Origin of the sequence: Campylobacter sp. BCW_6889 (assembly GCF_001762535.1) — a bacterium.
GTDB lineage: Bacteria > Campylobacterota > Campylobacteria > Campylobacterales > Campylobacteraceae > Campylobacter_D > Campylobacter_D jejuni.
The window spans coordinates 57,672-109,487 of sequence record NZ_MJWZ01000030.1 but is presented as its reverse complement, the minus strand read 5'-3'; the positions used below and the strand labels follow the sequence as shown (position 1 = coordinate 109,487).

54 protein-coding genes, 3 tRNA genes and 1 pseudogene (1 of these 58 cut by a window edge) are annotated in these 51,816 nt (G+C 30.0%); 35 read left to right on the top strand and 23 right to left on the bottom strand.

Going from position 1 to position 51,816, the window contains the following annotated elements; translation table 11 throughout:
- The 7 genes from AJ939_RS03545 to AJ939_RS03530 form a co-directional block, all read right to left on the bottom strand.
- Nucleotides 1–323 (bottom strand): hypothetical protein (locus AJ939_RS03545; protein ID WP_070283387.1); only part of this gene is annotated, 323 nt, incomplete at its 3' end.
- An 11-nt stretch (nt 324–334) separates the two neighbouring features.
- Entirely contained in the window at nt 335–634 is a 300-nt protein-coding gene (locus AJ939_RS10540; protein WP_002881695.1) for a tyrosine-type recombinase/integrase, read from the bottom strand.
- 8 nt (nt 635–642) lie between these two features.
- A complete protein-coding gene (locus tag AJ939_RS10535) occupies nt 643–1,035 on the bottom strand; it encodes a tyrosine-type recombinase/integrase (RefSeq protein WP_052521783.1) in 393 nt (130 codons plus the stop codon).
- Nucleotides 1,036–1,055: 20 nt separating this feature from the next.
- Nucleotides 1,056–1,259, bottom strand: coding sequence for a phage integrase central domain-containing protein (locus AJ939_RS11340; protein ID WP_374700110.1), 204 nt, complete (start codon nt 1,257–1,259; stop codon nt 1,056–1,058).
- A 65-nt stretch (nt 1,260–1,324) separates the two neighbouring features.
- Nucleotides 1,325–1,540, bottom strand: coding sequence for an Arm DNA-binding domain-containing protein (locus AJ939_RS10530; RefSeq protein ID WP_002881691.1), 216 nt, complete (start codon nt 1,538–1,540; stop codon nt 1,325–1,327).
- Between the two features lie 194 nt (nt 1,541–1,734).
- A tRNA-Leu gene (locus AJ939_RS03535) sits at nt 1,735–1,820 on the bottom strand.
- 33 nt (nt 1,821–1,853) lie between these two features.
- Entirely contained in the window at nt 1,854–2,192 is a 339-nt protein-coding gene (locus AJ939_RS03530) for a F0F1 ATP synthase subunit C (RefSeq protein WP_002861627.1), read from the bottom strand.
- 231 nt (nt 2,193–2,423) lie between these two features.
- Between AJ939_RS03530 and AJ939_RS03525 the strand changes: the two genes are divergently transcribed.
- From AJ939_RS03525 to argH, 5 genes are read left to right on the top strand one after another with little or no spacing between them, the layout of a single operon-like run.
- Entirely contained in the window at nt 2,424–3,758 is a 1,335-nt protein-coding gene (locus tag AJ939_RS03525; RefSeq protein ID WP_044779223.1) for a sodium-dependent transporter, read from the top strand.
- 12 nt (nt 3,759–3,770) lie between these two features.
- Nucleotides 3,771–5,111, top strand: a complete 1,341-nt coding sequence (locus tag AJ939_RS03520; protein WP_044779224.1) for a sodium-dependent transporter — start codon at nt 3,771–3,773, stop codon at nt 5,109–5,111.
- 30 nt (nt 5,112–5,141) lie between these two features.
- Entirely contained in the window at nt 5,142–6,941 is a 1,800-nt protein-coding gene (locus AJ939_RS03515; RefSeq protein ID WP_070233360.1) for a biotin/lipoyl-containing protein, read from the top strand.
- Nucleotides 6,942–6,953: 12 nt separating this feature from the next.
- On the top strand, nt 6,954–8,528 hold the full coding sequence (pckA, locus tag AJ939_RS03510) for a phosphoenolpyruvate carboxykinase (ATP) (protein WP_004305981.1): 1,575 nt from the start codon (nt 6,954–6,956) through the stop codon (nt 8,526–8,528).
- Between the two features lie 9 nt (nt 8,529–8,537).
- Nucleotides 8,538–9,920 (top strand): argininosuccinate lyase, encoded by a 1,383-nt coding sequence (gene argH / locus AJ939_RS03505; protein ID WP_070276238.1) that lies wholly within the window; start codon nt 8,538–8,540, stop codon nt 9,918–9,920.
- A gap of 21 nt (nt 9,921–9,941) precedes the next feature.
- Here argH and ychF read toward each other — a convergent pair whose 3' ends face one another.
- Genes ychF through rpiB form a run of 6 tightly spaced genes read right to left on the bottom strand, consistent with a single transcriptional unit; the run spans nt 9,942 to nt 14,419 of the window.
- Nucleotides 9,942–11,045, bottom strand: a complete 1,104-nt coding sequence (gene ychF / locus AJ939_RS03500; RefSeq protein WP_004305979.1) for a redox-regulated ATPase YchF — start codon at nt 11,043–11,045, stop codon at nt 9,942–9,944.
- On the bottom strand, nt 11,042–12,493 hold the full coding sequence (locus tag AJ939_RS03495) for a leucyl aminopeptidase (RefSeq protein WP_044779226.1): 1,452 nt from the start codon (nt 12,491–12,493) through the stop codon (nt 11,042–11,044). The genes ychF and AJ939_RS03495 overlap by 4 nt, the downstream gene beginning before the upstream one ends.
- On the bottom strand, nt 12,490–13,086 hold the full coding sequence (locus AJ939_RS03490; RefSeq protein ID WP_002861619.1) for a DedA family protein: 597 nt from the start codon (nt 13,084–13,086) through the stop codon (nt 12,490–12,492). Before AJ939_RS03490 ends, AJ939_RS03495 begins: the two co-directional genes overlap by 4 nt.
- Nucleotides 13,087–13,104: 18 nt before the next feature.
- On the bottom strand, nt 13,105–13,653 hold the full coding sequence (gene apt / locus AJ939_RS03485) for an adenine phosphoribosyltransferase (protein ID WP_044779227.1): 549 nt from the start codon (nt 13,651–13,653) through the stop codon (nt 13,105–13,107).
- The gene (locus AJ939_RS03480; RefSeq protein WP_002853247.1) at nt 13,650–13,982 is read right to left on the bottom strand and encodes a membrane protein; all 333 of its coding nucleotides are present in this window, start codon (nt 13,980–13,982) and stop codon (nt 13,650–13,652) included. Before AJ939_RS03480 ends, apt begins: the two co-directional genes overlap by 4 nt.
- Nucleotides 13,982–14,419 carry a ribose 5-phosphate isomerase B gene (gene rpiB / locus AJ939_RS03475; RefSeq protein WP_002861617.1) on the bottom strand — a complete coding sequence of 146 codons (438 nt, stop codon included), beginning with the start codon at nt 14,417–14,419 and terminating at the stop codon, nt 13,982–13,984. Before rpiB ends, AJ939_RS03480 begins: the two co-directional genes overlap by 1 nt.
- 163 nt (nt 14,420–14,582) lie before the next feature.
- Between rpiB and AJ939_RS03470 the strand changes: the two genes are divergently transcribed.
- From AJ939_RS03470 to kcuS, 9 genes are all read left to right on the top strand, one after another.
- A complete protein-coding gene (locus AJ939_RS03470) occupies nt 14,583–15,137 on the top strand; it encodes a CheB methylesterase domain-containing protein (RefSeq protein ID WP_002861616.1) in 555 nt (184 codons plus the stop codon).
- A gap of 15 nt (nt 15,138–15,152) precedes the next feature.
- Nucleotides 15,153–15,941, top strand: a complete 789-nt coding sequence (locus AJ939_RS03465) for a CheR family methyltransferase (protein ID WP_070276240.1) — start codon at nt 15,153–15,155, stop codon at nt 15,939–15,941.
- A gap of 135 nt (nt 15,942–16,076) precedes the next feature.
- Complete coding sequence (locus tag AJ939_RS03460; protein ID WP_002865902.1) at nt 16,077–16,805, top strand: amino acid ABC transporter ATP-binding protein; 729 nt, start codon at nt 16,077–16,079, stop codon at nt 16,803–16,805.
- Nucleotides 16,806–16,826: 21 nt separating this feature from the next.
- The gene (peb1A, locus tag AJ939_RS03455; protein ID WP_044780510.1) at nt 16,827–17,606 is read left to right on the top strand and encodes a bifunctional adhesin/ABC transporter aspartate/glutamate-binding protein PEB1a; all 780 of its coding nucleotides are present in this window, start codon (nt 16,827–16,829) and stop codon (nt 17,604–17,606) included.
- Between the two features lies 1 nt (nt 17,607).
- Nucleotides 17,608–18,360, top strand: a complete 753-nt coding sequence (locus tag AJ939_RS03450; RefSeq protein WP_070276242.1) for an amino acid ABC transporter permease — start codon at nt 17,608–17,610, stop codon at nt 18,358–18,360.
- Nucleotides 18,361–18,370: 10 nt separating this feature from the next.
- The gene (locus AJ939_RS03445; RefSeq protein WP_004305969.1) at nt 18,371–19,030 is read left to right on the top strand and encodes an amino acid ABC transporter permease; all 660 of its coding nucleotides are present in this window, start codon (nt 18,371–18,373) and stop codon (nt 19,028–19,030) included.
- A 107-nt stretch (nt 19,031–19,137) separates the two neighbouring features.
- On the top strand, nt 19,138–20,067 hold the full coding sequence (locus AJ939_RS03440) for a ribose-phosphate pyrophosphokinase (RefSeq protein ID WP_002861611.1): 930 nt from the start codon (nt 19,138–19,140) through the stop codon (nt 20,065–20,067).
- A 165-nt stretch (nt 20,068–20,232) separates the two neighbouring features.
- Nucleotides 20,233–22,344, top strand: a complete 2,112-nt coding sequence (locus AJ939_RS03435; protein ID WP_070276244.1) for a carbon starvation CstA family protein — start codon at nt 20,233–20,235, stop codon at nt 22,342–22,344.
- Nucleotides 22,325–22,522: a KCU-star family selenoprotein gene (gene kcuS / locus AJ939_RS03430; RefSeq protein ID WP_002867452.1), complete on the top strand. Its 198-nt coding sequence runs from the start codon at nt 22,325–22,327 to the stop codon at nt 22,520–22,522. Before AJ939_RS03435 ends, kcuS begins: the two co-directional genes overlap by 20 nt.
- A 39-nt stretch (nt 22,523–22,561) precedes the next feature.
- On the opposite strand, the gene AJ939_RS03425 is transcribed toward kcuS, so the two are convergent.
- Nucleotides 22,562–22,975: an acyl-CoA thioesterase gene (locus AJ939_RS03425; protein WP_052949397.1), complete on the bottom strand. Its 414-nt coding sequence runs from the start codon at nt 22,973–22,975 to the stop codon at nt 22,562–22,564.
- A 61-nt stretch (nt 22,976–23,036) separates the two neighbouring features.
- Between AJ939_RS03425 and ciaB the strand changes: the two genes are divergently transcribed.
- The 3 genes from ciaB (at nt 23,037) to cysM (ending at nt 26,293) form a co-directional block, all read left to right on the top strand.
- Nucleotides 23,037–24,869: an invasion protein CiaB gene (ciaB, locus tag AJ939_RS03420; protein ID WP_004305962.1), complete on the top strand. Its 1,833-nt coding sequence runs from the start codon at nt 23,037–23,039 to the stop codon at nt 24,867–24,869.
- A gap of 101 nt (nt 24,870–24,970) precedes the next feature.
- On the top strand, nt 24,971–25,267 hold the full coding sequence (locus AJ939_RS03415) for an HU family DNA-binding protein (RefSeq protein ID WP_002861608.1): 297 nt from the start codon (nt 24,971–24,973) through the stop codon (nt 25,265–25,267).
- 126 nt (nt 25,268–25,393) lie between these two features.
- Nucleotides 25,394–26,293, top strand: a complete 900-nt coding sequence (gene cysM, locus AJ939_RS03410) for a cysteine synthase B (RefSeq protein ID WP_070276246.1) — start codon at nt 25,394–25,396, stop codon at nt 26,291–26,293.
- A gap of 6 nt (nt 26,294–26,299) precedes the next feature.
- Here the strand turns inward: cysM and AJ939_RS03405 are convergent, their stop codons facing one another.
- The 4 genes and pseudogenes from AJ939_RS03405 to AJ939_RS03390 all read right to left on the bottom strand — a co-directional run bounded on the left by AJ939_RS03405 (nt 26,300) and on the right by AJ939_RS03390 (nt 28,276).
- Nucleotides 26,300–26,860 carry an SCO family protein gene (locus tag AJ939_RS03405; protein WP_070210066.1) on the bottom strand — a complete coding sequence of 187 codons (561 nt, stop codon included), beginning with the start codon at nt 26,858–26,860 and terminating at the stop codon, nt 26,300–26,302.
- The gene (locus AJ939_RS03400) at nt 26,857–27,309 is read right to left on the bottom strand and encodes a hypothetical protein (protein WP_053872823.1); all 453 of its coding nucleotides are present in this window, start codon (nt 27,307–27,309) and stop codon (nt 26,857–26,859) included. The genes AJ939_RS03405 and AJ939_RS03400 overlap by 4 nt, the downstream gene beginning before the upstream one ends.
- 3 nt (nt 27,310–27,312) lie before the next feature.
- Complete coding sequence (locus AJ939_RS03395) at nt 27,313–27,732, bottom strand: copper chaperone PCu(A)C (protein WP_053872822.1); 420 nt, start codon at nt 27,730–27,732, stop codon at nt 27,313–27,315.
- Between the two features lie 86 nt (nt 27,733–27,818).
- Nucleotides 27,819–28,276, bottom strand: a pseudogene (locus AJ939_RS03390) (hypothetical protein).
- Between the two features lie 153 nt (nt 28,277–28,429).
- Here AJ939_RS03390 and AJ939_RS03385 point away from each other — a divergent pair.
- From AJ939_RS03385 to AJ939_RS03370, 4 genes are all read left to right on the top strand, one after another.
- Complete coding sequence (locus AJ939_RS03385; RefSeq protein ID WP_004305957.1) at nt 28,430–29,407, top strand: murein L,D-transpeptidase family protein; 978 nt, start codon at nt 28,430–28,432, stop codon at nt 29,405–29,407.
- Nucleotides 29,408–30,394: an alanine racemase gene (locus AJ939_RS03380; RefSeq protein ID WP_002861602.1), complete on the top strand. Its 987-nt coding sequence runs from the start codon at nt 29,408–29,410 to the stop codon at nt 30,392–30,394. It begins immediately after the preceding gene.
- Between the two features lie 2 nt (nt 30,395–30,396).
- A complete protein-coding gene (locus tag AJ939_RS03375) occupies nt 30,397–30,864 on the top strand; it encodes a tRNA (cytidine(34)-2'-O)-methyltransferase (RefSeq protein ID WP_002921721.1) in 468 nt (155 codons plus the stop codon).
- Between the two features lie 103 nt (nt 30,865–30,967).
- A complete protein-coding gene (locus AJ939_RS03370) occupies nt 30,968–32,434 on the top strand; it encodes an alanine/glycine:cation symporter family protein (protein ID WP_002861600.1) in 1,467 nt (488 codons plus the stop codon).
- Nucleotides 32,435–32,454: 20 nt separating this feature from the next.
- Here the strand turns inward: AJ939_RS03370 and AJ939_RS03365 are convergent, their stop codons facing one another.
- Both AJ939_RS03365 and AJ939_RS03360 read right to left on the bottom strand, forming a co-directional pair.
- The gene (locus AJ939_RS03365; protein WP_002861599.1) at nt 32,455–33,186 is read right to left on the bottom strand and encodes an amino acid ABC transporter ATP-binding protein; all 732 of its coding nucleotides are present in this window, start codon (nt 33,184–33,186) and stop codon (nt 32,455–32,457) included.
- Complete coding sequence (locus AJ939_RS03360) at nt 33,179–33,922, bottom strand: amino acid ABC transporter permease (RefSeq protein ID WP_002861598.1); 744 nt, start codon at nt 33,920–33,922, stop codon at nt 33,179–33,181. The genes AJ939_RS03365 and AJ939_RS03360 overlap by 8 nt, the downstream gene beginning before the upstream one ends.
- Before the next feature lie 82 nt (nt 33,923–34,004).
- Between AJ939_RS03360 and AJ939_RS03355 the strand changes: the two genes are divergently transcribed.
- Together AJ939_RS03355 and AJ939_RS03350 are read left to right on the top strand one after the other, a co-directional pair.
- Nucleotides 34,005–34,184, top strand: a complete 180-nt coding sequence (locus tag AJ939_RS03355; RefSeq protein ID WP_010891894.1) for a hypothetical protein — start codon at nt 34,005–34,007, stop codon at nt 34,182–34,184.
- Nucleotides 34,177–34,746: a DJ-1 family glyoxalase III gene (locus AJ939_RS03350; protein WP_004305949.1), complete on the top strand. Its 570-nt coding sequence runs from the start codon at nt 34,177–34,179 to the stop codon at nt 34,744–34,746. The genes AJ939_RS03355 and AJ939_RS03350 overlap by 8 nt, the downstream gene beginning before the upstream one ends.
- A gap of 29 nt (nt 34,747–34,775) precedes the next feature.
- Here the strand turns inward: AJ939_RS03350 and AJ939_RS03345 are convergent, their stop codons facing one another.
- Nucleotides 34,776–35,141, bottom strand: a complete 366-nt coding sequence (locus AJ939_RS03345; RefSeq protein WP_002857192.1) for a histidine triad nucleotide-binding protein — start codon at nt 35,139–35,141, stop codon at nt 34,776–34,778.
- 123 nt (nt 35,142–35,264) lie between these two features.
- Between AJ939_RS03345 and pheS the strand changes: the two genes are divergently transcribed.
- The 10 genes from pheS (at nt 35,265) to abc-f (ending at nt 48,419) form a co-directional block, all read left to right on the top strand.
- A complete protein-coding gene (gene pheS, locus AJ939_RS03340) occupies nt 35,265–36,257 on the top strand; it encodes a phenylalanine--tRNA ligase subunit alpha (RefSeq protein ID WP_002852567.1) in 993 nt (330 codons plus the stop codon).
- A complete protein-coding gene (pheT, locus tag AJ939_RS03335) occupies nt 36,254–38,575 on the top strand; it encodes a phenylalanine--tRNA ligase subunit beta (RefSeq protein WP_070261282.1) in 2,322 nt (773 codons plus the stop codon). The genes pheS and pheT overlap by 4 nt, the downstream gene beginning before the upstream one ends.
- Entirely contained in the window at nt 38,572–39,858 is a 1,287-nt protein-coding gene (gene aroA / locus AJ939_RS03330) for a 3-phosphoshikimate 1-carboxyvinyltransferase (RefSeq protein ID WP_070239657.1), read from the top strand. Before pheT ends, aroA begins: the two co-directional genes overlap by 4 nt.
- Nucleotides 39,848–40,681 (top strand): 4-hydroxy-3-methylbut-2-enyl diphosphate reductase, encoded by an 834-nt coding sequence (locus AJ939_RS03325; RefSeq protein ID WP_002861592.1) that lies wholly within the window; start codon nt 39,848–39,850, stop codon nt 40,679–40,681. The genes aroA and AJ939_RS03325 overlap by 11 nt, the downstream gene beginning before the upstream one ends.
- A gap of 132 nt (nt 40,682–40,813) precedes the next feature.
- Entirely contained in the window at nt 40,814–42,484 is a 1,671-nt protein-coding gene (locus AJ939_RS03320) for a 30S ribosomal protein S1 (protein ID WP_070276249.1), read from the top strand.
- On the top strand, nt 42,484–42,972 hold the full coding sequence (locus AJ939_RS03315; RefSeq protein WP_070276251.1) for a hypothetical protein: 489 nt from the start codon (nt 42,484–42,486) through the stop codon (nt 42,970–42,972). The genes AJ939_RS03320 and AJ939_RS03315 overlap by 1 nt, the downstream gene beginning before the upstream one ends.
- Nucleotides 42,969–44,552 (top strand): phosphoglycerate dehydrogenase, encoded by a 1,584-nt coding sequence (gene serA, locus AJ939_RS03310; RefSeq protein WP_044780500.1) that lies wholly within the window; start codon nt 42,969–42,971, stop codon nt 44,550–44,552. Before AJ939_RS03315 ends, serA begins: the two co-directional genes overlap by 4 nt.
- Complete coding sequence (locus tag AJ939_RS03305) at nt 44,539–45,201, top strand: response regulator transcription factor (protein ID WP_004305935.1); 663 nt, start codon at nt 44,539–44,541, stop codon at nt 45,199–45,201. The genes serA and AJ939_RS03305 overlap by 14 nt, the downstream gene beginning before the upstream one ends.
- Nucleotides 45,195–46,484 (top strand): sensor histidine kinase, encoded by a 1,290-nt coding sequence (locus AJ939_RS03300; RefSeq protein ID WP_044779238.1) that lies wholly within the window; start codon nt 45,195–45,197, stop codon nt 46,482–46,484. The genes AJ939_RS03305 and AJ939_RS03300 overlap by 7 nt, the downstream gene beginning before the upstream one ends.
- 3 nt (nt 46,485–46,487) lie before the next feature.
- Nucleotides 46,488–48,419: a ribosomal protection-like ABC-F family protein gene (gene abc-f / locus AJ939_RS03295; RefSeq protein WP_070276253.1), complete on the top strand. Its 1,932-nt coding sequence runs from the start codon at nt 46,488–46,490 to the stop codon at nt 48,417–48,419.
- Nucleotides 48,420–48,449: 30 nt separating this feature from the next.
- Here the strand turns inward: abc-f and AJ939_RS03290 are convergent.
- Nucleotides 48,450–48,524, bottom strand: a tRNA-Gly gene (locus tag AJ939_RS03290).
- Between the two features lie 10 nt (nt 48,525–48,534).
- Nucleotides 48,535–48,621: transfer RNA gene (locus AJ939_RS03285), tRNA-Leu, on the bottom strand.
- A gap of 180 nt (nt 48,622–48,801) precedes the next feature.
- On the opposite strand from AJ939_RS03285, the gene flgL reads away from it, so the two are divergent.
- Nucleotides 48,802–51,051, top strand: a complete 2,250-nt coding sequence (gene flgL / locus AJ939_RS03280) for a flagellar hook-associated protein FlgL (RefSeq protein WP_070276256.1) — start codon at nt 48,802–48,804, stop codon at nt 51,049–51,051.
- A gap of 107 nt (nt 51,052–51,158) precedes the next feature.
- A protein-coding gene (locus AJ939_RS03275; RefSeq protein ID WP_044780499.1) for an FtsK/SpoIIIE family DNA translocase crosses the window boundary here: on the top strand, nt 51,159–51,816 show its beginning. The gene runs 2,183 nt beyond the window's last position; the window shows 658 of its 2,841 coding nt (coding positions 1–658); it begins with the start codon at nt 51,159–51,161; its stop codon lies off the right edge, out of view.

Sequence of the window (51,816 nt, the reverse complement as noted above, 5' to 3'; positions counted from 1 at the left end):
ATTTCTACGGAATACATACCTCCTAAACCGCCTAAAGCATAAAATAATTCTTCGAAAATGTCTTCTTTGTTAAATTCAAGTTCTTCTATGTCAATAAGATCAGGAGTTCGGCTACATTTTTGTAAATTTTGATATATTTTGACTAAAATCTTGATTTTTTGTAGATTACTTTCAGCCTCTAAATAAGAATTTAAGTGTATGATTAGGGTTTTTATGAGTTTTTCTCTATTTTCTCTATTTTCTCTATTTTCTCTATTTTCTCTATTTTCAAGAAATTCACCCCCCGCCCGAGTGAATGCTTCTTTTAAATATTTGTTTTTCATATTATTCCTTTTTATATAAAATCAAGTAAAATAAAATCTTTTAATTTTGGGCATATTTCGCACAAATAATCACTATACCATTGCATCAACTCCCTTCTCTCTTTTAAATTTTGTGCAAAATTATATGAAGCTTTAACCTTATTTTTTTCCGTATGTGCCAAACACATTTCTATAATATTGCTACTAAACTGATGTTTTTGAATATTTTCGTGAGCTAGAGTACTAAACATAGATCTAAAACCATGTGGAGTAAAATCTTCATTTGAATATCCCATTCTTCTAAATACCATTCTTACTGTATTATCACTCAAGATCTCATTTAGTCCATCGCCTTTCTTTTTTGTTTAATGGATTTAAATAAAAGATCATGATGACTTATTTGTTTGTATTCTTTTAATAATTGCACTGCAATATCACTTAGATGTATACAATGCGCTTTTTTCATTTTCATTTTTGAAGCAGGTATGTTCCACAAGCCATTTTCTAAATCAATATCTTCCCAAGCAGCATTTCTTATGCTAAAACTTCTTTGCGCAGTAAGAAGCGACAATAAGATTGCCATTTTTGTATTTGTATCACATTGTATATAAATAATATTTTCAATTAATTCTTTAATTTTTGAAACTTCCGTAATAGTCGCAAAATGTCTTGTTTTTTTGTTATAGACCAAATCCTTTCTTTTTATACCAAGCATAATATTATTTTCAATCATCTCTTTGTTAACTGCATAAGTTAATGTTGTAAATATTTTTTTACCGACTTCGGATTTTTTTGTAGTTTTATTTTTTCAAGAACATTTAAAATATCGCTTCTTTTAAGATTACTAATGGGAATATCTCCTATAATAGGATAGCAATGATTTTCCATTCGCTTAATAGACTCATTGAGAGTGCGTTTTGTTATGTCGTTTTTTTGAAGAAAATACTGTTCAGCAATTTTTCTAAAACTTGTATCACATCCTTCTTTTTTTCTTATACTTTCATTAGTTTTTAGTAAAGTTTTTATCTCATTTTTTTATCTCGAGCTTCTTTAATTGATATTTGCGGAAATTGCCCCAAAGTTATTCTTTTTAATTTTCTTGTTTTTGGATCTTTACAATCAAATACAAAAGACTTTTTGCCGCTAGGATAAACTAATACAAATAAATTATCACTATCGCTAATTAAAAATTTTTTATCTTTTGGACTAATATTTACTATATCTTTCTGTGTAAGCATTTAAAAATAGACTCCTTGTGGTAATTTCTCCTAACTTTTTAGAATAAAAAATAAAAAGTTAGGAGAAAAGTTAGGAAAAAAGTTTCGAAATGAATTTTAACGGAAAAAACTTTAATTTAGGCTTTATATAGCTATAAATGCCTATTTTATCGATATTTTATAAGTATGATATTTATAGTAGTTTATAGTATCGATGGTGCGGTTAGCGAGATTTGAACTCGCACACGCAGAGCGTACCACCCCCTCAAGATGGCGTGTCTACCAATTCCACCATAACCGCATAAAAAAAGCCCAAAAAGGGCTTTGATAAGTTTTATTGTAAAACTATAAAAGGATTTGCATAAAGTGCTATTAGCGCGATAACAAGAGCATAGATAACTTGTGCTTCAATCATCGCTAAAGCGATAAACATAGTTGTCATTAATTTTGGCCCAAGGCCAGGGTTTCTAGCTGTTCCTGCAATTGTTGCCGCTGCAGTATTACCCATACCGATAGCACCACCAAGTGCTGCAACACCAAGACCTAAACCTGCTGCAAGAACTGAAAATGCTTTAATCCATACATTAATAGCTTCTTGCTCTACTGGAGCATTAGTTTCAGCTGCAAAAGCTACTGCTGAACATGCTAATAATAAAAAAAGAACTTTTTTCATTATCTTAACCTTTCTATAAAAAAATTTTTTCAATTTTTAAATCAGTTCGGCTTGCGTATCCCTACTTAAGACTTAAAAATAAAGCCGAATTATAACCAAAAGTATCTTTATTTTTATTGAAATTTACAAAAATTCACATTTTTGATTTAAATTTGATTGTTTTCAATAAAGCTTAAAAGTTTTTTTGCTTTAATAATATTTTAAAATAATTTTTAAGTTAAGGTTGTAACATTGAGTTCTAAATTTTCAAAAATAGGTTTCATTTTAGCGGTAGCAGGTTCAGCGGTGGGCTTGGGTAATGCTTGGAAATTTCCAACATTAGTAGGTCAAAGTGGTGGATCTGCTTTTATCTTGCTTTATATAATTCTTACTTTAGGTGTAGGTTTTGTGATATTTTTAGCTGAGCTTAGCATAGGAAAAATTAGTGAAAAAGATCCGGTTAATGCCTATGAAAAGTTAGCACCTTCAAATAAAAAAGCTTGGTCTTATGTTGGTTTTACTATGGTGGGGGCGATTTTAATAGTTTCTTTTTATACCTTGGTGATTGGCTGGATAGTTAAATATGTGTTTTTAAGTATCACTGGAAATTTGCCTATGGATCTAGAAGTAAGTAAAGCACAGTTTGGATTTTTTACAAGTGAGGATTTTTTAAGTCAGTTTATTTGTTTTACTTTGGTTTTTTTATGTGTTTTTTATATTGTTTCTAAAGGTGTTAAGAATGGGATTGAAAAGTTAAATGTTTGGATGATGCCTTCATTGTTTATTTTACTTATTTTGATGCTTGTTTATGCTATTAGTAAAGATGGTTTTATGATGGCGGTTAAATTTCTTTTTGTACCTGATTTTTCCAAAATCAACACTTCAAATGTTCTTGAAGCCTTAGGACTTGCTTTTTTTAGTCTTTCTTTGGGCGTTGGAACGATTATTACTTATTCTGCTAGTCTGCCTGATAAAACCAATTTTATTACCAGTACTTTAAATATTATTTTTATCAATCTTTTAGTTGGTTTATTAATGGGTTTGGTTGTTTTTACTTTTATCTTTGAATTTGGCTACAATCCTAATCAGCAAGGACCAGGACTTGTTTTTATTTCCTTAGCTACTTTATTTGAAAAAATTGGGGTGATTGGTTGTATTTTTGGAGCAGCATTTTTTATTTCTTTAATCTTTGCTGGTATTACTTCAGCTGTTTCAATGATAGAGCCTTTTGCTTTTTATCTTATTAATACTTTTGGCATGAGCCGTAAAAAAGCTTTGATTTTAATAGGAATTGTTGTTTATATTTTAGGAATGTTGTGTATTTTATCTTCTTTAAAAAGTACTCAGTTTGGATTTTTTGGAATGAGTTTTTTTGATTTGCTTGATAGTGTTTCAAGCAAGGTTATTATGCCTTTAGGTGGAATTTTGGCAGCTATTTTTGTGGGATTTGTGATGAAAAAAGATGCTTTAAAAATTTTATTTGAACCTTATATGAGCGGTATATTTTTTGAACTTTGGTATGTGTTTTTGAGATTTATTTCCCCTTTGGCTGTTGTTATAGTTATGATAGCCGCTTTTTTAAAGTGAGTTTGAAAAATAATGAGAACATATTTTTCAAAAATCGGTTTTGTATTGGCTGTTGCTGGTGGAGCCGTTGGTTTAGGTAATGCTTGGAAATTTCCAACTTTAAGTGCAGAAAATGGTGGTTTTGTTTTTGTGCTTTTATATTTGTTTTTTACCTTAACTATAGGATTTAGTATTTTTTTGGCTGAAGTGGCTATGGGACGTTTAAGTAAAAGTGATCTTGCAAATGCTTATTCAAATCTTGCTATAAAATATGGCAATAGATGGCGATATGGCGGCGTTTTTATGTTAGGTGGTATTTTTGTCCTCTCTTTTTATCTAGTTATCATGGGATGGGTTTTAAAATATACTGTAGTGAGTCTTTATTATCTTCCTAAAACTTTAGATGAAGCAGCAAGTAATTTTCAGAATTTAATCACTACAAATTTGACAAGTTCTGTTTTTTTCTTCACTTTATCTTTTTTTCTTACTTTATTGATAGTATCTAAAGGTTTAATCAAAGGGATTGAAAAATTAAACGTTGTTATAATGCCTAGCTTATTTTTAATGCTTGTTTTTATGTTGTTTTATTGCATGGGATTTAAGCAAGGTTTTGCAAATGCTTTTTCTTATTTATTTTATCCTGATTTTTCACACTTTAAATTTAGCTCTATTGCCGAAGCCTTAGGGCTTGCATTTTTTACCTTATGCTTGGGAATAGGTTGTATAGTTACATATTCATCAGCCTTGGATAAAAAAACAAATTTTATAAAAAGTTCAGTGTATATTGTTTTGATTAACTTATTGATTTCTTTTATTATGGGACTTATTGTTTTTACTTTTATCTTTGAATTTGGAGCCGATCCACATACTCAAGGAGCGGGGATTGTTTTTGTATCCTTGATGAGTTTGTTTAATCAGCTTGGGATTTTAGGCTATATTTTTGCATTTTGTTTTTTCTTAGCACTTTTTTTTGCTGGTATTACTTCAGCTGTTTCAATGATAGAGCCTTTAACTTTTTATATGATTAATAACTATCAAATTTCTCGTGCTAAAGCTCTATTTTTAATAGGTTTATTTGTTTTTGTTTTTGGAATTTGTTGTATCTTGTCGTTAAATTTAAATTTTTTTTCTATGTTTAGTTTTTTTGGCAAAGATTTTTTTACTTTATTAGATAAATTAACTTCAAATTTTTTACTTCCACTTGGTGCTATAGCATGCTCTATATTTGTAGGTTTTTTTATGAATAAAAAACAAATTTATAAAATTTTTTCTAAATTTATAAGTCGAAAAATTTTCTTAATTTGGTTGTTTTTTATTCGTTTTATATCGCCTATAGCAATAATTTTGGTAATGTGTTATCAAATTTTTGTATAATAATGAAAAAATATTTTTTAAGGAAAAATAATGGCTAAAAAATTCATCGATGTAATGGATACAAGCTTTAGGGATGGTTTTCAGTCTGTTTATGGAGCTAGGGTTTTAATGGATGATTTTTTTCCTGCAATAGAAGCAGCAAAAGAAGCAGGCATTACACATTTTGAATTTGGCGGTGGTGCTAGATTTCAAAGCTTGTATTTTTATCTTAATGAAGATGCTTTTACCATGATGGATAGATTTAGGGCTATTGTAGGAAAAGATGTCAATCTTCAAACTTTAGCAAGAGGGGTCAATACCGTTACTTTAGATACTGGAAGTAGTGAACTTATTGATTTGCATGCAAAACTTTTTGCAAAACACGGTACTACAACGATAAGAAATTTTGATGCCCTTAATGATGTAAATAATTTAAAATTTAGTGGTGAATGTATAGTAAAACATGGGTTAAAGCATGAAATTACTATCACTTTAATGGATTTACCGCCAAATTGTAAAGGTGCCCATGATGTGCCTTTTTATGAAAAAATTTTAAAAGAAATTTTAGCAGCAGAAATTCCTTTTCATAGTATTTGTTTCAAAGATGCAAGTGGGACTTCTAATCCAAATAAAATTTATGAAACCATTAAAATGGCTAGAAAAATTTTACCTCAAGATACACACATTAGACTTCATACGCATGAAACTGCAGGAGTGAGTATAGCCTGCTATCTTGCAGCACTTGAAGCAGGGGTTGATGGTATCGATTTGGCTGCGGCTCCAGTAAGTGGCGGAACCTCTCAGCCTGATATTTTAACCATGATGCATGCTTTAAAAGGCAAAGATTATGATTTAGGCGGACTTGAGGAAGAAAAAATTCTAAAATACGAAGAAGTTTTAAAAGATTGTTTAAAAGAATATTTTTTACCACCTGAAGCTACTATGGTAAATCCACTTATTCCTTTTTCTCCTATGCCAGGAGGAGCTTTAACAGCAAATACACAAATGATGAGAGATAATAATATCTTAGATAAATTTCCACAAGTCATTCATGCTATGAGAGAAGTTGTAGAAAAAGGTGGATTTGGTACTTCGGTTACTCCAGTTTCTCAATTTTATTTTCAACAAGCTTTTAATAATGTGATGTTTGGACCTTGGAAAAAAATAGCAGAAGGTTATGGAAAAATGGTGCTTGGTTATTTTGGAAAAACTCCTGTTACACCCGATGCAAATATTGTTGAACTTGCTTCAAAACAACTTAATTTAGAACCTACTACAGAGCTTGCTATTAATATAGCTGATAAAGATGAGAGTAAAAGTATAGTTTATACCAAAACCTTGCTTGAAAAAGAGAGTATAGAAACGAGTGAAGAAAATATATTTATTGCAGCAGCTTGTAAAGAAAAAGGTATAGCATTTTTAAAAGGAGAGGCAAAGGTAAATGTACGCAAATTAGCTAGTATGCCAAAGCCTATGAGTGTAGATGAAAACAAATTTACCGTAGCTGTAAATGGTAATAAATATCATGTAGAGGTAAGCTATGGTTTTGATAAAGATGTTAATGTTAAAAGTGTAAAAAAAGTAGAAGAAAATAAAAATATTGTTTCTTCAAATTCAACAAGTTCTGTAGATGCTGAAAATGAAGTTTTAGCAGGTATTTCAGGTAATGTCTTTAAAATTTATGTTAACGAAGGTGAAGAAGTAAAATCAGGTCAAGCCATCATGGTTTTAGAAGCAATGAAAATGGAGATTGAGGTTAATGCTCCAAAAGATGGAATTATTTCAGAGCTTTGTATTAAAATAGGCGATACTGTTAACGAAGGCGAAGTATTAGCTATCTATAAGAATTAAAGTGAGGGAAAGATGAAAAAATTTGATAATTTAGGTTTGGATAATATAAAAGAAATTTTTCATAATTTAAGTTATGATGAATTAAATGCTCATGAAAAAGCAAATAATGAAGGTTTAAGTACGGATAATGATACTTTTTGTGTAGATACAGGGATTTTTACAGGTAGAAGTCCTAAAGATAAATATTTTGTAAAACAAGATCCATCTAGTAAGTATATTGCTTGGGGAAAGGTAAATCAGCCCATTACAAAAGAATTATTTGATAAGCTTTTGACCAAAGCAAAACAAGAATTAAGTGGAAAGAAAATTTATGTTCAAGATGCTTTTTGTGGCGCTTCTTTGCAAAGTCGCAAAGCAGTAAGATTTGTTACTGAAATTGCATGGCAAGCGCATTTTGTTAAAAATATGTTTATTCGCCCAAGTCAAGAAGAACTTGAGAATTTTAAAGCAGATTTTATTGTTTATAATGCTTGCAAATGTATCAATGAAGATTACAAACAAGATGGTTTAAATTCAGAGGTTTTTGTAATCTTTAATGTTGAAGAAAATATAGCAGTTATTGGTGGAACTTGGTATGGCGGAGAAATGAAAAAAGGTATTTTTTCTATGATGAATTATTGGTTGCCACTAGAAAATAAACTTTCTATGCATTGTAGTGCAAATGTCGGAGAAAAAGGTGATGTAGCACTTTTCTTTGGACTTAGTGGCACTGGAAAAACTACACTCTCAACCGATCCAAAAAGAAAACTTATAGGTGATGACGAACATGGTTGGGATGATGAAGGTGTATTTAATTTTGAGGGTGGTTGTTACGCAAAAACAATCAATCTCGATCCTGAACATGAGCCTGAAATTTATGGTGCCATTAAAAGAAATGCACTTTTAGAAAATGTAGTTTTAAGAGCCGATAAGAGTGTTGATTATGCTGATGCTTCAAAAACAGAAAATACAAGAGTTTCTTATCCTATAGAGCATATTGAAAATCATGAGCCTAGTCTAAAAGCAGGGCATCCAAAAAATATTATATTTTTAAGTGCAGATGCTTTTGGAATTTTACCTCCAGTAAGTAAACTAAGCAAAGAGCAGGCTATGTATTATTTTTTAAGTGGTTATACAGCAAAAGTAGCTGGAACTGAGCGTGGTATTTTAGAACCTCAAGCAACTTTTTCAGCTTGTTTTGGAGAACCTTTTATGCCTTTGCATCCAACGGTTTATGCGAGATTACTTGGTGAAAAGATTGAAAAGCATGAAGCTAATGTTTATCTTGTTAATACAGGCTGGAGCGGTGGAAGCTACGGTGTGGGTAAAAGAATGAGTATTAAGGCTACTAGGGCTTGCATTAATGCTATTCTAGATGGAAGTATTGCAAAATGCGAATTTGAAAATTTTGAAGTGTTTGATTTAGCTATTCCAAAAGCTTTAGAAGGTGTAGAAAGCACGCTTTTAAATCCTATAAATACTTGGTCAGATAAAAATAATTATATTGCAACAAGAGATAAATTAGCACATATGTTTATACAAAATTTTAAACGTTACGAAGATGTCAAAGAAGGCATTGAATTTAGCAAATTTGGACCAAAAATTTAAGGCATTTAAATGAAAAATGAAATGTGGTCAGGACGCTTTAGTAGTGCAAGTGATGAGCTTTTAAAAGAATTTAATGCAAGTTTAAATGTAGATAAAACTTTGTTCAATGAAGATATACAAGGTTCTATAGCACACGCTACAATGCTTGAAAGTTGTGGTATTTTAAAAAAAGAAGAATTAGATGCTATTATAAAAGGTTTAGAGCAGGTTAGAAGTGAAATAGAGCAAGGCAAATTTATTTTTGATATTAAAGATGAAGATATTCATATGGCTATAGAAAAGCGTTTAAGCGAGCTTATAGGTAGTGAAATTGGTGGAAGACTTCATACTGCAAGAAGTAGAAATGATCAAGTGGCTACTGATTTTAAACTTTTTGTCAAAAAATCTCATATTGAACTTATAAAGCTTTTAAAAGAATTGATTCAAACCATGCTCAAACATGCCAAAGTGCATAAAAAAACTATTATGCCAAGTTTTACACATTTACAACACGCTCAGCCTGTGAGTTTTTCTTTTTATATTTTAGCTTATGCTTTTATGCTAATGCGAGATATTAAGCGTTTGCAAAATAGTCTAGAACTCGCTGATTTTTCGCCACTTGGGTCTTGTGCGTGTGCAGGAACAAGCTATGCCACCAATCGTGAGTTGAACGCTAAAATTTTAGGATTTAAAGATATTATGCCAAATGCTATGGATGGAGTGAGTGATAGAGATTTTGCTCTTGATTTACTTTATGATATAGCAGTTATTTTTACACACACTTCAAGACTTTGCGAGGAAATGATTTTATTTTCAAGTTCGGAATTTTCTTTTATATCCATAAGTGATAGTTTTTCAACAGGAAGTTCTATCATGCCTCAGAAAAAAAATCCCGATGTTTGTGAACTTATACGCGGAAAAACAGGGCGTGTCTATGGAAATCTGATTTCTCTTTTAACTATAATGAAAGCTCTACCTTTAGCTTACAATAAAGATATGCAAGAAGATAAAGAAGGGCTTTTTGATAGTGTAAAAACCGCTAAAGATAGTTTAATCATCTTAAATGCAATGTTAAAAGAAATACGAATTAATAAAGAAAATATGCTTAATGCTTGCAAAAAAGGTCATTTATTGGCTACTGATTTGGCGGATTATTTAGTGCGTGAAAAAAATATTCCTTTTAGAAAGGCACATTTTATAGTAGGAAATGTTGTTGCACAAGCTGAAATACAAGGCATTGATATAAGCGAAATTAAAGATCTTTCAAAAATAGATCCTATATTTGATGAAAAAGCTATAGAGCTTTTAAATTTTGAAATTTCTTTAAATTCTAAACAAAGTGAAGGCTCAAGTTCTACTACAAGCGTAGAAAAGCAAATTCAAATTTTACAAGAATTTATTAAAAAAATATAAATATTGTTTAGGCTATTTTGCCTAAACATTGAATCTAAAATGCATTACATCGCCATCTAAAACGATATAGTCTTTTCCTTCAAGGCGTAGCTTTCCTGCTTCTTTGGCGCCATTTTCGCCTTTGTATTGGATATAGTCTTCATAGGAAATAACTTCAGCTTTTATAAAGCCTTTTTCAAAGTCATTATGAATCACGCTCGCTGCTTTTGGTGCTTTCCAGCCTTTTTTGATTGTCCAAGAACGCACTTCAACTACACCAGCGGTAAAATAACTGATCAGTCCAAGCTTAGTAAAAGCAGTGCGTATGATTTGATCAAGACCGCTTTCGTTAACTCCTAGAGAACTTAAAAATTCACGACTTTCTTCATCACTTAATCCTACTAATTCTTCTTCGATTTTTGCACAAAGCTTGATAACTTCATGATCATTTTTTTTAGCATATTCTTTTAAAGCTTTTACATAATCATTATCTTCACTAATACCATTTTCATCAACATTTGCACCATAAATCACTTCTTTAGCAGAAAGCAGTCTTAATTCTTTGATTAAGGCTTGATAAATTTCGCTTTCTTTTTCAGGATAAGAACTTGCAGCTAAGCCTTTGTTTAAATGATCAAGTAAAGAATTTGCAAGTTCGAGGCTTTCTTTAGCACCCTTTTGGTTGGCTTTGGTTTCTTTGGTGAGTTTTTCTATTTTTTTACTAAGTTGTTCAATATCTGCTAAAATAAGTTCTGTATTGATAATTTCTACATCACGCAAAGGATTAACTCCACCTTCAACATGGGTGATATTTTCTTCATCAAAACAACGCACTATGTGTAAAATAACCTCAGTTTCGCGTATATTTGAAAGAAATTTATTTCCTAAGCCTTCACCCTTACTTGCACCTTTAACAAGTCCAGCGATATCTACAAATTCTATTAAAGAATGCATAATTCTTTCAGGTTTTACGATTTTAGCAAGTTCATTAAGTCTTAAGTCAGGAACTTCAACCATGGCTTTGTTAGGCTCTATAGTGCAAAAAGGATAGTTTGCACTTTGGGCATTTTGTGCTTTAGTTAAAGCATTAAAAGTCGTTGATTTGCCAACATTTGGAAGTCCTACTATACCTACGCTTAAACTCATTTAGATTTCCTTAAAATTTGAATTAAATAATTAACACACATTCTAACTCCAGCTCCACCTGCACCAAAACTAGAATATCCCCAAGATTTTTCCGTATAAGCAGGTCCTGCTATGTCAAGATGTAACCATTTGTCTTTATATTCTTTACGAATAAATTTATCTAAAAATAACCCCGCGGTAATTGCGCCTCCATAGCGACTAGAGGCAGTGTTGCTAATATCGGCAATATTTGATTTTATAAGTTCTCTTAAGTGGGGGTTAAAGTGTAAGATTGTAGTATATTCTCCACTTTTTTTAGAGCTTAGATAAAAATCATTTTGCAATTCTTCATTGTTTCCCATAATAGCACTTGTAAATTCTCCAAGTCCTACAACACAAGCTCCAGTAAGTGTTGCCATATCGATAAGTAAATCAGGTTTTAAATCTTGTGCAAAAGAAAGACAATCAGCTAAAACCAAGCGTCCTTCTGCATCTGTATTTCTTACTTCTATACTTACGCCTTCGCGACTGATTAACACATCATCAGGCTTATAAGCATTGCCGCCTATCATATTTTCAGTTGCACCTAAAATACAATGCACTTCTAAATCTAAAGCAAGCTCGGCTACGGCTTTTATGATCCCCATTGCTGCTGCTGCACCGCTTTTATCAGCTTTCATTGTAAGCATAAAATCAGCTGGTTTTAAGCTTAATCCACCGCAATCGTAAGTTAAGCCTTTTCCAACAAATACAACACGTTTTTTTGCATTTTTGGCTTTATAGCTTAGATGAATGAGGCGTGGTGGATGTACCGAGGCACGATTGACTGCCAAAAAAGCATTCATTTTTTCTTTGGCCAAAAATTTTTCATCATAAATTTTACAAATAATGTTTTTATTTTCTTTAGCTAAATTTTGCGCATCTTCTGCCATTTTTAAAGGGGTGTAAATTTCAGGAATTTCATTGACTATATTTTTAGTAAAATTTGTGGCATTAGCTAAAATTTCTCCACGCTCCAAGCCTATCTTAGCTTCATCTTTATTAAATTTCTTACCATTTAATTCTTCGCTTGAAATAATAAATTTTTCCAAAGTGCTTGTTTTTTTCTCGCTTTTATATTTATCAAATTTATAAGCTCCAAAAAGTACGCCTTCAACTAAAGATGTAAAACTTCTAACTACACAATCTCCTATTATGCTAGGAAGTTTTACGCTTTTTATATTAAGCTTTTCAAGAGTTTTATATGCTGTGCAAAGACTTAATCTTATATCCTCATAAGCAAGGCTTTTAAGCTCTAAATAAAGCTTTTTATTGTTTAAGTCTAGTAATACACCTTCGCCTTTGTAATTATTAAGTTTAAAAAAATCTTTTTCTTTGTTAAAATTTTTTAAATTTTTATCCTGTATAAAAATAAGTTCAAAGTCTGCTTTTATAGCATCTAGTTTTTTATCGTTTAATTCAAATTTCATGATTTTTTCCTTTTATCTTTAAGTATAGCTTTTTCCATTTGTTTAAAACCAAATAATAAAAGGGATAAAAAAGCTATAATAATAATGGCTGCATAATACCAATGTTCTTCAGCCCAAGTCACCATCTTCCAAATTTGTTCTCCAAAATACCAAGCTAAAAGTATAGTGATTGATGCCCAAACCCAAGCACTAAAAAGATTGATAATAGCAAATTTTTTTGCACTATAACGCGTGACTCCTATACTCATAGGTATAATGGTTCTAAAGCCATACATATAGCGTTGTATAAAAATAATAGGCCAACCAAAACGTTGTAAAAGTAAGTGTGCTACTGCAAATTTACGCCTTTGGGTTTTTAATTTTTTTTGTATGTAGCGTTTATTATATCTTCCTATATAGAAATAAATTTGATCGCCTACAAAACCACCAAGTCCTGCTATAAATATAACAAAGCCTAAATTTACATGTCCTTGATGGGCAAAAATACCTGCCAAAATTAAAGCCAACTCCCCTTCTAAAATACACCATAAAAAAATAATAATATATGCTAGATCTTTGTATTGGTAAAGTAAATTTTTTAAAAATTCTTCCATTTGCGCCTTTCTATAGTTTTAAATTTCTAAAACACTATAAACTGAAGTAAGTTTTTCAAGTTTATTTGCTCCATTTAAATCTTTAAGATTCATTAAAAAACAAGCTTCAACGCATTTTGCTCCAGCTTTTTGAATAAGTTCATACGAAGCTATAGCTGTTCCGCCAGTTGCTATTAAATCATCTACAAGTAAAACCTTTGCATTTTGAATATTTTTAAATGCATCTTTATGAAGTTCTACTTTATCGCTGCCATATTCAAGATCATATTCGCAGCTAAAGGTTTCAAAAGGGAGTTTTCCAGGTTTTCTAATAGGCACAAAAGGAAGATTAAGTTTTGCACAAATCATAGATGCAAAGATAAATCCTCTGCTTTCTGTTCCTGCTATGAAGTCTAGATTGTAATCTTTGTAGCGTTCTTTTAAATGTTTAAGTAGAAAATTTAAAGCCTCTTTGTTATTTAGTAGAGTGGTAATATCTCTAAAAATAATTCCTTTTTTTGGAAAATCAGCAATAATTCTAATGCTATCAAGCAGGTATTTTTGTTCTTCTTGTGTTAGTTTTATCATAATAATGCCTCGATTTTTGCTTCTAATTCTTTAATTCTTTGTCTTAGTTTGTCATTTTCTAAACGATATTGAGAATTTCTAGTTCTTAAAGATGTAAGGTCTGCTTTGATTTTATTAAGCTCTTCTGTGAGTATATCTATATTTCCAAGACTTCTTTGAAGTTGGATTTGTAGTTTTCTAATAACAATCTCAGTATCATCAAGATTGTTTTTGATAAAATCTTTTGATGTTTTTTCTTTATTAAGTAGAGTTTTATAGTAAAACAACATTACAATCAGATAGATAGTTGCACAAATTAATATAGTTAAAACAAGCCAGTTTGTAAACATTATATTTTTACCTCAATTTTTTGAATTCTTTGCATATGTCTCCCTTCTTCAAAAGGAGTTTGAATGAATTTTTCTATAATATCTGTAGCTAATTCAATCCCGATTAATCTTCCACCTAATGCCAAAACATTGGCATCATTATGTCTTCTTGCAAGTTCCGCACTTAAGCTTTCATGGCATAATGCGCAGCGAATGTTTTTATGACGATTTGCTGCAATAGAAATTCCAATTCCACTTCCACAAATAAGAATGCCAAAGCTTCGTTTGTCTATTTTTTCGGCAAGTAAATGTGCATAATCAGGATAATCACAGCTTGCGCAAGTGTTTGTTCCTAAATCGTTAAAAATTATATTTTTTTCTTTTAAAAATACGCAAATTTTTTCTTTTAATTCAAAACCAGCATGATCACTAGCAATATAAATTTTTTCCCTAAGCATTGGTTTCCTAATTACTATATAAAATAAGATAAAAATCTAATCTTATCATATTAAATCATAAAAACAGCTTTTCTTTTTTTAAAAATAAGCTTTATTTTTCTTTATATATGTTAGAATTTGCGACAAGAAAAATAAAATTTCAATAAATTAAGGGGAGAAGAAAATGAAGCTCATACTCATAGGATCTTCAACAGGTGGTCCTAATCAGCTTAAATTTCTTTTAAAGGATATTGATATAAAAAATACTTGTGTAGTTATAGCTCAACACATGAGTGTTAGTTTTATTCCATCTTTTGTGGGGCAATTTAATAAAGAGGCTTTTAGTGAAGTGTGCTTATTGAACGATAAAGAGATATTAAGCAATAAAATTTATATTTGCCCTAAAAATACTATTTTATCTGGAAATTTAAATATTGTAGCCTCTTGGCAAGATGTGGTATCAAGTTTTAAGCCAAGTGTAGATTTGCTTTTTCATTCCGCTGTTTCTTTGGCAAAAACAAATAAAATACTTGCTATTATTTTAACGGGTATGGGAGATGATGGCGCAAAAGGTTTATTTGAGCTTTATAAAACAGGGGTTAGATGTTTATGTGAGAATGAGGCAGATAGCGTCGTTTATGGTATGCCAAAAAGAGCAAAAGATATGAATCCACATTTAAAACCTATGAGCTTAAAAGAAATTAAAAAAGAAATTATAAATTTTATTGATCAGGATTAATAAAAGGAAAATTACATGGAAAAAAAAATAACTCCTAGCGAATTAGAACTTAATGAATTTATAAAAATTATCAACGAAATGAGCGGTATTGATTTAACCGATAAAAAAAATATATTAGCTTTAAAGTTGAATAAATTTCTTGAAGGAACTAATACTAAAAATTTTTCCGAATTTTTGGGAAAATTAAAAAGTAATAGACAACTTAAACAAGAAACTTTAGATTTTGTAACCATAGGTGAAACTTATTTTTTAAGAGAATTGGCTCAATTGAAAGAAATAATTTATTATGCCAAAAGCTTAGAAAAGAGAGTAAATATCCTAAGCGCCCCTTGTTCAAGTGGAGAAGAGGTATATTCTTTGGCATTATTGGCTGCACAGAATTTTATTAAAGATATGTATGTTTTAGGCATTGATATTAATTCAAGCGTGATTGAAAAAGCAAAACTTGGAAAATATCAAGGAAGAACTTTACAGCGATTGAGCGAGAGTGAAAAAAGAAGGTTTTTTTTAGAAAGCGAAGATAAATTTTATACTATTAATAAAAATGAGCTTTGTACTTGTAAATTTGAACTTTGCAATGTTTTTGAAGAAAAATTTTCAAGATTGGGAAAATTTGATATTATAGCTTCTAGAAATATGATTATTTATTTTGATCATGAATCAAAACTAAAACTTATGGAGAGATTTCATAGAATTTTAAATGATAAAGGAAGGCTTTATGTTGGCAATGCTGATTTAATTCCAGAGACTATTTATTTTAAAAAGATTTTCTCTCCAAGAGGTGTTTACTATGAAAAAGTATGAATTCTAAAAATTACTAAAAGTTACACTTTAGAAATTTATTAGTAAAAATAAGTTACATTTTGAAGTAGTTTTCTTTATTTAATGATAAAATAATTTTAATTAATTTTATATTTAGTTAAAAATAAAGGAAAAAACTTGATTGAATTAAAAAATGTAAACAAATACTACGGAACTCATCATGTTCTAAAGAATATTAATCTTTCTGTTAAAGAAGGTGAGAAGCTTGTTATTATAGGTCCAAGTGGAAGTGGAAAAAGTACAACTATCCGTTGCATGAATGGGCTTGAAGAAGTTAGTTCAGGAGAGGTCGTAGTTAACAATCTTGTTTTAAATCATAAAAATAAAATTGAAATTTGTCGAAAATATTGTGCAATGGTTTTTCAGCATTTTAATTTATATCCACATATGACGGTTTTGCAAAATTTAACCTTAGCTCCAATGAAACTTCAAAAAAAATCTAAAAAAGAAGCTGAAGAAACAGCTTTTAAGTATTTAAAAGTCGTAGGTTTAGTGGATAAAGCAAATGTTTATCCAGCAACCCTTTCAGGCGGACAACAACAGCGCGTTGCTATAGCAAGATCACTTTGTACTAAAAAACCCTATATTTTATTTGATGAACCTACTTCAGCCCTTGATCCAGAAACCATACAAGAGGTTTTAGATGTAATGAAAGAAATTTCACACCAAAGCAATACTACCATGGTGGTTGTTACACACGAAATGGGTTTTGCAAAAGAAGTAGCAGATAGGATTATTTTTATGGAAGATGGCGCTATTGTGGAAGAAAATATTCCTAGTGAATTTTTCTCAAATCCAAAAACCGAACGAGCGCGACTCTTTTTAGGGAAAATTCTTAAAAATTAACCAAAATTGAAAGGAGAAAAAATGGTTTTTAGAAAATCTTTATTAAAGTTGGCAGTTTTTGCTCTAGGTGCTTGTGTTGCATTCAGTAATGCTAATGCAGCAGAAGGTAAACTTGAGTCTATTAAATCTAAAGGACAATTAATAGTTGGTGTTAAAAATGATGTTCCACATTATGCTTTACTTGATCAAGCAACAGGTGAAATTAAAGGTTTTGAAGTAGATGTTGCCAAATTGCTAGCTAAAAGTATATTAGGTGATGATAAAAAAATAAAACTAGTCGCAGTTAATGCTAAAACAAGAGGCCCTTTGCTTGATAATGGTAGTGTAGATGCAGTGATAGCAACTTTTACTATTACTCCAGAGAGAAAAAGAATTTATAATTTCTCAGAACCTTATTATCAAGATGCTATAGGGCTTTTAGTTTTAAAAGAAAAAAATTATAAATCTTTAGCTGATATGAAAGGTGCAAATATTGGAGTAGCTCAAGCTGCAACTACAAAAAAAGCTATAGGTGAAGCTGCTAAAAAAATTGGTGTCGATGTTAAATTTAGTGAATTTCCTGATTATCCAAGTATAAAAGCTGCTTTAGATGCTAAAAGAGTTGATGCGTTTTCTGTAGACAAATCAATATTGTTAGGTTATGTGGATGATAAAAGTGAAATTTTACCAGATAGTTTTGAACCACAAAGTTATGGTATTGTAACCAAAAAAGATGATCCAGCTTTTGCAAAATATGTTGATGATTTTGTAAAAGAACATAAAAGTGAAATTGATGCTTTAGCGAAAAAATGGGGTTTATAATATGAATGAAAGTGTAGGTTTTGTTGAACATTTAAGACAAATTCTTACTTCTTGGGGTTTATATGATGAAAATAGTATAAGCCCTTTTGCGGTATGGAAATTTTTAGATGCTTTGGATAATAAAGATGCTTTTATTAATGGTTTTATTTATACTTTAGAAGTAAGCATTCTTGCTTTGCTTATAGCTACAATTTTTGGAACTATAGGCGGAGTTATGGCTATAAGTAGATTTAAAATTATCAGAGCCTACACTAGAATTTACGTAGAGCTTTTTCAAAATGTTCCTTTGGTAATACAAATTTTCTTTTTGTTTTATGCCTTGCCTATTTTAGGTATAAGACTTGATATATTTACTATTGGTATATTGGGTGTTGGGGCTTATCACGGAGCTTATGTAAGCGAGGTGGTTAGAAGTGGAATTTTGGCTGTGCCAAGAGGTCAGTTTGAAGCTTCTGCTTCTCAAGGGTTTACTTATATTCAGCAAATGCGTTATATCATAGTACCTCAAACCATTAGAATTATTTTACCACCGATGACAAATCAAATGGTAAATTTAATCAAAAATACCTCTGTATTGCTTATTGTAGGTGGAGCTGAGTTAATGCATTCTGCTGATAGTTATGCAGCTGATTATGGAAATTATGCGCCAGCTTATATATTTGCAGCGGTTTTATATTTTATAATTTGTTATCCTTTGGCTTATTTTGCAAAGGCTTATGAAAATAAATTAAAAAAAGCACATTTAACGAGATAAAGGGTTGTTAATGGAAAATGTTTTTAATGCACAAAATATTGAATTTTTAATGCAAGGTTTATTTCTGACATTAAAAATAGCCTTAGCAACTTGTATTATTTCGATTGTTTTTGGAACTTTTTTAGCTATAACTAAAAATTATGGGGATAGATTAAGTAAATTTTTAGCAGCTTGCTATATAGATATTTTTAGAAATACTCCTTTATTATTATGGATGCTTGCAGCTTGTTTTGTTCTACCTGTATTTTTTGGACAATTTCCTCAAGCTTTTTGGGGTACTATAGGATTTTCACTTTATACGAGTTCGGTTATGGCTGAAATTATTAGAGGTGGATTAAATTCTATACCAAAAGGTCAGTTTGAAGCAGCTTATTCTCAAGGTTTTGGTAAATTTTTTACTCTTTTTTATATTATTTTACCACAAACTTTTAGAAAAATAGTACCTGCTTTATTATCTCAAATTGTAACCACTGTAAAGGATACAGCTTATTTAGCGGGTTTAGGTATAGCTGAGCTTACTTATAACTCAAAAACTATATTGGCAAAACTAACAAGTTTTGAAGAAATTTTAGCGATGATAGGTGTTGTTGCGGGAATCTATTTTATAATATGTTTTTCACTTTCTATGTTGGTAAGATATTATGCCAAAAAGACAGCTTACATTTCTTAAAAAAGCTTATATTTTTATATAAGCTTTTTAAATTTACAGCAGTTTTTAACATTTTTTTTATTAAAATCCTTTGTATTAATTCATAATTTTATTGATTAAGGTTTTTTATGCGAGGTTATAAAATTTTTTCAGGCTCAGCTAATGTGGAATTTGCAAGACAAGTTTCTAAATATCTTTCCCTGCCTTTAAGCGATGCTGGAGTAAAACGGTTTAGTGATGGGGAGATTAGTGTTCAAATTGATGAGAGCGTACGCGGAAAGGATGTTTTTATTATTCAAAGTACTTGTGCTCCTACAAACGATAATTTAATGGAACTTTTAATTCTTACAGATGCTTTGCGTCGCTCAAGTGCAAATTCGATTACGGCTATTATCCCATATTTTGGCTATGCGAGACAAGATAGAAAAGCAAATCCTAGAGTGCCAATTACTGCTAAACTTGTGGCTAATTTGATTCAGGCAGCTGGGATTGATCGCGTAGCTACGATAGATTTGCATGCAGGACAAATTCAGGGTTTTTTTGATATTCCAGTAGATAATCTTTATGGAAGTATAGTTTTTAATGATTATATTAAAGCCAAACATTTTAAAAATGCTATTATAGGAAGTCCAGATATAGGCGGTGTTGCAAGAGCTAGGAGTGTTGCAAAGCATTTAGGACTTGATATAGTTATAGTTGATAAGCGTCGCGAAAAAGCCAATGAAAGTGAAGTAATGAACATCATTGGAGATGTAAAAGATAAAGAAGTTATCCTAGTAGATGATATTATTGATACTGCTGGCACTATAGTTAAAGCTGCAGAAGCTTTAAAAGAAAAAGGTGCAAAATCTGTTATGGCTTGCTGTACTCATGCAGTTTTAAGTGGAAAAGCCTATGAGAGAATAGCAAGTGGAGCTTTAGATGAGCTTGTAGTAACAGATACCATACCTTTAAAAGAGCAATTACCAAATATTAAAGTATTAAGTGTTACATCTGTTTTTGCTGAAGTAATACGTCGTGTTTATCATAACGAAAGTGTAAATTCTCTCTTTATTTAGATTAAAAAAGCTTAAAGATTGTTTTTAAGCTTTTCATTTTTATGCTACTTAAAGAAACAAAAAATATATATTTTTTAAAAATGTGAAAAAACTAAACATCTTTCTATACAATTTAATCTATAAATCTGTTATTCTTTGAAAATATTTTATTTTCTTAGGAGAAATATGACTCAGTTAAGTACTAAAATTTTATGGTTGCTTGTTGCAACTTTAGGCGCTATTTGTTTTAGTTATTTAGCTTTACAAAATGGCGAAAGTGTATCAGCGATTTATTTGGTGGTTGCTGCTGTATGTATTTATATGATAGGATATAGATTTTATGGGCATTTTGTAGCTTATAAGGTTTTAGAACTTGATAAAAATCGCGCAACACCAGCACTTGTAGAAAATGATGGGCGTGATTTTGTGCCTACAAATAAGGCTGTATTATTTGGACATCATTTTGCTGCTATTGCAGGAGCAGGTCCATTAGTAGGACCTATCTTGGCTGCTCAAATGGGATATTTGCCTTCTATGCTTTGGATTTTAGTAGGAGGAGTTTTAGCGGGTGCTGTGCATGATTTTGTTGTTCTTTTTATATCTACTCGTAGAAAAGGTAGAAGTCTTGGCGAAATGATTAAGGATGAGATGGGTAAATTTACAGGTGGAGTTGCTATGGTGGCGATTTTTGGCATTATGCTTATTATTATTGCCATTTTAGCTATGGTGGTTGTAAAAGCTTTAGCAGAATCTCCATGGGGTTTATTTACTATCGCAATGACTATTCCTATAGCAATATTTATGGGAATTTATATGCGTTTTATCCGTCCAGGTAGAGTAGGGGAGGCTTCTATAATAGGTTTTGTGCTTTTAATTTTGGCTATTCATTATGGTAGCGTTATAGCTGCTGATCCTTATTGGGCTAAAATATTTACTTTAGAAGCTCCAACTTTGGCAATTGTTATGATGGCTTATGGTTTTATTGCTTCTGTTTTACCTGTGTGGTTTTTACTTGCTCCAAGAGATTATCTTTCAACTTTTTTGAAAATCGGTGTTATTGTGGTAATGGCTGTAGCTATTGTTTTGGTTGCTCCTGATTTGCAAATGCCAAAAGCAAATACTCAGTATTTTGATGGAACAGGTCCAGTATTTGCAGGTGGAGTATTTCCATTTTTATTTATTACCATTGCTTGTGGTGCGATCAGTGGTTTTCATGCTTTGATTTCTAGTGGAACTACTCCTAAAATGCTTGAAAACGAAACTCATGCCTTAGCTGTTGGATATGGCTCTATGCTTGCTGAAAGTGCTGTGGCGATTATGGCTTTAATTTGTGCTTGTATTTTACATCCAGGTCTTTATTTTGCTATAAATTCAAGCTCTGCTTTGATAGGAACAGATGTTGTAAGTGTAGCACAAACCATTTCAAGTTGGGGATTTAGCATTACTCCTGAAGAAATTACTACTTTGACTACAAATATAGGAGAGCATACTATACTTTCAAGAACAGGTGGAGCTCCAACTTTTGCTATAGGTGTAGCTTTGATCTTGCATGAACTTTTTGGCGGCGTGGATTTGATGGCTTTTTGGTATCATTTTGCTATATTGTTTGAAGCTTTATTTATTTTAACAGCGGTGGATGCTGGGACAAGGGCTTGTCGTTTTATGGTGCAAGATATATTGGGTAATGTTTATAAACCTTTAGGAGATATTCATAATTATCCAGCTGGACTTTTGGCTACGGCTTTAAGTGTTGCAGGTTGGGGATATTTTCTTTATCAAGGTGCCATTGATCCTAAGGGAGGAATTTATACGCTTTGGCCTCTTTTTGGCGTGAGTAATCAAATGCTTGCGGGTATGGCTTTGCTTCTTGCTACAACTATACTTGTAAAAATGGGCAAGGCAAGATATACTTGGGTTACTTTAGTACCTGCGGTATTTGTCTTAGTGGCAACTCTGTATGGAGGAATTCAAAAAATTATGCCTTATGAAGAAGGCAATAAAGTAGCAAATGCGGTAAGTCATGTAGCCGCCGTTAGCATACAAAGTCAAAAAATTAAAGATTTAGAATTTAAATTAAATAACACTAAAGATGAAAAAGAAATTTCTACAATTAAAAAAGAAATTTCAATAGCCACTCAAAGTAAAGTTGGAAATTTACTTAATGCAATTCTTTGTGTGTTCTTTATGATAGCTACCTTGCTTGTTATAATTTCTTGTATAGGAATTTGCTTAGGTAAAATTAAAATTCCTCTTAAAGAAACTAAGTATATTAAGATTGATGAATTTCAAAAAATTTAAGTATTATTATGAAAAAGCCGAAAGGTTTTTTCATCCCTTGGTGGGACTTTCTAGTTATGATAAGTATTTAGAACACATGAAACAAAAACATCCAGGAAAAATTCCAAAAACCAGAGGGGAATTTTTCAAAGAATGTCTAGATAAAAAATATAATAGTGGCGGTTTAAATAAATGCTGATAAGCTTAAAGGATAAAGTTTTATCATACAAAATAAGCTTTAAGCATTTAAAAAGCCATGAATTCTTTTAAGTTCTTCAGTAATAGGCTTTTTCTTTCCATCTCTTGTAACACTTACGTAAGTTACTAAAGCCGAAGTTACATTAATGCAAGAAGTACAACCTTGAGAATCCACTCTTTGAGCTGTGACTTCTACTTCAACGCTGATTGAAGTGTTGCCCACATTTACAACTTTAGAGTAACAAGAAATTATATCACCTATAAAAACAGGTTCTTTAAAAACTACTTTATCCATAGAGATGGTTACAACGCGTTCAGGAGAAAGTTCTCTTGCTGCGATAGCTCCTGCTAAATCGATTTGTGAAAGTATCCATCCGCCAAAAATATTTCCTGCTGGATTTGTATCGCTTGGCATGGCTACAATTTTTAATTTTGGTTCTCCCATATCTCTCATTTTTACTCCTTATTTTAAAAAATGAATTATAATTAAAAAAGTTAAAAAGGAGAATAAAAGTATGAATAATTTTAAAGAAATAGCTAAATTGGTTAGAAAATACAAAGAAAGAAATAATGCGTTATATGAGTTTTTAGACAAAGAAGATGTGGGTGAGTATTTTAGATCTTTGATTTCTTTAAGCGAATTAAAACAAGATAAAACAACTATGCTAGCCATACTTAGGCGTTTGGTTGATTTAAAGGAAGAAAATTTAGTTCAAGAGTGGAAAAAAAACAACTTTAAGGAAGATAAGATTATAGAGTTAAAACATAAGTTCTATGAAGAGATTAGAAAGTTTTATGAAAAAGAACATCAAAATTTAATTAATGAAATAAAAGAGAAAAAGCTTTTAAATAATTTTTATCAGTCCTTAATACAAGGAGTGCATAATATAGGTTTAATTATGAATATTTTTGAAATTTCTTGGACTAAAGAAATTATAGAAAAAAATAATAAAATTTTATCTACTCAATTTCCAAATTTAGATGATGCAATGGAATTTTTGCGTAAAAATCGTTTATATCAAAAAACTTCAGAAGGAGAAATTTGTGAGCGAAGCTATGGTGTTTTAGTTAGAATAGGAAATTTATGGAAATTTGTTCCTTATGCGAGATTTTTCGAGAATGAAATTTTAAAATTAGAATTTGCTTTTGAAAATATGATTGATCAACTAAAAATATTTGCTAGCAACGAAGAGGAAAAAGCTTATATAGAATATTTTGAAAAATTAAAATTGGCGTTTTGCGAAAAAGATGAAGATAGGGTTATAAAAGCTTGGCAAGAAGCTGAATTTGCTTGGATGAAAGTAAAATCACCTTTACAAGTGGGACATCCTTTAGAATATTATGAAGATAATTATACTCATGCGGTGGCATTAGAATGGGATATAAGAATAGAAGATGAGAATGATTTTGATGTTTTGAAATTTGGTAGTGAAATTAAGGAAAGTTTTGAACATGTTTATAAAAATATAGGACTTGAAGATTGTGAATTAGAAAAAGAAGTTTTATCTAATATAGAAAAAACTCAACTTTATATTTGCACTCCGATGATATTTTATGGTGCTGAACTTAAAGGTTTATTCTCAGCTCAAGTCGTTCCAAATGATGAGTTTGTAAGTTCTAAGGCGGGCAAAAAAATATTTGCCTTTATAAATTTTGTATATGAAAATGCTAAAACAAAGCCTTTTATGAAAATTTCTAGCGAGATTTTTGATAAAGAATTTTTGGATTTTGGAAGAAATATTTTATTTTATCAGGAAAAAATTTGGAAAAGGGTTTATGAAGTATCAACTATAGGCCATGAATTTGGTCATATATTTTTTATTGCTAATGATACTGAAAAAACAATGAATCAGAGTGGTTTTTTTAAAAATATAGAAGAATATAAAGCTACTACAGGTGGACTTATAAATTTCTTTTATCACGAACAAGATGACTTGATAATGCCTGTTTTTCATGAACTTATAAAAAGGGCTATTGGACTTATTTCTTGGCAAAGGGTTGATGAAGTTAGACCTTATTATACAGAAGGACTTATTCATCTTAGTTTGCTTTTTGAAAGTGAAGTATTGATTTTTGAAAATAATAATTTGAAGATAAATTTTGATTTAGGGCATTATGAAAAATTTAAAGAACTAACTTTAAAAAATTATCATGAATTGGCAAAACACTATGCTTTAAGACTTGATGCAAAAGAGTTTTTAAGTAGATTTTGTGAAATTGAAGATGATATTTTTCTTCCTATTATGCCTAAGTGTAAAGAATTTGTTAAATTTTATTATGATTTATACGAGAAAATTGGTAATGAAATTGATAATAGCGGAGAATTTGAAAGATATAAGAAAAAATAATAAAGTTTTTTGAAAAAAACTTAAAAAAAGCTGTTTTTTACTTGATATTGTTTTTTAAATATGCTAAAATTAGGCGTTTCAATTAAAACAAAGGAGCTTTTATGACTAAAGCAGATTTCATTTCATTAGTTGCTCAAACAGCTGGGCTAACAAAAAAAGACGCTACTACTGCTACTGATGCAGTTATTTCTACTATTACTGATGTTTTAGCTAAAGGTGATAGCATCAGTTTTATTGGTTTTGGTACTTTTTCAACTCAAGAAAGAGCTGCTAGAGAAGCTAGAGTACCAAGCACAGGAAAAACAATTAAAGTTCCTGCTACAAGAGTTGCAAAATTTAAGGTAGGTAAAAACCTTAAAGAAGCTGTTGCAAAAGCAAGCAACAAAAAGAAAAAATAAAACTTCGGCTAGATAAATTCTAGCCTTCTTTCTTGATTGATTCGGATATTTTGCATCTTTTATTTACTTTATTTTTTTAAACTTTTATAAAACTATCATTATTAAATAAAAAAGGATATTAAAATTATGAAAGTACATGAAAAAGTAAGTGAGCTTATAGGAAATACTCCCATTATACATTTGAAAAAATTTGGTATCAATGTTTTTGCTAAATGCGAATTTTTAAATCCTAGTCATTCTATAAAAGATAGAGCAGCTTTTGAAATAATTAAAGATGCTTTAGATAGTAAAAAAATTAATCAAGATACTACAATAGTTGAAGCAACTAGTGGGAATACTGGAATTTCTTTGGCTATGATTTGTGCAGATTTGGGACTTAAATTTATTGCTGTAATGCCTGAATCTATGAGTTTAGAAAGAAGAAAAATGATAACACTCTTTGGCGCTAGGTTAGAATTAACTCCTGCAAATTTAGGAATGAAAGGAGCGGTTGATAAAGCAAATGAAATATTGTTAAATACTCCAAATTCTTTTATGATTTCTCAATTTGAAAATATTTCAAATAAAAATGCGCATCGTAAGAATACGGCTTTAGAAATTTTAAGAGATTTGGATAATAAACTTGATATTTTTGTAGCTGGTTTTGGAACTGGCGGTACTATTAGTGGAGTTGGGGAAATACTAAAAGAAAAATTAGAAAAAGTGCATATTGTTGGAGTCGAGCCTCTAAATTCTCCATTGCTTAGCAAAGGTGAAGCGGGAAGCCATAAAATACAAGGAATAGGGGCGAATTTTATACCTGCTATTTTAAATAAAGAAGTTATAGATGAAGTGATCACGGTAAGTAATGAAGATGCTATAAATACAGCCAAAGAACTTGCCAAAAGTGGTTTAATGGTAGGTATATCAAGTGGAGCAAATGTATTTGCCGCAAGTATGCTAGCAAAGAAATTTCCAGATAAAAGAATTTTAACTATGCTAAACGATACGGCTGAAAGATACCTCTCAACTGATCTTTTTGCTTAAGTATGATTATTGAGAATTTAGAAAAATTCTAAGTTCTCTTAAAATTTCTTGTGGATTTAAATCGCTAATTTCTTTATAAAAATGACCTTTTTCATCAATAAGATAAAGCATATTGCTATGTGCTATAGAATAACCCATAAAAGAATCATTTAGATCTATTTTTTGATATTGAATATTATATTGTTTTGTTATTTTTTGAAGAGTTTTTTCATCTTTTGCAATTAAAGCATCTGCTTTTGGGTAAAAGTATCGTAACCATTCGTTTGTATTACTTAAGTTATTATCTCTATTTAGATCTAAAGAAATAAAAAGAAGGTGAGCCTTAGGATTATTGATTTGCTTTAAGGCTTTGCCTACTAAACTAAGAGTTGCCGGACAAACATCAGGGCAATAAGTGTATCCAAAATAGATAATAAGCTTATCTCCTTTAAAATCTTTTAGGGTGGCTTCCTCTTTTAAATCTGATTTCAAGATAAAATCATAAGAATTTTGATGATTTTTAATAAAAAATATTACACCTAAAATAATGGCAACTATAACTATAAATAAAATAATATTTTTTTTCATTTTTTTAGCTCAAAATCAAAATAAAACCCTATGGGTTTATTATTATCCATAAATTCTACCCTAAAACGCATAGTATCTAAAACACAAGTAGCAAGAACTATTTTGCTTTCATAGTCTGTTGAATTTAATCGATGTATTTTAGGCTTAATTTCACCCATATACATATTTAATCCATAAATTTTAATTCCTAAGTTGTTATAATTTCCTAGATTTACAATCTTTAGATTTGTAACATCTAAAGATTGTAAGGGTTTAGGATTTAGGGAAATTAAGACTTCTTTATTATTAAAACTATATGTGCAGTCTTTAACATTAAGATCGCAAGTCAATGGGGTGGAAAAATCAGCTTTTGTTATTTTTTGAGAATCTTTTATTATATAAAAATCAAAAATAATATATAAAGTAGCAATAACAAAAGCAAAAGCTAGGATAAAAATAATTTTTCTCATTAATTAGAATTCTTTAGAATCAATATTTTTTAACTCTATGGTTTTGTGATTATTAAATTTTAAATCTAAATTTACCTTCATATCTTTAATAATAGGTTTTTTTAGTTTTAAAAGCATTATATGGTAACCTCCTGATTTAAGCTCTGTGCTTGAATGAGCTTTTATAATAATTTCAGGAATTTTTTGCATCATCATTTTTCCATCTTTGTGTATATGTGTATGCAGTTCACTTGCTTCACTGATATCGCTTTTGACGCCTATTAAAGCAATATCTTTATCAGTATTATTAAAAATGGTAAGAAAAATAGCACTATTTTTCGCATGAGGTGGAGTTTGTTTTACAAAAGCATTTTTTACCTCTATATCATTAACAGCCCAAAGATTTACAGCAAAAAGAGCGCCTAAGAGAAGAATTTTTTTCATATTTGCATCCTTATTTTTATAATATTAAATATTTGTTCATTATATCAAAAAATATTTTTATTTGAATATAAATTTTTTAAAATCTTTCAATGTGTATTACCTGTTTGAAAATTTTTTGCATAGTAACATCACAATCAAAGAAAAAACCAGCTGGATAAAAATTCAACCCTAAATCTAGAATCATTGGTAATACTTCTATACTATAAAATTTATAAGAATATCACCATTAACTATATAAATTTTTTAGGAATGATATCGCCTATATTAGGAATTTAAACTATAAATTTTAATCTTTAAATTAGAATAATGAGGAGAATTTTTAATTTTTATAGTAGTTTTATTGAAAATTTTTATAGGTTTTGGGTAGGCTGAAACTTCAATATTTTTTTATTAAAAGAAAAAACACAATCTTGTAAATTTAAGTCACAAGCTAGATCTTGGCATGTATTTAAGCTAAATATACTTTCTTTTTATCATATAATGCATAAAAAGCTAAAAACAAAATGCCTAAAAAGATATTTCTATAAAAATTTCTTACCACTATAGACAACCTTTTAAAACAAGCCTTTATGATTTATAAAAATTATATCATAAATAAGGTCGCATTATTAATATAATTAATATTTTTTAAGAAAAAAAATATTATAATCACAAACATTTTTGACTTAAAAAATTTTGAAATACCTAAGGAAAAACATTGTTAAAACGACTTACTTTATTAATTACACTTTCTTCATTGATGTTGCATGCCTCAGATCTTGTTAAAATTTATCTTAATCAAGGGTTAGATGCTGTTGGCGTAGCGATTGAAAAAGAATTAACTCAAAAGGATTTTTGGTTAAGTGAAATAGGAGATAAAAATATTTCACTCGGATATTATGATGATAATGTTGCTATCGTGCTTGCAAATAAAACAGATAAAATTCTCCGTGTTTATTCTTACGAGGATGGAAAAATAAGAAAAGATTTTGAACAAAAAGAAATAATAACTGGATTAATGGGCGATAAAAAAATAGAAGGAGATTTGAAAACGCCAGTAGGTTTTTATGAGCTAGGTCGTAAGTTTAATCCAGGTGATCCTTATTATGGTCCCTTTGCTTTTGCTACAACTTATCCAAATTTACTTGATAAAGTACAAGGAAAAACAGGTGGTGGTATTTGGATCCATGGCTATCCTTTAGATGGTTCTAGACTTGATGAATTTAAAACAAGAGGGTGTATTGCTTTATTTAATAACAATTTGGAGAAATTTGCACAAGTTGTGCAAGACAAAAAAGTTTTTGTTATGACAGAAGAAAAAGAAAAAATTAGAGCTAAAAAGGATCAAATAGCTAGTTTATTGGCTGATCTTTTTACATGGAAACTAGCTTGGACAAATAGTGATACTAATACCTATTTAAGTTTTTATGATGAGCAAGAATTTAAACGTTTTGATAAAATGAAATTTGAACAGTTTGCTTCCATGAAAAAATCTATTTTTTCTCGTAAAGAAGATAAAAAGATTAAATTTTCAGATATTAATATCAGCCCTTATCCGAATTTAGAAAATGAAACTATGTATAGAATTTCATTTTATGAGGATTATTACACTAAAAACTATCAGTTTAGAGGCGATAAAATTTTATACGTTAAGATAGATAGTAAAGGTAAAATGAAAATTTTAGCAGAGCAATAAATGTCTTTAATAAAAATTGATCAAAAAGCTTATGAATATAATTTAAGACATATTGCTAAAAAAATAGGGAGTTTTCAAAGATTAATTTGCGTTTTTAAAGATAATGCATATGGACATGGAGCTAAGCTTTTAGCTCCATTAGCCAAAAATTTAGGAGTTTCTTTTGTTGCTGTTAAGAGTGAAGAAGAAGCTCAAGAAATCGAAGAATTTTTTGAGAATATATTAATACTATCACATCGTCCTCATGGTAATGAAAATTCTCGATTTATTTATGCTTTAAATGATATTTCCCAAGTAAAAAAATACAAGCAAGATATAAAAATACATCTAAAAATAGATACAGGCATGCATCGCAACGGAATTTGTGTAGAAAATTTAGAGCATGCTATAAATCTTATTCGAAGTAGTGATTTAAAACTTACTGGAATGTTTACACATTTTGCTAGTGCAGATGAAATGGATGGAAGTTTTTTTGTTCAAAAAGAAAATTTTCAAAAAGCTAAAAAGATAGTAAAAAAATATTTTTCAAATTTATTATTTCATTCGCATAATTCTGCAGCATTATTTAGAGGGAAAATTCCTGAAGATGAATATTGTAGAGTTGGGCTTGTTCAATTTGGATATGGGGAATCAAATTTAAAAAGAGTTTTAAGTTTGTATGCTCATAGATTAAGTCAAAGGATTTTACAAAAAGGACAGAGTATAGGATATGGAGGCATTTTTACTGCTGCAAAGGATATGGAAGTAGCAACTTATGATTTGGGTTATGCTGATGGTCTTTTCCGTTACAATGGAAAAGGGGAGTTAGTGCTTGGAAATGGAAAAGTAATACTTGGAAAGATGTCAATGGATAGTTTTTCTTGTGAAAATTCTGGTGAGGAAATTTGCGTGTTTAAAGATGCTGATATTTGGGCTGATTTTTTTCATACTATTAACTATGAAATTTTAGTAAAATTAAACCCTAACATTCAAAGAGTTCTAGTATAAACATGTTTAATATAGTTTTAGTTCACCCTAGAATACCGCAAAATACAGGTAGTATAGGTAGAATGTGTTTTAATGCTGGTTTTAAACTTCATATTGTTAAACCAACTGTTTTTGATATTTCTCAAAAGGCTGTTAGAAGAGCAGGACTTGATTACTGGGATAAATTAGAGCCTATTATTTGGGAGAATCTTGAAGAATTTTTAAATGAAAATATGATTTATAAAAATCGCTTTTTTTTCGCAACAACTAAGAGTCAAAAAGCTTATTTTGATGCAGAATTTCAAAAAAATGATTTCTTATTCTTTGGAAGTGAGAGTTATGGCTTACCTATGGAATTAATGCAATTAAATTGGGAAAATGCTATAACTATACCTATGAAATCTTATGGAAGAAGTTTAAATTTAGCTACAAGCGTTGGTATAATCTCTTATGAAGCTTTAAGACAAAATTTTAGCAATTTTGTTTCTTAAAAGTTTCAAATTTACACAATAACTTAAAACAAATAAAATCATAAAGTCCTTTTTATAAAAATTATGTTAAAGTAAAATTTAGATTATTTTTTGAGGAGTTTGGATGAATTTAGATATTATACTAGATTTTGCCAATAAAGCGTCTGATATTATAGCTAATAAGATTGTCCCAAATACAGACATTATTATGGTAGTTTTACTTATTGTTTGTGGGCTTTATTATAGTTTTTTAACTCGCTTTGTTCAGTTTCGTATGTTGAGTTCTGTATTTAAAATTCTTACAGAAAAAAACGAAGGACACACTAAAGAACATATTTCACCTTTTCAAGCATTGATGATCTCAACTGCTTCTAGAGTTGGTATAGGAAATATCGCTGGAATTTCTTTGGCATTGGCTACAGGTGGAGCTGGTGCTTTATTTTGGATGTGGGTTATGGCATTTTTTGGTGGTGCCTCAGCATTTGCTGAAAGTACCTTAGCTCAAGTTTACAAATCAAAAGATGATACAGGCGGGTTTAAAGGTGGTCCAGCTTATTATATAAAAAAAGCCTTAGGCTCACATTTTTTTGGAGCTTTTTTTGCTTTTATTCTTATTATTACTTATGCTTATGGATTTAACGGACTTCAAAGTCAAACAATGACTTCGTCTTTTAAAGTTTATTATGATATGTTTAATCCAAATGCTGCTGTAGATTTTGCATCAAGTTCTTGGCCAATGATTATTGGTATTGTTTTAACTATTTTTGGTGCATGGATGTTTTTTTCTCACCATACTAAAATAGGTAAAATTAGTTCTTTAATTGTTCCTTTTATGGCTTTAGCTTATGTTTTACTTGCCGTGATTGCTGTTTTAATGAATTTTGATAAAATTCCTTCTGTGGTTCATATGATTTTACAAAGTGCTTTTGATTTTAAAGCGATTTTTGGTGGTTTTGCTGGTTCTGCTTTAGTTATAGGGATTAAAAGAGGACTTTTTTCAAATGAAGCAGGTATGGGCTCGGCACCTAATGCAGCTGCAGCAGCTTTGACAAGTCATCCAGCTAAACAAGGTGTTATACAAGCCTTTTCAGTTTTAATTGATGTTGTTGTTTGTACAAGTTCTGGATTTTTAGTTCTTTTTTCTATGGCATATTTAGGACTTGGAGAAAGTAAAATCGATGGTGGAATGCCTTTAGTTCAAGAAGCTATGCGTGAGTATTATGGTAGCTTTGGAATCCATTTTATTACTATAGCTATTGTTCTTTTTGCAATAACTTCTTTAATAGGAAATTATTATTATGCTCAAGCTAATGTTAAATATTTAACAAATTCCAAATTTGTAATGAATTTGTTTAGAATTACAGCTGTAGCTATGATTTTTATAGGCTCGCAAATGAATTTAAAACTTGCTTGGAATTTGGCTGATTTGACTATGGCTTTCATGGCAACGACAAATATTATATCTTTATTGCTTTTAGGTGGTATAGTAAATAAAGTTTTAAAAGATTTTAATACGCAACAAAAATCTGGTATAGATCCTAAATTTAACGCTAGTAAACTTGGAATTAAAAACGCTGAATGTTGGGATTAAAATTCATAAGCCTTAATGGCTTATGAATGATTTAAAACCTTGTTTAAAAATTCTCTCAATCTTTCATTGCTAGGATTTTCAAATACTTCTTTAGGGCTTGCATCAACAGCAATTTTTCCTTTATCCATAAAAAATATACGATTGGCAACATTTCTAGCAAAACCCATTTCATGGGTTACCACAAGCATAGTTAAACCTTCTTTTGCAACATCTTTCATAATGCTTAGAACCTCGCCTATCATTTCAGGATCTAGAGCTGAAGTAGGCTCATCAAATAAAATAACATCAGGATTCATCATCAAGCTTCTAGCAATAGCTATGCGTTGTTTTTGTCCACCAGAGAGCTTATGGGGCATTATATTTTCTTTGTCTGCTAAACCCACCTTAGCAAGAAGTATTTTTGCTTTTTTTATGGCTTCTTCTTGACTTAAAATTCCTGTTTTAATGGGCGTTAAACATAAATTTTCCATAACATTTTTATTAGCAAAAAGATTAAAATGCTGAAATACCATGCTAACTTTTTGCCTGATCTTATTAATATCAATTTCTTTATCAAGTATGTTTTGCTTATTGATTAAAATTTCCCCACTATCAGCTACTTCTAAGCGATTGATGCAGCGTAAAAATGTACTTTTTCCTCCTCCACTTGGACCTATGATAGCTATTACATCGCCTTTTGAGATTGTAGTGTTAATATTTTTTAAAACTTCTAATTCTCCATATTTTTTTTGTAAATTTTTAACTTCAATCATTTTTATTCATCCTAAGTTCAAGTTTTTTTGCAAAATAACTAAAAATTTTTACACTTACGTAATAAACAAGTCCAGTGAAAATAATAGGTTTTGGATTGTAAAGTACGGCTTGCAAGCTTTGACTTTGCATGGTAATATCAACAACACTAATAAATCCTACAACAGAAGTTTCCTTAAATAAAGAAATAAATTCATTAGCTAATGCAGGTAGAATGTTTTTAGTAGCCTGAGGAAGAATAATTTCTTTCATTGAAGTTTTGTAATCAAGTCCCATTGCTCTTGCAGCTTCCATTTGTCCTTTATCCACACTATTAATGCCACTTCTTACAATTTCTGCTATATAAGCCGAGCTATTAAGTCCTAGTGCAAGAATGGCTGCATAAAGGTTATCTATAAAAGTAAAAATTACAAAAGCAAAAATCATCAATTGTAAAATTACTGGTGTTCCTCGTATAATGTCTATATATTCATCTATAATAAAATTAAGTGTTTTAAATTTAGAGAAGCGTAAAATAGCTAAGCTAAAACCAATAATCACTCCGATAATAACAGCACAAGCAGTTAATAAAAGCGTAATAAGATAACTTTTTAAATAAGCTTTTGCATTTTCTGTATAGCCATAGCTTACAACTCCACTAGGATCTTGAATTTTTAATATTTCTATCGGGAAAGAAAAATAGCCCCATAAAATAATAATAACAAAAAAAACAAAAATTCTTATATTTTTCTGATTCAATTTGTAAACCTTTTCAGAGAAATTATTTAAAAAAAGATTTTATAGAAATATCTTTGAATTTTCTCTAAAGATTTAAAAAAATGTGTTAGAATTTCCCAAAAATAAGGTTGTATTTATGGAAATTTTAGATTTCATTCTAATAGTTATTTTTGTGTTTTTAATGATTGTTTTGGTCATAGGATTCAATCATCAAATGATGCAAAAAAACAAAGAAAGAGAAGAAAGATTTAAAAAATATAAAAAAGGAGAACAAAATGAGTAAAAAAGTATTAATTCCATTGGCTCAAGGTTTTGAAGAAGCTGAATTTATAGGAATTGCAGATGTTTTAAAACGAGCAAGAGAATTAAATCCGGATTTGGAAGTTGTTATAGCTTCGCTAAATAGTGAGTTATTAGTAAAGGGTGCTAATGGCATTAGTATAAAAGCAGATTGTTCTATAGAGGATGTTGATATAGAAAATTTAGATGCCATTGCTTTGGCGGGTGGCTTTGAAGGTATGATGAATCTTAAGAATTCAAATATTATTTTAAATATCATTAAACAACTTCATAGCAACAATAAAATTGTTGCCGCAATCTGTGCTTCTCCTATAGTCTTAAATGAAGCAGGTGTTTTAGAGGGCGAGTTTGCTTGCTATCCTAGTTGTGAAGTTGGACTTAATGGAAATCGTGTTAATAAGGCTGTAGTTGTAAATAAAAATGTTATAACTTCAGCAGGTCCAGCTACGGCAATTCTTTTTGGTTTAGAACTAGCTAAAAAGTTATGCGGTGATGAAATTTATCAAAAATTATACGAGGGAATGTTGCTACCTCTGACAAAATAATTTAAATGGTAGTTTTTCTACCATTTAAATTAAAATAAAGCTTGAGGATTTTCTTTTTTTGTTTTTTCCTTAGGCAGTTCAAAACCTCCAAGCATATGAAAATGCAAATGAAAAACTTCTTGTCCGCTATTTTTTCCACAGTTTGTTACCAAGCGATATCCACTTTTATCTACGCCTAAAAGAACAGCTAGTTCTTGTATAAAACTTGTCATTTTGGCCATAAGTTCAGGATCAAATTCTTGAAAGTCTTTAAAATGTTTTTTAGGGATTATAAGTATATGTATGGGTGCTTTGGGTGCAATATCATGAAATGCTAGAAAATCGTCACTTTCAAGCACTTTATTGCATGGAAGTTTACCTTCAACTATGAGTTCAAAAATTGTTTTTTCTTGCATTATTTATCCTTTTTTATTGTTGGTTTGATACAATTATATCTTTAAAGTTTGGTTTTTATGCTGAATTTAAAATAGTTTTTAATAGAATTAGAACTTGAAATATTTTATTTTAAGGTAAGAAAATTGCAAAATTTTATAGAACAGATTCAAAAATGTGAGAATTTAAATGATTTGGAAGCCATTAGGATTTCCGTTCTTGGAAAAAAAGGTATTTTAACAGAAGGCTTTACAAAGCTTAAAGAGTTAGAAGATGAGGCGAAAAAAGAATTTGCTGCTAAACTAAATGCACAAAAAGAAATATTTAATGAGGCTTATTTAGCTAAATTTAAAGATTTGGAAAATCTTGCTTTAGAAGAAAGAATGAAACAAGATGCTTTAAATTTTAACTATTTTGATGAAAGTATTACAACAGGTGCCTTGCATCCTGTTATGAGCACCATGGATAAAATCATAGAGTATTTTATAGCTTTGAATTTTAGCATAGAAAAAGGGCCTTTAATAGAAGATGACTTTCATAATTTTGAAGCGTTGAATTTACCTAAATCTCACCCTGCAAGAGATATGCAAGATACCTTTTATTTTGATGATAAAAGGCTTTTAAGAACACAAACTTCGCCAGTGCAAATACGGACAATGCTTGCACAAAAACCTCCTATTAGGATGATAGCCCCTGGTGCTGTATTTAGAAGAGATTTTGATATTACGCATACTCCTATGTTTCATCAAGTTGAAGGCCTTGTAGTGGAAGAAGGGCAAAAGGTTAGCTTTGCAAATTTAAAAAGTGTATTGGAAGATTTTTTGCGTTATATGTTTGGAGATGTGAAAGTTCGTTTTCGTCCAAGTTTTTTCCCATTTACAGAACCTTCTGCTGAAGTTGATATTTCTTGTGTATTTTGCAAAGGAAAGGGTTGTAGAGTTTGCAAACATACAGGTTGGCTCGAAGTTTTAGGATGTGGAATAGTTGATCCTAATGTTTATAATTTTGTTGGTTATGAAAATGTAAGTGGCTATGCTTTTGGATTAGGAGTAGAGCGTTTTGCAATGCTTTTGCATCAAATTCCAGATTTAAGATCTTTATTTGAAGGTGATTTAAGATTATTGGAGCAGTTTAGATGATAATTACTAAAAGTTGGTTGAATGATTGGTTAGAACTTGAAGAAATAAGTTCAGATAAAATAGCTAAAACTTTAAATTCTATAGGTATAGAAGTTGATAGGGTTGGCGTTTTAAAGGCTCCAGATAAAGTTGTTGTAGGCTATGTTAAGGAAAAAATTAAACATGAAAATTCAGATAAATTAAGCATTTGTCAAGTTGATATCGGAAGTGAAACCTTGCAAATTGTCTGCGGTGCTGCGAATGTTGATGTAGGACAATTTGTAGCTGTTGCAACTAAAGGTGCTATCATGCCAAACGGTATGGAAATAAAAGAAGCAAAATTACGAGGAGTGGATTCTTGTGGTATGCTTTGTTCTAGTTTAGAATTGGGTTTTGAAAAAATCAATGAAGGAATTATGCTTTTAGATGAGAGTATAGGGAAATTAGAACTTGGGAGAGCTTTAAATACTTATGAAATTTTTAATGATGAGCTAATAGAAGTAGAGCTTACTCCTAATAGGGGTGATTGTTTAAGTATTTATGGTATTGCTCGTGATTTAGCTACAGCTTTAAATTTAAATTTAAAAGAACCAAAACCATTCAAAGAAAGTGAAAATGTTTTGGGTATCGGTAGAATTTTGCGCTTAGCAGCTGAGAAAGAACTTAACGGACTTTATAATTATCGAGCTATAGAGCTAAAAGAAGAAATTCAAACAAATTTATTGCTTAGTTTAAGACTTGCTCAAATTGAAGGTTTGGGAAAAAATTCCATAGAAAATTTATTAAATTATGCAACGCATTCAACTGGTGTTCTTTTTAATGCTTATGATTTAAGTGGTTTTTCTGAAAAAGATGAAGAATTTACCATCAATTTAAGCAAGCAAATGCATGGAGAAACAAAAGTATCTTACAAAGATAAACTTTTAAGCTTTAGCGGAATTTTCCAAAATAATGAAAGTAGATGTAAAGATGATTCTAAAATAATTATTATTGAGGCTAATTATACCGATCCATTGGTAATTGCAGATGCTAAAATATATCATAAAGATCAAGATGAAAAAATGCTTTATAGAAGTTTTAGGGGAAGTGAACCTAAATTAAATTTAGGAATGGATTTTTTGCTTAGTATTTTTGAGCAGATTCCAAATCTTGTTATTTATAGTTCTTCTCAACAAATTTTAACCAATAAAGAATTACCAATCATACCAATAAGTATTGAAAGTATTGGCGATATAATAGGGCAAAATGTTGATAAAGATGAAGTATTAAAAATATTGAAGAAATTAGGTTTTGAGCTCATACTTTCAGGTGAAGGGCTTATAAATGTTAAAGTACCTTTACATCGTCCTGATATTAAAAATTTATCAGATATTTGCGAGGAAGTTGTAAGAATTATAGGTATTGATAATATTGCTTCTAAGGGTTTAGAATTTATAGAAAAAAATCGTTTAAATTCTGCATATAAAAATTATATTGAGTTTTTGAATTTAAGGAAAAGAGCAGTAGCTAGTGGTTATTTTGAAAGCTTACATTATGTTTTAGACAATGAAAAAGAACTTAAAAAATTGGGTTTTGATTCTGTTAAATTAAAACTAATCAATCCAATTACAGCAGAACTTAATACTTTAAGAACAACCCTTTTAAATCATTTATTGAATGCAGCAAGTTTAAATGCAAAAAATTCTAAAAAAATTATTAAACTTTTTGAACTAGGGGTTGTTTTCAATGTCAATAATCAAGAATTAAATCGTATCGCATTTATCCATTCTGGCTTAAAAGAAGAAGCTAAAATTTCTAATAAGGCAAAACCTGAATCGGTGCAATTTTATGATTTTCTTTTAGACATTAAAAATATTATAGGCGATTTTAAACTAAAATCATCAAAATATAATATTTTAAGCCCTTATGAACAAGCAGATATTTATCTATCGGATATTAAAGTAGGTTTTATAGGCCGTTTGCATTTAAAAATAGAAAATGAGAGGGATTTGCCAAAAACATATATTTGCGAACTTGATTTAGATTTAATTAAGCAAGATTTTAAAATAGCTAAGCCTTACTCCAAATTCCCAGCTATCACTAGAGATCTTAGCGTGTTAATACCTAAAGGTTTTGAATACAATCAGATTAAAAATTGTATCGAAGAATTGAATTTAGAAATACTTGAAAATTTTCGTTTAGTTGATATTTATAGTGATGAAAACCTTAAAGAATTTTATAGCATTACTATGAGTTTTTCTTTTAGAGATATAAATAAAACTCTAGAAGATAATCAAGTAAATGAATGCATGGGTAAAATTTTAAATACTCTTAAAAATTTAGGTCTTGATTTAAGATGAAAATTTACAAATTGCAAACCTCTATAAATGCTATACTTGAAAATATAGCAGCAGATAAAAGCATATCTCATCGTTTTGCTATATTTTCGCTTTTAACACAAGAAGAAAATAAGGCTCAAAATTATCTCTTAGCTCAAGATACTTTAAACACTCTTGAAATTATAAAAAATCTTGGAGCTAAAATTGAACAAAAAGATTCTTGCGTCAAAATTATACCCCCTAAAGAAATTTTATCTCCAAATTGTATTTTAGACTGTGGAAATTCAGGAACCGCTATGCGTTTGATGATAGGATTTTTAGCAGGAATTTCTGGTTTTTTTATTTTGAGTGGAGATAAGTATTTAAACAATCGTCCTATGAGAAGGATAAGCAAACCACTTACTCAAATAGGCGCTAGAATTTATGGAAGAAATGAGGCAAATTTAGCTCCACTTTGTATAGAAGGTCAAAAATTAAAAGCTTTTAACTATAAAAGCGAAATTTCTTCAGCTCAAGTTAAAACAGCTATGATTTTATCTGCTTTTAGAGCTGATAATATATGCACTTTTAGTGAAATTTCTCTTAGTCGAAATCATAGTGAAAACATGCTAAAGGCTATGAAAGCTCCAATAAGGGTTAGTAATGATGGCTTAAGTCTTGAAATAAGTCCTTTAAAAAAACCTTTAAAAGCTCAAAATATAATCATTCCTAATGATCCTTCTTCGGCTTTTTATTTTGTTTTAGCAGCTATTATTTTGCCTAAATCTCAAATTATTTTAAAAAATATTTTACTTAATCCTACTCGTATAGAGGCGTATAAAATTTTGCAAAAAATGGGCGCCAAACTTGAAATGACAATAACTCAAAATGATTTTGAAACTATTGGTGAGATCAGGGTGGAGTCTAGCAAGCTTAATGGCATAGAAGTTAAAGATAATATCGCTTGGTTGATAGATGAAGCGCCTGCTTTGGCTATAGCTTTTGCTTTGGCTAAGGGTAAATCTAGTTTAATAAATGCTAAAGAATTACGCGTTAAAGAAAGCGATAGAATTACTGCGATGGTTGAAAATCTAAAGCTTTGTGGTGTTGAAGCTAGAGAACTTGATGATGGTTTTGAAATAGAAGGTGGATGCGAACTAAAATCTTCAAAAATTAAAAGCTATGGAGATCACCGTATTGCTATGAGTTTTGCTATTTTAGGTTTGCTTTGTGGAGTTGAGATTGATGATAGTGATTGTATAAAAACTTCTTTTCCAAATTTTATAGAGATTTTATCAAATTTAGGAGCTAGGATTGATTATTGAATTAGCAAAAAACTATGGTTTTTGTTTTGGTGTTAAAAGAGCTATTAAAAAAGCAGAACAAATAAAAGATGCCGCAACTATAGGTCCTCTTATTCATAATAACGAAGAAATTTCTCGTTTACAAAAAAATTTTAATGTCAAAACTTTGGAAAATATAAAAGCTTTAAGCAATGAAAAAAAGGCTATTATAAGAACTCATGGTATTACAAAGCAAGATTTAGAAGAATTGAGAAAAAAAGATATAGAAATTTTTGATGCCACTTGTCCTTTTGTTACAAAGCCACAACAAATTTGCGAGCAAATGAGCAAGGAGGGTTATGAAGTTGTTATTTTTGGAGATGAAAATCATCCCGAAGTTAAAGGAGTAAAAAGTTATGTAAGCACAAAAGCTTATGTAGTTTTGGATAAAAAAGAGCTTCAACATATAAAACTTCCTAATAAAATAGCTGTAGTAAGCCAAACAACTAAGAAGCCTGAACATTTTATGGAGATAGTAAATTTTTTAATACTTAAAACCAAAGAAGTAAGAGTTTTTAATACTATATGTGATGCAACCTTTAAAAATCAAGATGCTATTAAAGAACTCTCGCTTAAAAGTGATGTTATGGTTGTTGTAGGGGGTAAAAACTCAGCCAATACAAAACAACTTTTTTTGATTGCAAAAACCAATTGTGAAGATAGTTATCTAATTGAAACCGAAGAAGAGTTAAAAAAAGAATGGTTTTTAGATAAAAAACATTGTGGTATTAGCGCAGGCGCTAGTACTCCTGATTGGATCATACAAAAAGTTATCGCCAAAATAGAAAATTTTAAAATTAATTAAAAAATGTTTTCAATATAGAATAAAAAAGTCAAAAATTTAAAAAAAATTAATAAAAATAAAAAAACTTAACACTAATTAAAGAAAAATAAGGTAAAATCAATCAATTTCTAAAAATTATTTTAAAGGACCATAATGAGCGAGGTGAACAAAAAAGTTCAAGGCGGCGTAGATGATTATCTTGAGGAAGAAGATTTTGGACTGCTTTTAGAGGCTTTCGATAAATCAAGAGAAGAGACTACAACAGAGGGTGTGATTGTAGAGATCAAAAATGATGAAGTTTATGTAGATATAGGCAAAAAATCTGAAGGTATTTTAGCTCTTAGTGAAATACAAGATGATAATTCTAAGCTATTATTTAATGTAGGCGATAGTATTAAAGTTGCTGTTATGGGTTCTCGTGGTGGCAGATCTTTACTTTCTCATAAAAAAGCTTTGAGAAAAGAAAAAGTTATTGAATTTATTAAAAACTATCAAGAAAATCAAGATGATATTTTTACCGTAAAAGTAGTTGGAAAAAATAAAGGCGGATTGATAGTTGTTGATGAAAATGATGTTGAATTTTTCTTGCCAAAATCTCAATATGGCTTCAAAGAAACAAATAACATTATAGGCAAAACGTTTAAAGTTAAAATTATTAAAATCGACAAAGATGAGCAAAGTATCATTGTTTCTCGTAAAAAAACTTTAGATGAGGAGAGAAGAAAACGCAAAGAATTGATCAATAATGTAGCACAACAAGAAGATTTAATTGAAGGTATTGTGAAAAAAATTACCACCTATGGTATGTTTGTAGATGTAGGAGGTGTTGATGGCCTTGTTCATTACAGCGAAATTTCTTACAAAGGACCTGTAAATCCTGGAACACTTTATAAAGAGGGCGATAAAGTTCCAGTTAAAGTTATAAAGTATGATAAAGAACGCAAACATTTATCCTTATCTATAAAAGCGGCTTTACCTGATCCATGGAGTGAGATAAAAGATACTCTTGATGTAGGTGATACCATTAAAGTAATAGTATCAAATATAGAGCCTTACGGTGCTTTTGTGGATTTAGGAAATGATATAGAAGGATTTTTACATATCAGTGAAATTTCTTGGGATAAAAATATTAAAAATCCAAAAGATTATATCAACAAAGGCCAAGAAATTGATGTTGAAGTAATTGAAATCAATCCAAATGAAAGACGCTTAAGAGTTTCTTTAAGAAATTTACTTTCTAGACCTTTTGATGAATTTATGAAATCTTACAAAATTGCAGATGTGGTTGAGGGAGAAATTACCTCAGTAACTTCTTTTGGTGCGTTTGTTAGACTTGGCGGTATTGAAGGTTTGTTGCATAATGAAGATGCTTCTTGGGATAGAAATGATAAATGCAAAGACAAATTCTCTCAAGGGGATAAAATCAAAGTAAAAATTATCAAAATAGATGAAGAAAACCAAAAAATATCATTAAGCGCAAAAGAATTAAGTAGCTCTCCAGTTCAAGAATATGCCAAAATTCATAAAGTCGGCGATATTGTAAAAGGCACTATCCGTGATATTAAAGATTTTGGCGTTTTTGTAGAGCTAAGTAAAAATGTTGATGCTTTAATTCATAAAGAAGATATAAGCACTTCTATGCTTGAAAATTTAAAAATTGGCAACGATATTGAAGCTGCTATAGTTTTTATTGATGAAAAGAAAAATAGAATTCGCCTAAGTGTTAAAAATCTTATTAGAATGAAAGAAAGAGAAGTTCTTAATGAAATCAATAATGATGATAAAGTAACCTTAGGTGATATCATTAAAGATCAACTAACTTAATGAAAAAATACTTTACAATAAGCATTTTGAGTATTTTATTACTCATTTTGCTTGCTGTTGTTTTTACATTACTTTGGCAATTTAAAGCTAATGTAAATTTCATTCCACAATTTGCTAAAGATACAAATACGCAGCCAAGCATTCAAACCCAAAATCAAGATCTTTCATGGCAAGAAGAATTAGCAAAATGGCCTACACGAGATTTTACCCCAGCAGCAGAAAAATTTACCTTATATTTTGATGCGGATACTAGCGAGCTTAAGGAGAAAAATAAATATTATCAACTTATAGTTGGAAAATATGATATTTATTCTATGTTTTGCTTAAGACAGACTTTAAATTCTTTTAATGTGAAGTATTTTCTTCTTAAATCAGGTGATAGTCCAGAAATCTTTTTGGATACAGGTAATGAAAAACTTATAGATGATATTATGAAAGAATTAAAAAAATATAAAATAAATACAGAAGTAAAGGAAATTTGGTTATGAAAAAAAAGATTATAGTATGTGATGCTATTTTGGATAAAGGTATCGATATTCTAAGAAAAGCTGAAGATATTGAGCTTATAGAAGCTGCAAAAGTTCCAAAAGATGAACTTATGCAAATGCTAAGCGATGTTGAAGTTGCTATTACTAGAAGTTCTACAGATGTAGATATAAATTTCTTAAATCATGCCAAAAAATTAAAAGCGCTTGTGCGTGCTGGGGTGGGCGTAGATAATGTTGATATTCCAGAGTGTTCTAAAAGAGGAGTGATTGTGATGAATGTCCCAACTGCAAATACTATTGCCGCAGTTGAACTAACAATGGTACATCTTTTAACATCAGCTAGAAGCTTTGTCAATGCTCATAATTTTTTAAAAATTGAAAGAAAATGGGAAAGAGAAAAATGGTATGGCATTGAATTGATGAACAAAACGCTAGGGGTTATAGGTTTTGGAAATATAGGTTCAAGAGTAGCTATCCGTGCTAAAGCATTTGGTATGAAAATTTTAGCCTACGATCCGTATATTTCTGCTTCTAAGATTACAGATTTAGATATGGAGCAAGCAAAAAATTTGGATGAAATTTTAGAAAAAAGTGATTTTATTACCATTCACACACCAAAAACCAAAGAAACCAATGGTATGATAGGAAAGCAAGAAATTGCAAAAATGAAAGATGGAATAAGATTAATAAATTGTGCTCGCGGAGGATTGTACACAGAAGAGGCTTTATATGAAGGTTTAAAAAGTGGTAAAATAGCATGGCTTGGTATAGATGTATTCAATAAAGAACCTGCGACTAATCATCCTCTTTTAGACTTTGAAAATATTTCAGTTACTTCTCACCTAGGAGCAAATACTTTAGAAAGTCAAGACAATATCGCAAGAGAAGCTTGTGAGCAAGCACTAAGTGCAGCACGAGGCGTGGCTTATCCTAATGCCTTAAATTTGCCAATTAAAACCGAAGATTTACCACCTTTTGTAGCTCCTTATATAGAACTTGTTTCTAAAATGGCTTTTTTAGCTGTTCAAATTGATAAAAATCCTATAAAAAGTATTAAATTAGAGGCCGAAGGAATTATTGGCGAGTATGCAAATTCTATGCTAACCTTTGCAGCTGTTGGTGCTTTGGGTGGAATTTTAGGAGAGAAAATTAATTATGTTAATGCAGAATTTGTTGCCAAAGAAAAAGGAGTTGAATTATCTTGCGAAACTCTTCCAAATAGTGGTTATAATAATAAACTTAGCGTTAAAATTATCACCGAAAATTCAAATATCAGTGTTTCAGGAACAGTGTTTAATGAAAATGAACAACGCATAGTTGGATTAAATGGCTTTAAAACTGATTTTAAGCCAAAAGGGAAAATGATTATTTTTAAAAACAAAGACATACCAGGAGTTATAGCTAAAATCAGCTCCGTTTTGGCAGCTAAAAATATCAATATAGCTGATTTTAGGCTTGGTAGAGATGGTTTTGGGTATGCTTTGGCTGTTGTTTTGATTGATGAAAAAGTTCAGAAAGAAGTATTAGATGAACTAAAACAATTAGAGGCGTGTGTATTTGTCCAATATGTTGAAATTTAAAATTTTAATTATAGAAGATGATATAGATTTAAACGAACTGCTTGTTTTAAAGTTAAAATCTAGTGGTTATGAAGTTATATCTTTAGTGGATTTTTTTGGAGTTGAAGATTTGCTCGATAATGAGCAAATCGATCTTTTAATAGTCGATAGAAATTTGCCCAGTGGAGATTCTTTAGAAAAAATTCAAGATTTAAGAGAGCAAGGATATAAAGAAGCAGTTATTTTTCTTACAGCCAAGGCTTTGCATCAAGATTTGCTCGAAGGCTTTGAAAGTGGTTGTGATGATTATGTTTGTAAACCTTTTGATTTTAATGAGCTTTTGCTTCGCATTAAAGCAATTTTAAAACGCCATAAAAAAGAAGAAGAAAAACTATCTTTTGGTGATTTTATTTTAGATTTGGCTAATTATGAATTCTTTTACAAAAATCAAAAATTAGAAATCTCAAATCTTGACTATGAGCTTTTAAAATATTTTTTTGAAAATCCAAATACCTTGCTTACTAGACAATTTTTAAGCGAAAGCGTTTGGAAAGATGATACTACAAGTGATAAAACAATCAATATAGCTCTAACAAGACTTAGAAATAAATTTCCAAAACTAAAAGATCATATTATAAGCGTTAGAGGTGTTGGCTATAAATTATGCTAAAAACTAAAAATATTTTTATAGTTTTTTTTGTTGTATTGGCTTTGATTTTTGGGTTTATTTTTTGTACTTTTACTAACTCTTATCTTAATTTCTTGCTTATAAAACAATATGAGCAAAAAATCAAAAGCCTTGATGATGTTTTAAAATTTTCTCTCTTAGAACATTTAAATGATGCTAATATCAAGGATTTTGCTAAAGATACTAGGGCTGATTTTATTATCCTAAACAATGATATGAAAATAAGTTCTGTAAAAAATCCTGATTTTTTTTCTAATCTTAAAGAAGGAAAAATTTTAAATTTCGATTCAAAAAAAATTCTCACTAAAAGCTTTATTTACAAAGGATATAAATATATTATTATTGTTTATCCTCGTTTTTTAGATTTAGAACTTTTTTGGACAAAAATGGCAATCGGTTTTGGAGTGTCCTTGCTGTTTGTTTTTATTTTAATGTTGTTGCTAGGTAGAAGAATAGAGAAAAATTTTAATAAAATTTTGGATTTTTTAGATTCTATAGGGGATCATAAAGTTGTTATATTAGAAAAAGGAATGTTTAAAGAATTTAATTTGCTAAATGAGAAGCTTTTAAAAACTAAGGATAAAATTCTAAAGAATACCCAGAAAAATAAAAAACAAAGCGATAAAATCACTTTAAAAAATACTCAGCTTGCTAGTGTGATTTCTGCTATTTCTCATGAGCTTAAAAATCCATTAAGCGTGATTGATCTTAGCTTAGAGATGCTAAAAGATGAGAAATTGGAAGATAAAAAATTAAAAAAGGAATTGCTAGAAAAAATTTCGCGTCAAAGCATTAAGCTTAATGCTTTGACCCATAAGCTTAATTTTGTTTTTAATCTTAATAGTGAAGCCTTGCAGATGCAAGAATTTGATCTTTTTTCTCTGTGTGAAAAAATCACTAAAAACCCAGGCTTTGAAAGAGTTGTATTGCAAGGTAAAAGCACGAAAGTTAAGGCTGATGAATTTTTAATCGAGCAAGTGATTATAAATTTGCTTTCTAATGCTTTAAAATATAGTCAAAAAGAAGTCATTTTAACAGCAAGAGATCAAAAGATAATAGTGCAAGATTTTGGAAAAGGTATAGAAGAAGATAAAATAAAATTGATTACAAAAAAATTTTATAAAATTGATGTAAAAAGTGATAATTCTTTTGGTTTGGGACTTTTTTTAGTAAAGAAAATTTTAAGTATACATAAAAGTTATCTTGAAATTTCTAGCACTTTAGGCTATGGTTCTAGTTTTAGTTTTAAACTCAGTCAAGGATAAAAAATGGCTCTTATAGATTTAATTGAAGCTTCAAAAAAATTTGGAGACAAAATAGTTTTAAATGAAGTAAATTTTAGCGCAAACGAGGGAGAAAAGATTGCCATTATAGGCAAAAATGGAGAAGGAAAATCTACTTTTTTAAAAACGCTTTTAGGCGCACTTCCTTTAGATAGCGGTAGAGTAATAAGACAAAATGGAAAAAGCATAGCCATGCTTTCACAAACCGTTGATTTTAACGCAAATTTAAGTGTAAAAGAAGCCATCAAGCAAGAGCTTGCAGAAATTTACAATGCCTTAGAAGAATATGAAATACTGCATAAAAAATTAGAAGAAGATCCTAGCAATAAAGATTATCTTAAAAAAATAGATACGCTTATGACTTTGATTGATAGTAAAGATGCTTGGAATATAGAATCTAAAATAATACGCGTTTTAAAAGAATTTAGTTTGCTTGAGTATGAAAATCGTATTATATCTACTTTAAGTGGTGGAGAAATACGCCGCGTTGGCCTTTGCATACTTTTACTAAAAAATCCTGATATTTTATTGCTTGATGAGCCAACTAATCATTTAGATGTATATATGACAAGCTTTTTAGAAGAATTGCTAAAAAATTCAAAGATGTGTGTGATTTTTATTTCCCATGATAGATATTTTATTAACGCTATAGCACACAAGTGTATAGAAGTGGAGCAGGGTAAACTTAGTATTTTTAAAGGCGGATATGCAAACTATTTAGAGAAAAAAACACAAATTTTGCAAAGCCTTGCTAAGAGCCATGAAACTCTTTTAAAGCAATTAAAAAGCGAAGAAGAATGGCTTAGAAGAGGGGTTAAGGCAAGACTTAAAAGAAATGAAGGACGAAAAGAACGCATTTTTAAAATGCGTGAAGAAGCGAAAAAAAATCCCGGAGCAATCAAACGCTTAAAACTTGAAATTTCAAGAGCGGCCTTAAATTTTAATGGAGGAAAAACGATCAATCGTAAAAAAATGCTTTTTGAGCTTAAAAATATAAGCAAAAATATAAACAATAAAAATCTTTTTAAAGATTTTTCAACGCGTATTTTACAAGGTGAACGCATAGCTATCGTAGGAAGAAATGGTTGTGGAAAATCGACATTGTTAAAAATTCTTCTAGGGCAAATAAAACAAGATAGCGGTGAAATAAAACGCGGAGAGCTTAAGATAGGATATTTTGATCAAGCTAGAAGCTTGGTAAATTCTGATAAAAGCTTGCTTGAAATTTTTTGTCCCAATGGTGGAGATAGGGTTGAAGTTCGTGGTAAAAATATGCATGTTTATGGATATTTGAAAAATTTTTTATTTCCTAAGGAATTTTTAGATAAAAGTGTGGCTCTTTTAAGTGGTGGAGAGAAAAATCGCGTTGCTTTAGCCTTGCTTTTTACTAAAGAATATGATGTTTTGATTTTAGATGAGCCAACTAATGATCTTGATATAGCTACGATTAATATACTAGAAGAATACTTACTTAGTTTTGAAGGGGCTATTTTGCTAGTATCACACGATAGATATTTTGTTGATAAAATCGCAACAAAACTTTATGCTTTTGAGGGAAATGGATATATAAATATTTTACACACTCTTTATACTGAATATCTTGAAAATGAAAAAGAAATTGAAGAATTGGATAATTTTGCTTTAGAGCTTCAAACCCAAGAGCAAAATAATAACCAAAAAGAAAAAAGCTCTAAAAAATTAAGCTACAAAGAAAATGAGATATTAAAAAACCATCCTGAAAAAATAGATTTTTTAGAGCAAAAGATAGCTAAATTAAATCAAGATTTATCCGATCCAAATGTATATCAAGAAATAGGTATTAACAAGCTTTATCAAGAGCTTGAAGTAATGCAAAAAGAACTTGAAATTCTAGAAAATGAGTATTTTTTAGTATTAGAGAAAAGTGAGAATTTATAATTAATAAAGATTTTATATTTTTTTACTCTATGGAGCGGGAAACGAGATTCGAACTCGCGACCCCAACCTTGGCAAGGTTGTGCTCTACCCCTGAGCTATTCCCGCAAAAAATAAGTGGTGCCCGAGGTCGGACTCGAACCGACACAAGGTTGCCCTTACCAGATTTTGAGTCTGGCGCGTCTACCAGTTTCACCACTCGGGCTCATTTTTAAGATTTAAAGTTGAAATTATACTTTTTTAGACTAAAAAATACTTTAAAAATAAAAAGTATTTTCAAAAAGATTATATAAAATTATGTAATTTAAATTTTTGGAACAGTTATTGCTTTTGTTTATTAGCAATGTTTGAAAAGATTTTAACTTTAATACTTTAGAGGAAAAAAATGAGAATTACAAATAAACTTAATTTCACAAATAGTGTGAATAATTCTATGGGTGGTCAAAGTGCTTTATATCAGATATCTCAACAACTTGCTTCAGGTTTAAAAATACAAAATTCATATGAAGATGCAAGCATTTATATAGATAATACGCGTCTTGAATATGAAATTAAAACATTAGAACAAGTAAAACAAGCAACAAACAGTGCAAAAGAAATGACTCAAAACAGCATGAAAGCTTTGCAAGATATGGTAAAACTTCTTGAAGATTTTAAAGTTAAAGTAACTCAAGCTGCAAGTGATGGGAACTCTCAAACTTCAAGGGAGGCTATAGCAAAAGAATTAGAACGCATAAAAGAGAGTATAGTTCAGCTTGCAAATACTAGCGTTAATGGTCAGTATCTTTTTGCAGGCTCACAAGTTGCAAATAAACCTTTTGATTCCAATGGTAATTATTATGGAGATAAAAATAATATCAATGTAGTAACTGGAGCTGGAACTGAAAGTCCTTATAATATACCTGGATGGGATTTATTTTTCAAAGCAGATGGAGACTATAAAAAACAAATTACTACTAATATCAGTTTTACAGATAATCGTTATACAGATAAAGATAAACAAGAATATTTAAACGGGGATTCTGCTTGGAAGCAGCTTATCGGGCAAAATTATGTAAAAGATGGAAAATTAGATCCGGATATAGATTTTGAAGATAAAGACCGAAAACTTAATTTTCCACCTTCAACACTCTATGTTCAAGGAACAAAACCAGATGGAACAAGCTTTAAAAGTGCAGTTTTAGTAAAACCAGATGATAAAATAGAAGATGTATTAGAGCAAATTGGTGCACTTTATGGCAACACTGCTAATAATAAAGTTGTAGAAGTAAGCATCAATAATAGTGGTCAAATTCAAATCACAGATTTAAAACAAGGCAATAATAAATTAGACTTTCATGCCGTAGCCTATACTCCACAAATGGACAAAACAGAAAGTTTCAAAGCAATGGAAAAATTTGTTAAGGATAATGATCTTAACATGGATAATGTTACCAATGCTGTTATGCAAGAGGCTATGAAAAATGGTGATATTACCAATCCAACTAGTCCAGTTACTATTAAATTAACAGGAAAAGATGGAAAAGAGCAAGAGTTTACCTTTAGTTTAGCTCAAACTGATTTTATTAAAAGCAATATGACTGATTCAGCTGGCAACAAAGCCAATGGTGCAGATTATGATAATGTTTATTTTGAAAAAGATGGAAATACTGTTTATGGTAATGTTTCTCAAGTTATTAAAGGAAGTAATGCTTATGCAACTGATTCAACCAAACTTAGCGAGGTAATGGCAGGAAATAGTCTAAATGGTACTACTTTAAATTTAAAAGTCAATTCCAAAGGTGGAAATTCTTACGATGTTACTATAAATTTACAAACTTCAACTGTAAGCTATCCTGATCCTAATATTCCAGGTCAAACCATAAGTTTTCCTATAACCCATACTGATCCTGCAACTGGAAATAGTGGAGTTGTTACAGGATCAAATGATATTACTTATGGTCAAATCAATGATATTATAGGTATGTTTGCCGCAGATAAAATTCCAACCCAAAGCATAACAGCTACAAATGGAAAAGTTGATGCAAATGGTTATAATAGTTTACAACAACTCATGAAAGATTCTCAAGCTACTGTTGATGTAAGCATGGATTATAAAGGTCGCATTAGCGTTACCGATAAGCTATCCTCAGGAACCAACATAGGAATTTCTTTAAGTGATTCTCAAAGTGGACATTTTCCGCAACCACCTTATACTACAACTGCGCAAGTAGAGAATGGTCCAAATTTTAGTTTTAGTGCCAATAATGCTTTAGTTATAGATGAACCAAATGTTGATCTTATAAAAGATTTAGATACTATGATAGATGCGGTTTTAAGTGGTAATATGAGAGCCGATGGAAATTCGGCCGATCCAAGAAATACCGGAATGCAAGGAGCTTTAGAAAGACTCGATCATTTAGCAGATCATATCAGCAAGCTTAATACAACCATGGGAGCTTATCATAATACTATAGATGGTGTCAATACTCGAGTAAATTTCTTAAGCGTAAATGTGCAAAGCATTAAGTCAAATGTTATTGATGTAGATTATGGTGAAGCTATGATGAATTTAATGCAAGTTCAACTTGCATATCAAGCTTCTCTTAAGGCTAGTACAACAATTTCTCAACTTAGCTTATTAAATTATATGTAAAAATTTATGGTATAATTTGGCTTTGATTTTATTTTTAAGGAAAGAATATTAAAAAAGAAGCCATTTTTACCAGCTCTACACTTGTTATTTTTTATATTTGTCTTTGTATGCTAGCACCTAGCATGGGAGAATGGGTTTACAAGGCTAATTTATTTTTATTTGGAGAATTTGGGTATTATTATCCATTTTTTTTACTTGTGTTAAATTATCTTTACTATAGAAAAAATTATAAAATAGAAAATTTTAAGCGTAGAGAGCTTTTTGGTTTTTCTTTGGCCTTTTTTTCTACTTTGCTTTTATTTTCTGTCTTTTATAGAGAGTTTGGGTATATTTTAGAAATTGTATATGGATTTTTTTCTATAATCTTAGGACATACAGGGAGTGGAATTTTTGCTCTTTTACTTTTGCTATTTTCTTTGATCTTATTGTTTCCGAAATTTGCAAAAGAAATTTTAAAAATAGAATTAGATTTTACTTTTTTATTAAAAGTAGAGCAAGCTTTTAAATCTTTACTTATGCGTGTATTTGGCGGAGAAAATGAGAAAGAAGATGTAGGTAAATCAGAACCTATGGCTCCAAAATTAAATATTTTGCAAGATAGTATTTATGAGAATTTGCAAATAAATAAAAAAGAAAAAACCAATAACTTAGAACAGATAATCAAAGATTGCAATATCAATGCAAGTAAAAATTCAATTACCACAGCTAAGGAAAACTTTGAAAAACTAAAAAATCAAATTTTAGATGAAACCATAGAGATTGATA

Bases quoted from the DNA above. Each gene is read 5' to 3' on its own strand.
- AJ939_RS03300 (WP_044779238.1), top strand. From the start codon at position 45,195: ATGCTAAAAACTAAAAATATTTTTATAGTTTTTTTTGTTGTATTGGCT.
- AJ939_RS03395 (WP_053872822.1), bottom strand. From the start codon at position 27,732: ATGAAAAAAATTCTTCTCTTAGGCGCTCTTTTTGCTGTAAATCTTTGG.
- pckA (WP_004305981.1), top strand. From the start codon at position 6,954: ATGAAAAAATTTGATAATTTAGGTTTGGATAATATAAAAGAAATTTTT.
- AJ939_RS03350 (WP_004305949.1), top strand. From the start codon at position 34,177: ATGAGTAAAAAAGTATTAATTCCATTGGCTCAAGGTTTTGAAGAAGCT.
- AJ939_RS03405 (WP_070210066.1), bottom strand. From the start codon at position 26,860: ATGAAAAAAAATATTATTTTATTTATAGTTATAGTTGCCATTATTTTA.
- ciaB (WP_004305962.1), top strand. From the start codon at position 23,037: ATGAATAATTTTAAAGAAATAGCTAAATTGGTTAGAAAATACAAAGAA.
- AJ939_RS03515 (WP_070233360.1), top strand. From the start codon at position 5,142: ATGGCTAAAAAATTCATCGATGTAATGGATACAAGCTTTAGGGATGGT.
- AJ939_RS03425 (WP_052949397.1), bottom strand. From the start codon at position 22,975: ATGAGAGATATGGGAGAACCAAAATTAAAAATTGTAGCCATGCCAAGC.
- AJ939_RS03480 (WP_002853247.1), bottom strand. From the start codon at position 13,982: ATGTTTACAAACTGGCTTGTTTTAACTATATTAATTTGTGCAACTATC.
- AJ939_RS03365 (WP_002861599.1), bottom strand. From the start codon at position 33,186: ATGATTGAAGTTAAAAATTTACAAAAAAAATATGGAGAATTAGAAGTT.
- flgL (WP_070276256.1), top strand. From the start codon at position 48,802: ATGAGAATTACAAATAAACTTAATTTCACAAATAGTGTGAATAATTCT.
- kcuS (WP_002867452.1), top strand. From the start codon at position 22,325: ATGAATTTCAAAAAATTTAAGTATTATTATGAAAAAGCCGAAAGGTTT.
- AJ939_RS03530 (WP_002861627.1), bottom strand. From the start codon at position 2,192: ATGAAAAAAGTTCTTTTTTTATTATTAGCATGTTCAGCAGTAGCTTTT.
- AJ939_RS03435 (WP_070276244.1), top strand. From the start codon at position 20,233: ATGACTCAGTTAAGTACTAAAATTTTATGGTTGCTTGTTGCAACTTTA.
- AJ939_RS03375 (WP_002921721.1), top strand. From the start codon at position 30,397: ATGTTTAATATAGTTTTAGTTCACCCTAGAATACCGCAAAATACAGGT.
- AJ939_RS03440 (WP_002861611.1), top strand. From the start codon at position 19,138: ATGCGAGGTTATAAAATTTTTTCAGGCTCAGCTAATGTGGAATTTGCA.
- ychF (WP_004305979.1), bottom strand. From the start codon at position 11,045: ATGAGTTTAAGCGTAGGTATAGTAGGACTTCCAAATGTTGGCAAATCA.
- AJ939_RS03465 (WP_070276240.1), top strand. From the start codon at position 15,153: ATGGAAAAAAAAATAACTCCTAGCGAATTAGAACTTAATGAATTTATA.
- AJ939_RS03400 (WP_053872823.1), bottom strand. From the start codon at position 27,309: ATGAGAAAAATTATTTTTATCCTAGCTTTTGCTTTTGTTATTGCTACT.
- AJ939_RS03305 (WP_004305935.1), top strand. From the start codon at position 44,539: ATGTTGAAATTTAAAATTTTAATTATAGAAGATGATATAGATTTAAAC.
- AJ939_RS03495 (WP_044779226.1), bottom strand. From the start codon at position 12,493: ATGAAATTTGAATTAAACGATAAAAAACTAGATGCTATAAAAGCAGAC.
- argH (WP_070276238.1), top strand. From the start codon at position 8,538: ATGAAAAATGAAATGTGGTCAGGACGCTTTAGTAGTGCAAGTGATGAG.
- AJ939_RS03315 (WP_070276251.1), top strand. From the start codon at position 42,484: ATGAAAAAATACTTTACAATAAGCATTTTGAGTATTTTATTACTCATT.
- apt (WP_044779227.1), bottom strand. From the start codon at position 13,653: ATGATAAAACTAACACAAGAAGAACAAAAATACCTGCTTGATAGCATT.
- AJ939_RS03470 (WP_002861616.1), top strand. From the start codon at position 14,583: ATGAAGCTCATACTCATAGGATCTTCAACAGGTGGTCCTAATCAGCTT.
- AJ939_RS03520 (WP_044779224.1), top strand. From the start codon at position 3,771: ATGAGAACATATTTTTCAAAAATCGGTTTTGTATTGGCTGTTGCTGGT.
- abc-f (WP_070276253.1), top strand. From the start codon at position 46,488: ATGGCTCTTATAGATTTAATTGAAGCTTCAAAAAAATTTGGAGACAAA.
- pheT (WP_070261282.1), top strand. From the start codon at position 36,254: ATGATAATTACTAAAAGTTGGTTGAATGATTGGTTAGAACTTGAAGAA.
- aroA (WP_070239657.1), top strand. From the start codon at position 38,572: ATGAAAATTTACAAATTGCAAACCTCTATAAATGCTATACTTGAAAAT.
- AJ939_RS10535 (WP_052521783.1), bottom strand. From the start codon at position 1,035: ATGATTGAAAATAATATTATGCTTGGTATAAAAAGAAAGGATTTGGTC.
- rpiB (WP_002861617.1), bottom strand. From the start codon at position 14,419: ATGCTTAGGGAAAAAATTTATATTGCTAGTGATCATGCTGGTTTTGAA.
- serA (WP_044780500.1), top strand. From the start codon at position 42,969: ATGAAAAAAAAGATTATAGTATGTGATGCTATTTTGGATAAAGGTATC.
- AJ939_RS03415 (WP_002861608.1), top strand. From the start codon at position 24,971: ATGACTAAAGCAGATTTCATTTCATTAGTTGCTCAAACAGCTGGGCTA.
- AJ939_RS03490 (WP_002861619.1), bottom strand. From the start codon at position 13,086: ATGGAAGAATTTTTAAAAAATTTACTTTACCAATACAAAGATCTAGCA.
- cysM (WP_070276246.1), top strand. From the start codon at position 25,394: ATGAAAGTACATGAAAAAGTAAGTGAGCTTATAGGAAATACTCCCATT.
- AJ939_RS10530 (WP_002881691.1), bottom strand. From the start codon at position 1,540: ATGCTTACACAGAAAGATATAGTAAATATTAGTCCAAAAGATAAAAAA.
- AJ939_RS03320 (WP_070276249.1), top strand. From the start codon at position 40,814: ATGAGCGAGGTGAACAAAAAAGTTCAAGGCGGCGTAGATGATTATCTT.
- AJ939_RS03445 (WP_004305969.1), top strand. From the start codon at position 18,371: ATGGAAAATGTTTTTAATGCACAAAATATTGAATTTTTAATGCAAGGT.
- AJ939_RS03450 (WP_070276242.1), top strand. From the start codon at position 17,608: ATGAATGAAAGTGTAGGTTTTGTTGAACATTTAAGACAAATTCTTACT.
- AJ939_RS03345 (WP_002857192.1), bottom strand. From the start codon at position 35,141: ATGCAAGAAAAAACAATTTTTGAACTCATAGTTGAAGGTAAACTTCCA.
- peb1A (WP_044780510.1), top strand. From the start codon at position 16,827: ATGGTTTTTAGAAAATCTTTATTAAAGTTGGCAGTTTTTGCTCTAGGT.
- AJ939_RS03370 (WP_002861600.1), top strand. From the start codon at position 30,968: ATGAATTTAGATATTATACTAGATTTTGCCAATAAAGCGTCTGATATT.
- AJ939_RS03380 (WP_002861602.1), top strand. From the start codon at position 29,408: ATGTCTTTAATAAAAATTGATCAAAAAGCTTATGAATATAATTTAAGA.